This is a genomic window from Streptomyces sp. NBC_00289 (assembly GCF_041435115.1).
Taxonomy (GTDB): Bacteria; Actinomycetota; Actinomycetes; order Streptomycetales; family Streptomycetaceae; genus Streptomyces.
This window is the reverse complement of record NZ_CP108046.1, coordinates 3,967,530-4,024,862: the sequence shown is the minus strand read 5'-3', so window position 1 is coordinate 4,024,862 and position 57,333 is coordinate 3,967,530. Positions and strand designations below refer to the sequence as shown.

Sequence of the window (57,333 nt, the reverse complement as noted above, 5' to 3'; positions counted from 1 at the left end):
GGAGTCGACTGTGAACCGCCGCCCCACCCTCCTCGCAGCGATCACACTGACCGCCGCTGCGGCCTTGACGCTGTCCGCGTGCGGCAGCGACGACAGCCCCAAGGACAAGAAGAACGACAAGATCGCGGGAGCCGACACGGGGAGCGAGACGTCGACGTCCCCGAGCCCGAGCGCGTCGGCCGCCGCGGGGCGTCCGAAGATCGAGCTGCCGTCGGACGTCACGTACAAGTTCGAGTGGGGCAAGACCGGGGACCCCGACAAGGACGCCGTCCTGAACGATGCCGAACAGCGCATCAAGGCCGTGGACATGGCTATTGCCGAGCAGAAACCGCTGCACGCGGCTTACCGCTTCTACTCCGAGGGCACCGCCGCCGCCGGGAGCCAGGCGTACATCCAGGAGTTCGTCGACCACAAGGCGCGCACGACCGGCCTGACCCGCTATTACGACGAGAGTGTGACGGTCAAGGACGACGGCACCGCGGCCCTTGTGTACTGCGAGGATCAGAGCAAAGCATTCAACAAGTTCTTGAAGACCGGCAAGACGGATGTCACACCGGTGACGAAGGACAGCTACGTCATTTACGCAGGCACTCTGCGTAAGAACAAGAACGGCATCTGGGTAACCGAGCGTCTGGACTCGCAGAGGGGAAGCGCAAAGTGCCAGCCTTGATCCGGCGTAACCATCTGGTTCTCGCCTCAGGAATCGCGGCCCTCATCCTGTCCGCGGCTGGCCCCGCGCACGCCGAGAAGGGATTCGGCGGTGGCACGGACGGGCAGACGGAGCAGAACGCGAAAGCCGATGGCGACGGCAACCTCTCCGTGACCGTGGGCGGTGTCGTCTTCGACCGTTCCAAGAACGGCAGTGGCAATTCCACGGGCGCGCTGACGTCGACCACTTCGTGGACTCCGCCGGCTTGCTGGTATGCCCCGAAGTACACCCCCGAGGGGCTGCAGAAGTATCTGGAGCCGATCTGGGAGGCTGGTTCGACGGGTTATCAGTGGGATGCCGAGCAGCGAAAAAAGTACGTCAACAAGGACGAGCCCGAGAAGGACTTCAACAAGGACAAAACCGGCGACGGCTTCTGGTGGGGTTCGTACGTCAACAAGGACTTCCCCCCGGGTTGGGATGCCTGCGACAGGGACTATTTCTGGGTGGACAAGGGTGATCCTCCGCCGGCGGACGTGGAGAACGCCGTCACGCCGGAGGTCCTCGCGGAACTCGCGTACGCCGAGATTCGCGTCCCGAGCACCAAGGTGACGCTGGCGCCCGCGAACACGACCAAGGTGAACCTCCCGACGTGGTCCTGGCTGGACGGCGCGGAGTTCAAGCCGGTCTCCGTCACGGCGTCGGTACCGGAGATCGGTGTCGCGGCGACGGCGACGGCGGAGCCGGTGTCTCTCAGGATCGAGCCGGGCACCGAGGATGCGGTGACGTATCCGGCGTCCGGGGTCTGCCGGATCGACAACGGCCGTATCGGCGAGCCCTACGCCAAGGGCAAGGCCGACCAGACCCCACCCTGTGGAGTGAAATACCTGCGCTCCTCGGGCGAAGGCTCCTTCCCGCTGCGGGCGACGATCACGTGGAAGATCGACTGGACCGGAAGCGGCGGCGCGGGCGGTGACCTCCCCGACGGCTCCTTCGGTGCCACGCAGGACGTCGTCGTACAGGAGATCCAGGCCGTCAACCACTGACTGACTGAGTGACTGACCGATCGTCGAGCTCTGCGGTCAGGTGCCCGCTCCCGAGGATGGGGGCGGGCACCGTCGTGACAGGCGGTCGATCTGGCCCCGTGCGTCCCTGGGTTGACGCGGATCACGCTGGTGTCCTTCTGTGTCACTGGATAGCGTTGGTTCGCTCAAGTGAAGCCTCGCGACCGGGAGTCGACAGTGAACCGCCGCCCCACCCTTCTTGCAGCGATCGCGCTGACCGCCACTGCGGCTTTGTCGCTGTCCGCGTGCGGCAGCGACGACAGTCCCAAGGACAAGAAGAACGACAAGATCGCGGGAGCCGACAGGGGGAGCGAGACGTCGACGTCCCCGAGCCCGAGCGCGTCGGCCGCCGCGGGGCGCCCGAAGATCACCTTCCCGTCCGACGCCAAAAACGTCTTCGAATACGAGAAGACAGGTGACGCGGCGAAGGACGCGGCTCTCGCGGACAGCACGCTGAGTGTGAACTCCGTGGACGAGGTGATCCTGAAGGGAAGCACCGACACCAAGGCGCTTGGGTTCTACAACACGGGCAAGGCCTTGGAATCGTCGATCTCGTACGCCCAGCGGTACATCGACGGCGGTGACACGTGGGCGGGGTGACCCGGTACTTCGACTACAAGATCACCCTCTCCGGAGACAGCAAGGCCTACGTCACCTACTGCTCCGACGAGAGCAAGTCCTACATCAAGAACAGGAAGACCAAAAAGGTCGATAAGTCTCCCGTGACTTCGAAGGCCTATGTGCTGTACCACACGAGCCTTACCAAGGGTGCCGAGAGAGCCTGGCAGACCACCGACATCGTTTCAAACAGGGGTGACAAGGCGTGCCAGCCGTAAGGAAGTCGGCGAGAGCCATAACGGTTCTGAGCCTCGTCTGTCTCCACCTTCGCTTCCCAAGCCGACACCGCCGGCTTGTTCGTATGCTCCGAAGTACACCCCCGAGGGGCTGCAGAATTATCTGGAGCCGATCTGGGAAGCCGGCGCCCGTTGGCTGACGTCGAGATCGCCGTCACACCGGAGGTCCTCGCCGAACTCGCGTACGCCGAGATCCGCGTCCCGAGCACCAAGGTGACGGCGGAGCCGGTGTCGTCAGGATCGAGCCGGGCACCGAGGATGCGGTGACGTATCCGGCGTCCGGGGCGTGCCGGATCGACAACGGCCTTATCGGCGAGTCCTACGCCAAGGGCAAGGCCGACCAGACCCCACCCTGTGGAGTGAAATACCTGCGCTCCTCGGGTGACGGCTCGTACTCGCTACGGGCGACGATCACGTGGAAGATCGACTGGACCACCCGCTCCCGAGGATGGGGCGGGCACTGTCGCGACAGGCGGTCGATGTGGTCCCGTCCGTCCCTGGGTTGACGCGGATCACGCTGGTGTCCTTCTGTGTCGCTGGATAGCGTTCGTTCGCTCAAGTGAAGCCTCGCGACCGGGAGTCGACAGTGAACCGCCGCCCCACCTTTCTCGCAGCGATCGCGCTGACCGCCGCTGCGGCTTTGTCGCTGTCCGCGTGCGGCAGCGACGACAGCCCCAAGGACAAGAAGAACGACAAGATCGCGGGAGCCGACAGGGGGAGCGAGACGTCGACGTCCCCGAGCCCGAGCGCGTCGGCCGCCGCGGGGCGCCCGAAGATCGAGATGCCATCGGATCTGTCCTACACCTTCGACTGGCCGAAGTCGGATGACGAGGACAAGGACGCGGTTCTGGGCGACAGCGAGCAGTCCATCAAGGCCGTGGATCTGGCAATCGTGAAGCAGAACGCTCTCGACAAGGCGTACCTCAACTACTACGAGGGCGAAGGCGCCGCCGGTACGCAGAAGTTCATTCAGAATTACGTGGACCACAAGGCGGCTGTCACGGGTGCCTACCGTTTCTACGACCCCGAAGTAGCCGTTAACAAGGGCGGCACGGCGTCCCTCAGCTATTGCGAGGACCAGGGTAAGGCATATGTGAAGGACCTCAAGACCGGCAAGGTCAAGAAAACTGAGGTCAATGCCGACAGTTATGTTCTCTACCACACGTCGCTGAGGAAGAGCGACGGCGGTGTCTGGGTGATTCGGGAAATCATCTCTGAGATTGGAAGCGCAAAATGCCGGCCCTGACGGGTGCGCTCATGACGGTGCCTGTCACGATAGCCGCCAGTGTCTGTCTGTCACTTCTGACGCTCCCTGGCACGGCACATGCCAACGACCCGATGGGAAGGGCCAGTCGCGGCTTGTCGGTATGCCCCGAAGTACACCCCGAGGGGCTGCAGAAGTATCTGGAGCCGATCTGGGAGGCCGGCTCGACGGGCTATCAGTGGGATACCGAGCAGCGGAAGAAGTACGTCAACAAGGACTTCCCCCCGGGTTGGGATGCCTGCGACAAGGACTACGTCTGGGTGGACTGGGGTGACCCCCTGCTGGCGGACGTGGAGAACGCCGTCACACCGGAGGTCCTCGCGGAACTCGCGTACGCCGAGATCCGCGTCCCGAGCACCAAGGTGACGGCGGAGCCGGTGTCGTCAGGATCGAGCCGGGCACCGAGGATGCGGTGACGTATCCGGCGTCCGGGGCGTGCCGGATCGACAACGGCCTTATCGGCGAGTCCTACGCCAAGGGCAAGGCCGACCAGACCCCACCCTGTGGAGTGAAATACCTGCGCTCCTCGGGCGATGGCTCCTTCCCGCTACGGGCCACGGTCACCTGGAAGATTCACTGGGCCGGTACAGGCGGCGCGGGCGGTGACCTCCCCGACGGCTCCTTCGGTGCCACGCAGGACGTCGTCGTACAGGAGATCCAGGCCGTCAATCGTTGAGCCGTGCCGACGGCGCCCGCACCCAGGATGACGGGGCAGACGCCGTCGCGGCAGCAAAGGTGGAACGGATAGAGTCTTCTACTCGTGCCCAGGGGCAGGGTGAGAGGGGACTGTACGTGGCGGATCGACTGGCCGTCGACGGTGATGAGCTCAAGCACTTCATGAAGTTGCTGAACAAGTCGAGCGAATCCCTGAAGGGGCTGCGCAAGGCGCTGGCCGACGCGACCGTCACCGGGCTCGGCACCGATGATCTGGACGCCGCGTGCGAGGACTTCCAGGAGGACTGGAAGTACGGGACCGAGCAGATCGGCGAAGAGACCGAGGCACTCGCCGACATCATCGGGACGAGCAAGGACAGCTACGACGAGGTGGACAAGGCGCTGGAGGAAGCGCTGAAGAAGGCCAGGGGAGGCAAAGGCGGTGGAGAGAAATGACTGTCACTCCAGGCCTTGAGTCCTCCCCCGCCGCTGATTCCGCGGCATGCCGGAACGGCGCCCCTCCGCAGGGCCCGAAATCCTCCCCATCCATCCCGAACCACGCTTACCCGCATCTTGGCTTCAACCCAACGCCCGGCAGCACCACCACGGTTCGCGACCTGCAGAAGAAGCTTGCGAACTGCGCCAAGACGATGGAAGAGGCTCACGACCTCGTCACCAAGCTACTGAACGGCAGCTACTGGAAGGGTGATGCGGCTGTTGCCTTCCGCGAACAGTTGGACGGTGGCCCGCTGCCCCTGAACCTGAAGAACGGTGCCCACTCAATCCGCAAGGCGGCCAGGCAACTCGACCGCTGGGAAGGGGAACTCGACGACTTTCAGCGGCGTGCCAAGAAGCTCGAAGGTGACGCCAAAGACGCGCGGGCCGTGCTGGACACGGCCAAGGGCCGCGCTGGCAAGGCGGAGAACGATGCCGACCTGGACAAGAAGGGCGCCCGTCGCGACGACGCTCAGAAGGCGTTGACCCACGCGAACAAGGCCGTGGAGGAAGCCCAGGCCGAACTCGACAAGATTGTCGGCAAGGCCAAGACCCTTGCCCAGGAGCACGAGGAGAAGGCGCGTTACCGGGCGGGCAAGATCCGCACCGCGACCAAGAAGCTGACCCCGCACGAGCCGGGGATGTGGGACACGTTCACGGACTGGCTCGGTGACAACCTCCCGGACATCCTCAGCGCGTGCGCGGCCGTCCTCGGGGTTATCGCGCTGCTGGGTCTCACGGCGATCGCGCCTTGGATGCTGTTCCTGGCGGCAGGACTGTTGAGTGGCGCCGCCTTCGGCCTGCGCGTCACTGATCCCGAGGTCAGGGCCTCCCTGAAGGACGGTTTTACAAAGGGCGAGTTGGACCTTGACTTCTGGAGCAACTCGCTCGGAGTCGCGGGGGACTTTCTGGGAATGCTGCCGGGGTTGGGTGTCGTGCTCAAGGGCGGCTACCTCGGGTTTCGTGCGGCTGGAGAATCCGGCCAGATGCTGTCGCTCGTGGGAGAGGCCGACGAGGTGTTGACGCTCGGACAGAGGATCGCCAGGGCGGGGACCAACGTTGGAACCTCGATCAAGTCCATGGGTACCTCGATCAAGACCGAGGCGTCGGCAGCCGGAGGCGCGGCAAGTCTTCTGGCCCACCCCAGGGTGTTCGGCGGACGACTGGCGCCGATCGTGGAGAAGATCGACAAGCCTGCGACACTCTTGGGAGCTGGTACCGCTGTCTACGGTGTCGCCAGCAGCGTTGTGGACAGTCTGGACAGCGATGGGGCGACGGTAGCCAGCAGCATTCTCGACGGACCCAGAACCTTGGGCGTCGACCTTCCGGCGACGGTGGGCGCCATCCACTTCCTTCTGCGCGGGGCGGGTGAAGCGTCTTGAGCAGTGCCCCTTACGTGATCGACGAATCCGCCCGGAGCCAGGACGCCGACATCTGGTTCGCACTGCCTCCCGGGTTCCTCCCGCTCCCGCTGCGGGAGTTGATCGAGGCCGGGAACAGCCAGGCGGAGGCAGCTCACCCAGGAGACACACTGAGGCCGCTGCTGGAGGCGCTTCCCGATGTCGAAACACGGCAGCGTCTGCTGGCCGATCTCGGTCCGGTCCTCCGGACGGCCCAGCTACTCGTGGAAGTCGGCACCATCCACTGCTCGCTCGGACTGCACACCGACGACGAGGGAGACCGCGGCCTGCTGCTGTCCATGTTCACACTGACCTGGCGAGCGACCGGCTGGGCCCCTCGCGGCATCCTCGCGGCGCGCGCCGCTGCGAACGCAGAAGGCGCCGAGCACATCGAGGTCCTCGATCTGGCCTGCGGTCCGGCGTCGCTCGTGCAGACGCGCCTGACCGGGCCGCCGGAGGCAGGGTTCGCCGCTCAGCGCCAACTCCTCCAGGTCACCGCCTATGTTCCGTGCCCCGACGGCCAACGGGTCGCCATACTGACGCTGGCCACGACAGCGGTCGAACACGCGGGGCACTACCGAGCCCTGCTCGGGGACATCGCCGGTTCGGTCAGCTTCGACAACCCGCTTTCGGCCGTATCCAGTGACGTACCTGATGAGGACTGACATGCCCACCACGCACCAACCCACGGCCTGGGAAGATCCGGCGACCCGCCGCGCCTGGACAAAGCTGTTCGTCTGCGCGGCCCTGGGTCAGGTCTTCTGGCCGGTGGCATGGGTGGGCCTGCTTGCGTGGTACGTGATCATTTCCGCCACATGGACGTTGTGGCTCTTCTTCGTTCCGATGGCCTACACGTTTTATCGGACGTTTCTCCAGTGGGCGTACTGGAGGGGTGCATTCCGGTCGCGGCGCCTCCTGCAAGAATATCCCTGGCAGGTGTACGAGGCTCCGGAAAGCGGCATCGGTAATATCCCGGGCGTTCGTAACGGTTATGCCTGGCTGCGATTTCCCCATCCGGAAGTGCCGGATCAGCAGGTGACGATGGTGATGCATTCTCACGTGCGATCCGTCTGGTGGGGAGGACGTCTCGGGAAGCGCGCGAAAACCGAACGCAAGGCACAGGTCCGGGAGATCTGGTTCGCCGGCGATCCCCGTTTCGCCGCGGTGATCGCTGTCCGGGGCCCGCGCCACCTCTACGTGATCTCCCAGCGTCCTCCGGACGACAACGGAGACGTTACCGTCGACGCACAAGGCGCTGCACCGCACGCCCTCGAACGCGCCCGCCGCGCAGGTATGCGCGTTCCTGATCCGCATGTGACGACCCCGAGTATCCAGGAGAGCGGCCCGGGCATCGTCGGCGCCGAGAAGTGTGCGGATACCGCGGACGAGAATCGGTGATGGCGTTGCAGGAATCCGCGGACGGAAAGGTCGGAACGGAGCCGATTCATCAGCCTGATCCGGATGGCGGCTGACGAGGTCGAAGGCGCCGTCCGCGAAGGGCTTCACGCCGGGTAAGAAGACCGCGCAAGGTAGCGCCGTTCGCTGATTTCTGCCCTTGCGCGCTGGTGAGCCATCAGCCCCCACATCGACGCGCAAAGCTTCACTGCGCGGAGGAGGACCGTCAGGGGCAACATCGTTGAGTCGCGTACCTGTTGTCCAACCGCGGACCGGCGGGTAGGAAGGCCCCATGACTGGACTAGGTGCCGTGTTCCGCCCCCAGCTTCCCCCCGAGCGCCTGCGTGACGTCGTTCGGGTCGCTGATGAGAGTGGGCTCGAGGAGCTGTGGCTCTGGGAGGACTGTTTTCGGGAGGGTGGGATTTCCACCGCGGCGGCCGCGCTCGCGTGGAGTGAGCGGGTGCGGGTCGGGGTCGGGTTGTTGCCTGTGCCGTTGCGGAACGTCGCCATCACCGCCATGGAGGCGGCTGCGCTGCACCGGATGTTTCCCGGTCGTGCCGTGCTCGGTGTCGGGCACGGGGTGCAGGACTGGATGGGGCAGGTGGGGGCGCGGGTCGAGTCGCCGCTGACCCTGCTGCGGGAGCATCTCGACGCGTTGCGCGCCCTGTTGCGTGGAGAGCGCGTCACCACCGACGGGCGGTACGTGAAGCTGGACGACGTCGCCCTCGACTGGCCGCCCGAGGGCCCCGTCGAGGTGCTGGCCGGTGCCACCGGGCCGCGCTCGCTGCGGCTCTCCGGCGAGGCTGCCGACGGGACGGTGCTGACCGCCTCCACCTCGCTCGACGGCCTGCGTGAGGCGCGCCGGCTCATCGACGAGGGGCGTGCCGCGGCCGGCCGGAGCGGCGAGCCGCACCAGGTGGTCGTCTATCTCCTCGCCGCCACCGGACCCGACGCCGCCGCCCGGCTGCGCGCCGAACTGGTGGCCGAGGGTGACGGCGCGGTCCCCGACCTCGGCGTCGCCGGGGACGCGGGTGCCGTGGCGAAGGCGGTCCAGCGGCTGGCGGAGGCGGGTGCCGACACCGTGATCCTCCAGCCGACCGGCGACGAACCGGATCCGGAGGGCTTCGTGCGCTTCGCCGCCCAGGAAGTCCGGCGGCTGGTGCCGTGACATGACCGACCAGGCAGCGCGTGTACGGCTGCGGCGCGTGACCGACGCCGACCTCGAGACCTTCCTCGACTTCGAGCACGACGACGAAGCCGTCCGGCGTTCCCGGTTCGCCGCCCGGCCGCGTGACGTCTTCCTGGCCCACTGGAGGTCGTCGATCCTCGGGGACGAGACCTGTCTCGTGCGGACGGTCACCGTGGACGGTGAACCGGCCGGGCATGTCGTCGCCTGGTGGGAGAAAGGACAGCGGAACGGGCCGGAGGGCGACCGGCGCTTCCTCGGGTACTGGCTCGGGCGCCCCTACTGGGGGCGCGGTATCGGCCCCGAAGCCGTGGCCCTGTTCCTGCGTGAGGAGGGCAACCGGCCCCTGTACGCCGACCCCTTCGCCGGCAACACCGCCTCCGTGCGCCTTCTGGAGAAGCTCGGCTTCCAGCGCGTGGGCACCGTGCGCCACGGCGAGGACGAGCACGTGTTGCTGGCCCTGCCGGCACAGGCCGTATGACAGGCCTACCCGACCGATGCGAGGCGTCTGACCAGGCCCTCGGGTCGCCGCACGCCCGGAAAATGGAGAGCGTCCACTGACGGCACCTGGGACGATCACCGGCATGGCATGCGAACGAACCGTCGACCAGGCACCCCGCGGTTTCGGCGATCTCGTCGCCGAGGGCGTCTCCGTGCCGACCGAGGGGTGGGACTTCTCCTGGTTCGAGGGGCGGGCCACCGAGGCGCGGCCCTCCTGGGGCTACGCGACGTCGACGGCCGAACGGCTGGCCGGCGCCGACGCCGTGCTCGACATCCAGACCGGGGGAGGGGAGGTCCTGGACTTCGCCCTCGGCAGAGCCTCGCGGACACCCGCGCTCACCGTCGCCACCGAGGGCTGGCCGCCCAACGTCGCCAAGGCCACCGCCCTGCTCCGCCCGCGCGGGGTGGCCGTCGTGGCGTCGCCCGAAGACGCCGGACTTCCCTTCGCGGACGGCGCCTTCGACCTCGTCGTCAGCCGGCATCCCGTGCGCCCCCACTGGCGGGAGATCGTCCGGGTGCTCCGGCCCGGCGGCACGTACTTCGCCCAGCACGTGGGCCCCGCCAGCGCCTTCGAGCTCGTCGAGTGCTTCCTCGGACCCCAGCCGGACCAACAGCGCAGCACCCGCCATCCCGACCGCGAGCGGGCGGAGGCGGAGGCCGCCGGCCTGGAGATCGTCGACCTGCGTGCCGAACGGCTCCGCATGGAGTTCCACGACATCGCGGCCGTCGTGCACTTCCTGCGCAAGGTGATCTGGATGGTCCCCGACTTCACCGTCGAGGCGTACGAGGCCCAACTCCGGTCGCTGCACGAGCGGATCGAGTCGCGGGGCGCCTTCGTCGCGTACAGCACCCGGCACCTCTTCGAGGCCCGTAGGCCGGGCAACGCCGGATGACGGGGTGAACCCGGGCCGGCCGGGCCCGCGGGGGACGCCTCGTGTTCTTCTCCTCCGTATCGCACGTGGAGCAAATACGGCAATTGGGTTGCGAGTGGGCAAAAGCCTTCCGTTCTTCGCGTCGCATCCCCCGAAAAGGCACAGGGTTTCCGCATCGTTACCCCGAATGGTCGCGTCGGCCGCGACCTTTCACGTAAGTTCAGACCAAGGTAATTCGCGTCAGCAAAGCTGCGCGGGCGGCACCGCGCAGTGGAGGGGGCTGCGCGGAGCCGCGCCCCACCTCCGGGTTCGTCGAGCGTCAAGCGGGCGTTCACGTCCGGGTTCACCCGGGGGAGGGAAGCGGGGAGTGGTTCGCCGAGCAGGGGTAAGGGGTGTCAAACCCTCCGGTTCCGTAACCATTCCGCTCGGTTCGCCTGGGATTCCGTTGTGAATCAGTCGCAGGTCGCCTGAATCAAGGTCCGGCCTGACCACCTGCGCGTCGCCGTCCGATTGCGGAGAGTAGTTGTGGCACGCCGATGCACGCAGCATCACTTACAAAGGGTTATGGTGGAAACCCCCCCTCGGGCCGGTCCGTCTCCCCCCCACGGACCGGCCCGTTTTTTTGTGCCCGGACGCCTCCAGCACCCCATGCTCTGCGTCTCGCACCACCACCCACGCCGCCTCCCACGCCGCCAACTCCCCGCCACCCGCGCGGCCGCTCCCCCCTCCCCGCGCCCGCGCCCCGGGCACCCCTCACCTCCCCGAATCCGGCGCACAGGCCCCGCGGGGGTAGGCTTCGCCCCCGGGGAATGCCATACGGAGCCCCCGGACCGCCATACGGACAGGGATCGCCCTCGGCCGCGCCAGAGCCGGTCGAAGCCGCGCCTGTCCGATCCGTACGGAGGGGCTGACAATCACGTGAACCTGCGCGACAAGCTGCGCGGCCTGCTGGTCAGGCTGTACGCACGCCGGGTGGAAGGCCACCTGGACCACGCTCAGGTGCCCAAGCACATCGGCGTCATCATGGACGGCAACCGGCGCTGGGCGAAGGCCGCGGGTTCCACCACGGTCCACGGTCACCGTGCGGGCGCCGAGAAGATCGAGGAGTTCCTCGGCTGGTGCTCCGAGACGGACGTCGAGGTCGTCACCCTCTGGCTGCTGTCGACGGACAACTTCGACCGGCCCCAGGAGGAACTCGGTCCGCTGCTCGGCATCATCGAGGACGTCGTCCGGACCCTCGCGGCCGACGGCCGCTGGCGGGTGCACCACGTCGGCACGCCCGATCTGCTGCCCTCCCCGATGCAGACCGCGCTGAAGGAGGCCGAGGAGTCCACGGCGCACATCGGCGGAATACTGGTGAACGTCGCCATCGGCTACGGCGGTCGCCAGGAGATCGCCGACGCGGTGCGGTCGATGATTCTCGACGCCGCCGACAAGGGCGGGTCGATGGAGGACCTCGCCGAGTCCGTCACCGTCGACGCGATCAGCCGTCACCTCTACACGGGTGCCCAGCCCGACCCCGACCTCGTGATCCGTACCAGCGGTGAGCAGCGGCTGTCCGGATTCATGCTGTGGCAGACGGCCCACGCGGAGTACTACTTCTGTGAGGTCTTCTGGCCGGCCTTCCGCAAGGTCGACTTCCTGCGCGCCCTGCGCGACTACGCGGCCCGCCACCGGCGCTACGGCGGCTGACGTACAAATTCCCTCGAAGGGGGCAACGTTTGCCCCGCTCGGGACGGAAGTAACAAGGAGTTCACCGGAGCGCCGTCATATGCCCTGGCATGGCGGCGCATGTTCGAGGGCATAAGCCAAGCAGGTCGATGCCCGAACCACGGGTGTCGGATCTCAGCGGACGGCACGGGGCCGTCCGCCCGGGAGGCCCTTTGCACCAGCTCTGCCGTGCGGTCACAGCACGGAAGAAGCAGTGGAGGGCCGGTCCCCGGCCCGCGCATCGCGGCCGACGACCGGTCCAGCTCCACTCCGTCGCTCCCCGACCTCATCCGAGGGGGTACGTCCTTCCGTGGTGACCAGCACAAAGCGCCGTATGCCAGACCGGCGCACCTATGTTCTCGACACCAGCGTTCTGCTGGCCGACCCGAACGCCCTGAACCGCTTCGACGAGCACGAAGTCGTGCTCCCCATCGTCGTGGTCACGGAGCTGGAGGCCAAGCGGCACCATCCCGAGCTCGGCTACTTCGCCCGGCAGGCCCTGCGCCTGCTCGACGAGTTCCGGGTCCGGCACGGTCGCCTCGACGCCCCCATCCCGATCGGGGAACTCGGCGGGACCGTCCGTGTCGAGCTCAACCACTCGGACCCCAGCGTGCTGCCCAGCGGCTACCGCCTGGGGGACAACGACTCCCGCATCCTCGCGGTCGCCCGCAACCTGCAGGCCGAGGGGTACGACGTCACGGTCGTGTCGAAGGACCTCCCGCTCAGGATCAAGGCGTCCTCGGTCGGTCTCCTCGCCGAGGAGTACCGCGCGGAGCTCGCCATCACGGGCTCGTCCGGCTGGACCGGAATGTCCGAACTGACCCTGGCCGGGGAGCAGGTGGACAGCCTCTTCGAGGAGGGGCACGCCTATGTGCCCGAAGCCTCCGAACTCCCCGTGCACACCGGCCTGACGATCCAGTCGGAGCGGGGCAAGGCGCTGGGGCGGGTCACGGCCGAGGGCAACGTCCGTCTGGTGCGCGGCGATCGCGAGGCGTTCGGCATCAAGGGCCGCAGCGCCGAGCAGCGCATCGCGCTGGACATCCTGCTCGATCCGGACATCGGCATCGTGTCGATGGGCGGCCGGGCCGGCACCGGCAAGTCGGCGCTCGCGCTGTGCGCCGGTCTGGAGGCGGTCCTGGAGCGCCGACAGCACCAGAAGGTGATGGTCTTCCGGCCGCTGTACGCGGTGGGCGGGCAGGAGCTGGGCTATCTGCCGGGCTCCGAGTCCGAGAAGATGAGCCCCTGGGCGCAGGCGGTCTTCGACACGCTGTCCGCGGTCACCAGCCGCGAGGTCATCGAAGAGGTCACCGCGCGGGGGATGCTGGAAGTGCTCCCGCTCACCCACATCCGGGGGCGGTCGCTGCACGACGCCTTCGTGATCGTGGACGAGGCCCAGTCCCTCGAGCGGAATGTGCTTCTCACCGTTCTGTCCCGGATCGGCGCGAATTCGCGGGTCGTTCTGACCCACGATGTGGCGCAAAGGGACAATCTGCGGGTCGGGCGATACGACGGTGTCGTTGCCGTCGTGGAGAAACTGAAGGGGCATCCGCTCTTCGCCCACGTCACGCTGACACGGTCCGAGAGGTCCCAGATCGCGGCACTTGTGACCGAAATGCTGGAGGACGGCCACATCTGATCCGCAAGCTCAACTCGGTGTAGCAGCCCGTTTGTTGGCGCCGCCCGGCGAAAAGGCCAAGAGCCTAGCCGGGCGGCGTCGGCGTGTGCGGGCCTTTCGTGAAATCCCCTGGGGCAAACGGGATGTGAGCTTTCACACGCAACTCAGAATTGCCTTGCGGCGTCGGGTTACGGCAGAGTCTCACTCCTGTCAGGCCCCGCATACGACACACCTGTACCCCCAGCGGTACGGCACCACAGAAACACCACGGCCAACTCCATAGCGTCGTCGTATGCCGCCCGTGCACCACGCGGTGCTCCCCCAGGGGGAGTTGCCCACCGGGCCCGTGCCTCCCGTGACCCTTAGGTGGGAGGCCAGCGTCAGGGGGCACGATTGCGTCCGCCAGGGTCACCGAAGCGGACGATGCTGGAAGGAAACCGTGTGAGCCGGATTTCGGTCCGGGGATTCGCAGTGGCCTCGGCCACCGCGGTCACCGCTGTCGGTAGCGTCGTCGGAGTTGCCTCGGGCAGCACCGCTCAGCCCAACGACGCCGAGGCGACGGCAACCGACCTGACGCTCCTCGCGGACATGCCCGCGGGTCAGCAGGCCCAGGTGCAGACCGCGTCCCTGACGCAGCAGGCCAACGTCCAGGCCATCGCCGCAGACGCCAGCGCCAAGAAGGACGCCGAAGAGGCGGCCCGAAAGGCAGCCGCGCAGACTGCGATCGACAAGAAGGACGCTGCCGAGAAGGCTGCCAAGGCCGCCGCCCAGGCCGCCAAGGAGCGTGCCGAGACGAAGGCCGCGGCCAGCCGCAGCTCCGCCAGCTTCCCGGTCCAGAGCTCCTACACGGTCGCCCAGGTCCAGGCCATGGCGCGGCAGATCGTGGGAAGCGGCCAGTTCCAGTGCTTCAGCAACATCGTGGACCACGAGTCCACCTGGAACTACAAGGCCGTCAACGCCTCCTCCGGTGCCTACGGTCTCGTCCAGGCGCTGCCGGGTTCCAAGATGTCGTCCGTCGGCGCGGACTGGCAGACCAACCCGGCCACCCAGATCAAGTGGGGCCTGAACTACATGAACGAGCGGTACGGCAGCCCCTGTGACGCCTGGTCGTTCTGGCAGGCCAACAACTTCTACTAGGCCTCCCGGACCCCGGTCCCCGCTCAACCTCGCGAAGCCCCTCCCCGTCCTAGGGGGAGGGGCTTTGGCCATGTACGGTCGACGCGACGACTCCAGGGGGAGTGGTGGGGAGAGACGGGGGAAGAGGACGGATCATGTCGCGAGTGCCAGGGTGGCTCGGCCGGATCGGCGCCGGACTGACCGAGATGGGTGAGAGGTTGGACGAGCGTCGCGCCGAGGCGGAGCGGGACGACGTCGAGGACAAGGCGCCCCCACCCACCGAGGAGGCGGCCCTTCCCGACCATGTGACCGTGGTCGAGGCCCGGCCTGACCCCGCCCAGGCGGTGCCGTGGGGCATGCGCGTCGCGGCCGAGGCCGGCTGGCGGCTGCTGGTGCTGGCGGGCACGCTCTGGGTGCTGATGCGGGTCATCAGCGCCGTGCAACTGGTGGTCTTCGCCTTCGTGGCCGCGCTGCTGATCACGGCGTTGCTGCAGCCGACGGTGGCGCGGCTGCGGCGGCTCGGCTTCCCGCGCAGCCTGGCCACGGTGCTGACCGCGATTCTCGGTTTCGTCGTCATGGGGCTGATCGGCTGGTTCGTGACCTGGCAGGTCGCGGAGAACATCGACAACCTCTCGGACCAGGTCCAGGACGGCATCGACGAACTGCGCAAGTGGCTGCTGAACAGCCCCTTCCACGTCACGGACAAGCAGATCAACGAGATCGCCAAGAACCTGCGCGAGGCGATCGGTTCGAACACGGACGCCATCACGTCGGTGGGCCTGGAAGGCGTGACGGTCGTGGTGGAGGCCCTCACGGGCATCCTCCTGACGATCTTCTCGACCCTCTTCCTGCTCTACGACGGCCGGCGTATCTGGGAGTGGACGCTGAAGCTGGTGCCCGCGGCGGCCCGGCCGGGTGTCGCGGGGGCGGGTCCGCGGGCCTGGCGCACGCTGACGGCGTACGTCCGCGGCACGGTGGTGGTGGCGCTGATCGACGCGATCTTCATCGGTCTGGGCATCTACTTCCTGGACGTCCCGATGGCCGTCCCGCTGGCCGTGTTCATCTTCCTGTTCGCGTTCATCCCGCTGGTCGGCGCGGTGGTCTCGGGTGCGCTGGCGGTGGTGGTGGCCCTGGTCACCCAGGGTGTGTTCACCGCGGTCATGACCCTGGTGGTCGTGCTGGCCGTGCAGCAGATCGAGGGCCACATCCTCCAGCCGTTCATCCTCGGCCGGGCCGTACGGGTGCACCCGCTGGCGGTGGTCCTGTCGGTGGCGGCGGGCGGCATGGTCGCCGGCATCGGCGGCGCGGTGGTGGCGGTGCCCCTGGTCGCCGTGACCAACACGGTGGTGGGCTATCTGCGGACGTACTCGCGGGAGTCGGCGCTCAGGTACTCACCGAAGCCGCACGGCGCCACGGCGGTGGACTCGGCGCCCGCGCAGACGGCCGCCGCCCCGCCACCTGACCCGCAGCCGGCGAAGTCGGCGCAGCTGACGAAGCCGACGGCGCCCGCGCGGCCGCCCGAGCCGTCGTAGACCGTCGCGGTCCGAACCGAACGCAGGGGAGCGGTCCGAAGCGAACGCAGGGGAGCGGTCCGAAGCGAACGCAGGGGAGCGGTCCGAAGCGAACGCAGGGGAGCGGTCCGAAGCGAACGCAGGAGAGCGGGCCGAAGCGGACGCGGGAAGAACAACGGGGTCCCGTCCACCCGCAGGTGGACGGGACCCCTCGGTACGACCCGGGTCACTCCCCCAGAACCGCTTCCGCCTCCAGCGTCGTGCCGACCGCCTGGATCACCGAGGCGATCTTGAAGGCCTCCTGGATCACCTCCCGGCCGATGCCCGCCCTGCGGAGCACGCGCTCGTGGGAGTCGAGGCACAGGCCGCAGCCGTTGACGGCGGACACGGCGAACGACCACAGCTCGAAGTCGACCCTGTCGACGCCGGGGTTGTTGAGGACGTTCATCCGCAGACCGGCCCGCAGCGTGCCGTACTCGGGGTCCGACAGGAGGTGGCGGGTGCGGTGGAAGACGTTGGTCATCGCCATCATGGCGGCCGCGGTCTTGGCGGCCGTGAAGGCCTCCGGCGACAGGTTCGCCCTCGCCTCCGGCGCCAGCTCGCGCAGCGTGATCGGCGAGCGCGCGGCGATCGCGGTCGCCAGCACCGTGCCCCACAGCCGTTGCGCGGGCAGTTCGGAGTCGTCGACGACCGAGGTCAGGTTGCGCCTCAGATCCTTGGCGTAGTCCGGTAGGGCGGACTTCAGGGCATCCAGCGACATCTCGGGTCACGGCCTCCTTCGCGTCACGGTCCTCGCCCTCGGTGCCCAGATCCTGGCACAGCAACCGTGGGCCGCGCTGTGCGAGGCCCCGCGCACGCGGGCCGTACGGGTGCTCGAGAAGGCCGACGAAAAGCTTCCCCGATCGTTCAAATGAGCGCCGAACAAAGCTCTTCGGGTGACCCTGGATTTCAACTTCCGTCAGCCTGCGCCAGGTAACGAGACTTCGCTCGGAATATGCGCGGGGGCTGATACACATTCCCTCCTCAGCGTTACGCGTCAGGCGTATGTGCGATGGGCCAAGGGGAGTGATGTCGGGCATTCGCGATCCCCTCGACCGGATCGGCCAGGACTTGCTGGCGCCGACCCTGATCGCCTGCGGGCGTGAGGGGTTCACCGGGGAACTGCGGGTCTCGGGGGAGCCCGGCGGCACCTTCCATCTGCGCGGTGGTCTCGTGGTCGCGGTCGAGAGTCCCGGCGCGCCGGGGCCCGAGGCGCTGCTGCTGCGCTCCGGCCGGGTCAGCGGCGAGCAGTGGGCCGGTCTGGTCCGGGAGTCCGGCGGCTTGCGCTGGCCCGCGGCCGGGCTGATCACCCACGGGTACGCGGGGGCCGCTCAGCTCAGGGTGGTCTGCGCGATGGCGCTGCACGACGCGGCCTTCGCGATCGTCGCGGGCCGGGTGCGGGACTGCGAACGGCTGCCCGGCGACGAGCCGTTCACGCAGCTCGCCGTGGGTGAACCGGCCGCCCGGGTGCTTCAGGACGCGGCCCGCAAACTGTCCGCCATCCTCGCCCTGCCCCAGCCCGTACGACCGGACCGTGAACGGCCCCTCCCCGCCCCGGCGCCCGTCGGCACGCTCACCGGACTCCGGCAGGAACTGCTCGCCCACGCCGACGGCCGCCGTACCGCCCGAGATCTCGCCTTCCGTACCGGGCGCGGGGTCTACACGGTCACCGTCGAGGTCGCCCGGATGCTCGGCGAGGGACTCCTGGTGTGCGCCCTGGCGCCCCCGCCGATCCCGGTCCGGGCCATTCCCGAGGGCCAGGGCGTGCACCACCGGAAGCCGGAACTCCCGGAGCCGCGTCCGTCCCCGCAGCCCCCGACGACCCCCGCACCGTTGCCCCGCCGGAAACCCGGCGGATTCTTCCGCCTTCGGAACGGAGCTCCGAAATAACCATGCCGATCGGAAACGAACAGGAACAGGGAAGTTGACTGTATGGACCACAAAGCCCTGGCGCGGGAAATGCGCGGTCTGCGGGAGCAGGTCACCGGAATCACCGACACGGCCGTCGCGGCCGCCGACGGACTGCTCATCGCCGCCGACACCGCCGACTCGATCGACCCGGAGGGCCTCGCCGCCCTCGCCGCGGCCGGGCTCGGCCTCGCCCGCCGTACCTCCGAGGCGACCTCGCGCGGTGCCCTGCGCCGGACCGTGGCGTACGGCAGCCACGGGTGCGCCGCCTTCTACGCGGTCGGCGACACCGCGCTGATGGTGGTGCTGGGGGACGAGGGGATGGACGTGGAGCGCCTGCATACGGCGAGTCAGCCGGCCTTGGACCGCATCGACGCGATCCTCACCGAGAAGGCCACGGAAGGAGTGTGAAGGGATGGCGACGAAGCGAATGTCCCCCGGTTTCTCAGATCAGGTGATGGGCCTGGTCAAAGCCCTGCGAGCCGATGCCCCCGACTGCGTGGCCTCGGGCGCGGTCGACATGTCCACCGGCATGCTGCTGTCGTACGAGACCGTCGACAACCATCCGCCGGAGGTCCTGGACCTGTTGGCGGGCGCGACCCTCGACCTGTTCCAGGGCCGTACGGTCGTGATGATCGAGGACGTCTTCAAGGAGCGCCGCGGGGTTGCCAGCGACAACCACTTCTTCCAGGAGATCCTCGTCAACAGCGAGAACCTGACGCATCTGTTCGTGCGGATGAACGACCAGCAGGACGTCGTGGCCGTCGTCGTCTGCCGCAAGTCGGTGAACGTGGGCATGCTCTTCGCCCAGGTGCGGCGCGTGGTCCGGGAGTACAGCCTCTGAGCACGCCGAGGCCCCTCCCTTCCCCGGCGGGGGGAGGGGAGGGGCCGACGGCTCACTCGGTGCGCAGCCCGTCCGGCCGCATCAGCCGCAGCAGCGGCGGCAGGCTGAGCAGCGTCACCAGCAGGACGACGGCGGCGCCGAAGCCGGCCATCGCCAGCACGCTGGCCCAGTCCACGCTCACCGTGGTGGCCGTCATCTTCAGCAGCACCGCCCCCAGCGTCAGCCCGACCGCCCCCGCGAGCAGCAGGCCCAGCGCGACCGGGATCGCCGTCTGCCACAGCACCGAGAGGCTCAGCGTCCGGCGCCGGGTGCCGAAGGCGACCAGCGCCGACAGCAGCTTCTTGCGGTCCCGCAACTGCTCCAGCTGGGAGACCAGCAGGCTCGCGCCGATCAGCGCCAGCACACAGGCGGCGCCGACGAACAGGCCGGTGCGGATGGAGGTGAACCGCTGGGACCGCTCGGTGGCCGACCACGTCGTCGGATCGATCAGCGGGTCGATGCGGGCCGCCGTGTTGCGCACGTACTCGTTGGCGTGCGGGACGACCGGGTCGAGGGAGAGGTAGACCTCCCCGCGCATCGTCGCCATGGCCTTCGCGGACAGGACCCCCGAGGTGATCAGGAGGCCGCCGCGCTCGTTCCCGGTCGGGTCCTCGCGGGGCCGCACCCGCTTCAGGTCCTTCGGCAGCGGCCAGGCGATCTCCGCGTTCCGCTCGGCGTCGCCGGTGTAGGACGGGTCGAAGTACGGCGTCCGGCCGGTCTTCAGCAGCTTCGAGGTGTCCGTGTCGTCCGGGGCGCCCTCGACGACGAAGGCGTCACCCTCGTGGCACGTCGGCAGCGTCGCCACCTCACGCAGGGCCGCGCAGTCGCCCACGGTGACCGAGGCGGACAGTTCGGGGTCCTTGCGCCGGTCGCCCAGGGAGCCCTCGGACAGCGCCACCACCCGTCGAACGCCCTTGGTCTCGCCCATGTCCCCGGCCACCTTCGCCATGGACACCCCGCTGGGCACCGACACCTGCATCTGTGCCCGGGTCAGGTTGTTCGAGCTCGCCTTCGTGTAGTCCGACTCCACTCCGGCGAACAGCATCTGCAGCGCGATCGCGCCGGCCACCGCCACGGCGATGCCGTTGACCATGCGGGCCGCCGTGCCGCTGCTCAACTGGAGCCTGCGGACGGCCAGTTGCCAGGCCAGGCCGCCCGCGCCCAGCCGGGCGACCACCGCCTCGACGGCCCAGGGCAGCAGCGCGGTGACGCCGACCAGCAGGAGCAGGACGCCGCCGGTCACCAGGTACTCGTTGAACGCCCCGTCGTCGCGGCCCTGCCCGAACATCGGGTAGAGCATCGCGAGCCCGGCCACCGGCAGCAGCAGCCGCCACCACAGCCGGCGCCGCGCCGGCCTCGCCGTACGCACCACGCCGAGCGGTTCGATGACCACACCGCGCAGCGCGAACAGGGTGACCAGCACCGCCGCTGCGGGGACGGTGACCGCGACCAGCGCGGCCAGGGCGGGCGAGGGGTTGAGGTAGCTCGGGAACACGCTGACCCCGAACGCCTGGAGGGAGCCCGCGATCTCACGGCCGATCAGGAAGAACACCGTGCCGAAGAGCAGGCCGAGCGCCGCGCCCGCGGCCGCCTCGCCGGCCGCGATCCGCCGGACCATCCGGCTGTCGGAGCCGACCAGCCGCAGCGCCGCCAGCCGCCGGTCGCGCCGCTCGCCGCCGAAACGCACGGCCGCGGCGATGAACACGCCGACCGGCATCAGCAGCACCACGAACACCACCAGGATGAGCAGGACCAGTACCGGGTCGGTGCTCTGCGGGCTGGGGTTCGGGTTGCCGAACTCGCTGATGCGGGCCACGTTGGGCGGGTCGATCCGGCTCGCGAGGTCTGCGGCGCCCGCGTAGTAGGCGAGCTCCTGCGAGCCGATCAGGCCGCGCTCCCCGATGGTCCCGGTGATCCGGTACGGCAGTCGCTGCCGCAGCAGTTCGCCGGCGTCGGAGGCGAGCAGCTCCTTCAGCGCCGGGGAGACGACCATGTCGCCCGGCGCGGGGAACGTGCCGAGCCCGGGCGGCAGCGGTGCCCGCGACCCCTCGGGTTGGAGCAGCCGGCCGCGGACGTCCTCCTCCCCGTACGTCGTGTCCACGTCGGAGACGACGAGGGTGTTGTCGGCCGCGGGTCTCGGGGTGAAGTCCCACGTGTAGTCCAGCCGCGCCTCCTCCCGCTGGGCGCGCACGTCCAGCGCGCTGGGGAGCGCGGTGGTGAGCAGCAGCAGCGCCACCCCCAGGCCCACCCCGACGGCGGTGAGCAGCGCCCTGACCCAACCCTCGCGTCCGCCGCTGAAGGCGAACCGGACCCCCATGGCCAGATCCCTGGACCACTGCCCTGTCGTCATACGACGCGCTCCATGTCCCGGGACTTCCCGTCCCGTACGACGATCTCGCGGTCGGAGTAGGCGGCCACCCGGGCCTCGTGCGTGACGAGCACGACGGCCGCGTTGGCCGAGCGGGCGGCCTCGGTGAGCAGCTCCATCACCCGCTCGCCGTTGAGGGAGTCGAGGGCGCCGGTGGGCTCGTCGGCGAAGACCACACGCGGGTCGGTGACCAGCGCCCGCGCCACGGCGACCCGCTGCCCCTGGCCGCCGGACACCTCGCCGGGCCGCTTGACCCGCAGGTCGTCGACCTCGAGCCGCTCCATCCAGGTGAGGGCGGCGCGCTCGGCCTCCTTCCGGGAGGTCCCGTTGAGCCGCAGCGGCAGCGCCACGTTCTCCACGCAGGTGAGTTCGGGCACGAGCTGGCCGAACTGGAAGACGAACCCGAACTCCGAGCGCCTGAGCGCGCTGCGCTGGGTGTCGCTCATCGTCGCCATCTCGCGGCCGTCGTAGTTGATCGAGCCGGAGTCGGGCGGCACGATGCCGGCGAGACAGTGCAGCAGCGTCGACTTGCCGGACCCGGAGGGGCCCATCACGGCGACGACCTCGCCGGGGTGGATGGAGAACTCGGCGCCGTCGAGGGCGACGGTGGGGCCGTAGGCCTTGCGCAGGCCGTCGGCCGCGAGCAGGGAACCAGCCGGATGTGTCATGGGGCCACCGCCTCGGCGAGCTTGTCGAGACGGGCCGCGGTGAGCTCCAGCCAGCGCAGGTCGGCCTCGAGATGGAACAGGGCATGGTCGCAGATCAGCTGGTCCGCCAGATCGCCCTTGCGTTTGCGGTCGGTGAGGATCCGCATCATCCGCAGGTGCTCGGCGCGCTGGGTGTCGAGGATGTCGGCCGCGTCACGCCGGGTGAGCAGGGCGAGGACGACCTTGGTGTAGAGCGTGGACTGGAGGTACGGCTCGGGCTTCTCCGGCGTCGCGAGCCACCGCTGTACGTCGGTGATCCCGGCCTCGGTGATCGCGTACCGCTTCCGCTCCGGGCCGCCGCCGGCCTCGATGCCGTCGACTTCGACGAGCCCGTGCTTCAGCAGCCGGGACATCGTCGAGTAGACCTGGCCGTAGTGCAGCGGCCGGTCGTGACCGAACGTCTCGTCGAAGGCCCGCTTCAGGTCGTAACCGTGGCGGGGCCCGGACTCCAGGAGTCCCAGGAGGGTGTGACCGATGGACATGCGAGCACTGTACACAGCGTGTATACGCGGCATGTATACGTGGAGTGCGCGGATCATGGCGGGGTGTACGGGCGCGCAGGTGAGGCGCCATTGTCACGGTTCTGCTACACGCCGGCTGTCCGGCGACCGGCCCGGCCTGTCCAGCGGCCCCAGCTGTCCGACGACCGGTCGGCGACCGGCCTCAGCTGTTCGGCGGTCGCCCGCGGCGGGGCTGCGGGCCGGCCTCGCCGGGCAGCCGGCCCGCCTCCTTCAGCGCCCGGCGCAACAGGAACTCGATCTGCGCGTTCGCCGACCGCAGCTCGTCCCCGGCCCAGCGCGCGAGCGCCTCGTGCACCAGCGGGTCCAGCCGCAGCAGCACCTGCTTGCGCTGCTGCGGCCGACGCTGCGGGGCTTCGCCCTCGGGGGTGTCCGTCACTGGTAGAGGGTCCCGGTGTTGAGGACCGGCTGCGGTGCCCGGTCGCCGCACAGCACCACCATCAGGTTCGACACCATCGCCGCCTTGCGTTCGCTGTCCAGCTCCACGATGCCCCGCTCGGCGATCCGGGCGAGCGCCGCCTCGACCATCCCCACCGCTCCGTCCACGATCTCCCGCCGGGCCGCCACGACCGCTCCGGCCTGCTGTCGCTGGAGCATCGCCGAGGCGATCTCGGGAGCGTACGCGAGATGCGTGAACCGCGACTCGATGATCTGCACGCCGGCCGCCTCCACGCGCGCGTGCAGTTCGACGGCGAGCTTCTCGGTGATCTCCTCGGCGTTGCCGCGCAGCGAGAGTCCGTTCTCGTCGTGCGCGTCGTAGGGGTACTCGATCGCGATGTGCCGTACGGCCGCCTCGGTCTGGGTGGCGACGAACTCCAGGAAGTCGTCCACCTCGAAGGTGGCCTGGGCGGTGTCCTCGACCCTCCACACCACGACCGCGGCGAGCTCGATCGGGTTGCCGTAGGCGTCGTTGACCTTGAGGACGGCGGTCTCGTGGTTGCGGACGCGGGTCGAGACCTTCGTCCGCGAGGTGAAGGGGTTCACCCAGCGCAGGCCGTCCTCGCGGATCGTCCCCCGGTACCGGCCGAAGAGCTGGACGACCCGTGCCTCGCCCGGCGCCACCGTGTTCAGTCCGCACATCGCGAGGAACGCGGCGATGCCGATCAGGACGCCGACGACGATCAGCGCGGCCTTGGCGCCCGAGCCGGTCACGGCCGTCGCGGCGACGATCATCCCGGCGCCGAGCAGCAGTCCGACCAGCCCGAGCAGCAGCGCGAGCCCGCCGCCGATGCTGTGCGCGGTGAACTCCCGCACGCGGGGCGCGGGCATCTCGGGTACGTCCGCGGTGGTCTGGGAAGCGTGTGTGGACATGGAGGTCCCCCCGTTTCGTCGGTGCGGAGCCGCTGCCGTCGAGGCATAGCTCCGGTCTAGCTAAGTGATATCACTTTAACGTGATACCGCCCCTTCCGGGCAACCCTCGGCCGCTGTCGTTCGTCGGTTCCGTTGACATGGGTGCTGATTCTCACCCCCGCGAAAGACCGGATCTCGGGCCCTTTGTCATAGACAGCGGTGTTAGCTTTCTGAGCTGACCTGGGCCACGAACGTGCGTGACTGCCGAGTAGGAAGCGGAGCGAAGCGACTCATGGGGCGAGCGGAAGAGAGACGAGCGCGGCAGCGCGGTGGTCGCCGCGCGGCGCCGAGGAGCCGCTCGTCGCAGGCGGTCATGGAAGCCGAGCCGACCGTCGTCGGCCAGGGCCGGGCGGCGGCCAGGAAGAGCGCCAAGGCGGGGCGGGGCGGTAAGACGGGCAAAGGCGACAAGAGCCTGATACGCAGGATGTTCACCTGGAAGAAGATCCTGGGGACCTTCTTCGGCCTGTGCCTGCTCGGCATCGGCGCCTTCGTCGTGCTGTACATGATGATCGGCATCCCCGCCGGAAACGCCGACGCCAAGCTCCAGAGCAACGTCTACAAGTACAGCGACGGCACGACCCTGACCCGGGACGGCGACGTCAACCGCGAGGTCGTGGCCCTCTCGCAGATCCCCAAGGGTGTCCAGCGGACCTTCGTCGCCGCCGAGAACAAGACCTTCTACAACGACGCCGGCATCGACCTCAAGGGCACCGCGCGCGGCATGCTCAACACGCTGTCCGGCAAGGGCGCGCAGGGCGGCTCGACGATCACCCAGCAGTACGTCAAGAACTACTACCTGACCCAGGACCAGACCGTCACGCGCAAGCTGAAGGAAATGGTCATCTCGCTCAAGCTGGACCGCGAGAAGTCCAAGGACTACATCCTCGCCGGCTACATCAACACCAGCTACTACGGCCGCGGTTGCTACGGCATCCAGGCCGCCGCCCAGTGCTACTACCGGCGCGACGCCGGCAAGCTCACCGTGGCGCAGGGCGCCTACCTCGCCGCGCTGCTCCAGGCGCCGAGCCAGTACGACTGGGCCGTCGCCACCGACACCGGCAAGAAGCTGGTCAAGGCGCGCTGGAACTACGTCCTCGACAACATGGTCGGGCAGGGCTGGCTGGACAAGTCCGAGCGGGACGGCTTGAAGTTCCCGGTGCCCAAGGGCCCCAAGCCCTCGGCCGGCAAGAAGGGCCAGATCGGCTACCTGGTGGACGCGGCGAACAACTCGCTGGAGAAGCAGCTCATCGCCCAGGGCAGCGCCGAGGACGCCAAGCAGGCCGAGGCGATGGTCGAGGCCGGCGGCTGGACCATCACGCTCAACATCGACAAGGAGAAGCAGGCGGCGCTGGAGAGGTCGGTCAAGGACCAGCTGACCAGCAAGCTGGACAAGAAGAAGCGCAAGGTCGACGGGGACGTGCAGCCCGGGGCCGTCTCGGTCGACCCGAAGACGGGCGCGGTCGTCGCGATGTACGGCGGCGTGGACTACCTGAAGCACTTCACGAACAACGCCACCCGCCGCGACTACCAGCCGGCCTCCACCTTCAAGCCGGTCATCCTCGCCGCCGCCCTCGACGAGGGCGCCGAGACGCAGGACGGCAAGGAGATCACGGCCAACACGATCTACGACGGCACGAGCAAGCGCCCCGTCAAGGGCAGCGACATCGCCTTCGCCCCGGAGAACGAGGACGACCAGAACTACGGGGACGTCACCGTCCAGACGGCCATGAACAAGTCCATCAACTCCGTCTTCGCGCAACTGGGCGTCGACGTCGGCATGGACAACGTGCTCAAGGTCGCGGGCGACCTGGGCATGGACACCTCCGGGTTGAAGGCGGTGCCCGCGCAGACCCTGGGCACCATGGGCGCGAGCCCCCTGGAGATGGCAGGCGTCTACGCGACCCTCGACAACCACGGCAAGAAGGTCACGCCGACGATCATCAAGTCGGTGCAGAACAGCAGCCGCAAGGTCCAGCTCCCGAATCCCATCGGGGAGCAGGTCGTCAGCCGCGAGGCCGCCGACTCGGTGACCTCGGTGCTCACCGGCGTGGTCGACGACGGTACGGCCAGGACCTCCGTCCGGGACAACCCCAAGCGCGACGGGCAGAAGGTCGCGGGCAAGACGGGTACGTCCGACAACAACAAGTCGGCCTGGTTCACCGGCTTCACGCCGAGCCTGGTCACCTCGGTCGGCCTGTTCGGCGAGAGCAACAAGTCCCACGCCCAGGTGCCCCTGACCGGCGCGACCGGCCTCATCCCGAGCCCCGGCCGCATCAACGGCGGCGGCTACCCGGCGCAGATCTGGGCGACGTACACCTTCGGGGTGCAGACCAAGGTCACCAAGTTCGACCTGAAGACCGACCAGGGCGCGGCGGTGCAGCCGACCCCGACGGCGACGCCCTCGCAGTCGCCGACCTCGTCGCCGTCGCAGAGCCCGCCCTCGAAGTCGCCGACGTCCGAACCCTCGCCCTCGGACACGCCCACCAGCGAGCCGCCGACGTCATCGACGCCGACCGCTCCGGAGACGAGCGAGGAGCCGACGGATCCGGAGACCTCGCCGACGGACGGCGAATCCGAGGATCCACTCGATCCGGACCTCGGACAGTGAGCGCATGAGAAAGGGCGCCCGGCACACGCCGGGCGCCCTTTCTCGTCGCGAGGATTCGCTACGTGCGGTTCACCTCGAACCAGACCACCTTGCCCGTGCTCAACCGGGTCGCGCCCCACCGCCTGGCCAGCTTGTTCACCAGATACAGGCCGCGTCCGCCCTCGTCGGTGGCACGCGCCTGCCGCAGCCGGGGCAGCTGCGGCACGTCGTCGCCGACCTCGCACCGCAGGACGTCGGTGCGCAGCAGCCGCAGCGTGACCGGCCGGGACGCATAGCGCACGGCGTTCGTCACGACCTCGCTGACCAGCAGCTCGACCGAGTCGCTCAGCTCCTCCAGACCCCAGCGGGACAGCGCCCGCCGCACCAGTCGCCGGGCCTGGCCGGGGGCCGCGTCCTCCGGCTCCAGGAACCAGTACGCCACGTCGCTCGGCGCGATCCCGTCGAATCGGGCCGCGAGCAGCGCGATGTCGTCGTCCCGGTCACCCGGACCGAGCATGTCGAGCACCTCGTCGCACAGGGCCTCGAGCGGCGGCGGATGGTCGGGACCGGTCAGCTGCGCGGTCGCGGCCAGCTTCTCCCGCAGCTGCTCTATGCCGGTCCACACATCCCGCAGACGCGATTCGACGAGCCCGTCGGTGTACAGCAGCAACGTCGCCCCGGCGGGCGCGTCCAGCTCCACGGCCTCGAAGTCGACGCCGCCCACACCGATCGGCGCGCCCGGCGGCACCCGCAGCACCTCGGCCCGGCCGCCCAGGTGCAGCAGCACCGGCGGGGGATGGCCGGCGTTGGCGATGGTGATGCGGTGCGACACCGGGTCGTAGACGGCGTAGAGGCAGGTCGCCATGCGGTCGGTGCCCAGCCGCTGCGCCTGCTCGTCGAGGTGGTGCAGGACCTCCTGCGGAGGCAGGTCGAGACCGGCCAGGGTCTGCGCGGTGGTGCGCAGCTGACCCATGATCGCGGCGGAGGTCATGGAGTGCCCCATGACGTCGCCGACCACCAGGGCCACCCGACTGCCGGGCAGCGGGATGGCGTCGTACCAGTCACCGCCGACCCGCGCGGTCTCCGCGGCGGGCAGATAGCGGGACGCCAGCCGTACGCCGGTCGGCCGGGGCAGCGTCTCGGGCAGCATGGTCCGCTGGAGCTCGTCGGCGATGTACGCCTCCCGCCCGTACAGCACGGCCTTGTCGATGCCGAGCGCGCTGTGCGTGGCGAGCTGGGCCGCCACCAGCAGGTCGTCGGCCTCGAAGGGGATGCGCTCCGGACGGCGCAGGAAGAGCGCGGCGCCGATCACCCGGCGCCGGCCGCGCAGCGGGGCGAGGATGGCCCGCTGGCCGCCGGGTACGACGAACTCGTGTCCCTCGCCGAGCAGTTCGGGCAGGGCGGCGCGGGCGGCGGGCGTGTCCGTGAAGACCGGCCGCACACCGCGCAGCACCTCGGCCAGGGCGCTGCCGGTGCGCACCTCGCACAGTTCGGTGCCGATCGAGTCGAGCCCCGAGGCCTCCGGCGGCTCCAGCTGGAGGGCGGTGAACCCGCCGTCGGTGTCCCGCTCCTCCGGGATGCGGTCCGTGCGGCGCAGCCGCAGCACGAGGGGTCCTACCGGCCGCTCGTCGCCGACCGGAAGCGGGTCGCGCAGATAGACCAGGATCGCGTCGGAGAAGGTCGGCACGGTGGCCCGGCACAGCCCCATCACGATCTCGTCGAGGTCGATGCCCCGGGCGATCCGCCGGGTCGCGGCGCCCACGAAGCGCAGCCGGTCCCCGTCCCGCCGCATCGGGGTGGGCTGCCCGGGCGACAGGCCCTGTCCGGTACGGCGCTCCTGGCCGGACCGGTCCACCGGGACGCGGTGCTGCTCGGTGCCAGGCTGGGCGGGGATGCTCTCGGGCGCGGGCCGCGGACGGTGGGTGTCGGGCTCGGCGACGACGGGCTGGGAGTGCTCGGGACCCTCGCCACCGTCCTCGACACCCTTCACGCCGTTGCCCGGCGAAGCGGGGGTGCCGCCCGGCCCGCTGGGCGTGGCGGTGCCGGACGCGGTCGTGCCGGGCCCTGAAGGCGTCTCTCCGGTCCGTGCCTGTGCGGGTAAGGCGTTCGCCCCGGGGCGCGGCGGGGGAGGCGGTGAGGCGGGTGTCGGGGAGTGCGTCGAGGAACGCAGGAGCGCCCCGCGGGGGTCCGCGGGGTCGGCGCCGGCCTGGGGGCGCTCGAAGGAGATGGGATGCTCCGTCACGCGTGTCGAATCCGTCCGTCCGGGGCTGCACGCCGCGCGTGCAGTTCGTCCCGCAGGAATGCCGATACCCGGAATACAAGTCCCCGGAACGGAATTCCCGCGTGGTCAGGGGCTGTTCCTGTGTCACCGGCGGGCTGTTCGCCGCTCGTACCGGCGTTGTCCTCGTACCCCTCGCTCACGTCCTGCCGCCCCTCGGTGACGATCGGTCAAGCCCAACGCATGCGAGGGCAGTTGTCGCAGTGCCTTGCGGAGGACGATCCTACGTTTGTTGCCCGGGGGCGCAGCAAGGGTCTCACGTGGACATGTGCGCGGGCGTGCGGTCCCAGTCCTCCGGCAGGGCCGGAACCGTCCAGGCCGGATCCGGGCGCCAGTGCTGCCAGCCGTCCGAGAACGGCGGGCCCCAGGCGCGGATCACCTCCACCGCGGACCGCCCCGCCTCCCGGACCTGCGCGGCGAGCCGGGCGTCCATCAGACCGTCCCGCTGGGCCTGCGCGAACTCGTCCTCGTCGCGCCAGTGCCAACTGCGGTCCGGGTGAACGGAGATGTCCAGAAAGTGATCCTCGGAGTCCACGCCGCCGTCCCAGCGGGTCAGCGGCTCCTCCAGGTTCACGTACCAGTTCTTGAACTGCCAGCCCGGATCCCAGAACAGCCACACCGACCACGGCTGACCGGGCCGCGCCAGCTTCAGCACCCCCGTGCCGAACCACCGGTCGCGCTGCACCGTCCGAGGCTTGGTGTAGCGCGACTCCAGCGGCTCCAGGTGCACGGGTGTGCCGTCGGCGAGAACCGGGCGGACGCACTCGGTGCCGGCCGCCATCCAGACGGCGAGCACCTCCGCGTCGTCCCGTACGACGGTCACGGGGCGTGCGATGTGGAAGCGCTCGCCGGCGTTCTCCCGGTACCGCCACAGGATCTGACTCCCGGGCTCCCAGTGCGCCGTAGAATCGCCCGCTTCCGCTCGTCTCACCGCTCCACCGTCTGCCATGCAGAGATATTAGGTGCCATGGCCATACGACGCTGCGGCGCGCGTCACGGTTCGCGCCGGGGCGCGAATTGGTTACGGGCGCGTCATCCGCAGGACATCGAGCGCCTCGTCCAGTTGCTCGACGGTCAGGTCCCCGCGCTCCACGTACCCGCTCTCCAGCACGACCTGGCGGATGGTCCGCCGCTCGGCCAGCGCCTTCTTGGCGACCTTCGCGGCCTCCTCGTACCCGATGTACTTGTTGAGCGGAGTGACCACCGAGGGGGAGGACTCGGCGTACTCGCGGGCCCGCTCCCGGTCGGCGACGATGCCGTCGACGGTCCGGTCGGCCAGCAGCCGCGCGACGTTGGCGAGCAGCCGGACGGACTCCAGGACGTTCTTGGCGATGACCGGAAGCATGACGTTGAGCTCGAAGTTGCCGGCCGCCCCCGCCGTGGCGACGGTCGCGTCGTTGCCGATGACCTGCGCGGCGACCATGAGAACGGCCTCGGGGATCACCGGGTTGACCTTGCCCGGCATGATCGACGACCCGGGCTGCAGGTCCGGCAGGCTGATCTCGGCGAGCCCGGTCCGCGGCCCGGAGGCCATCCACCGCAGGTCGTTGGAGATCTTCGTCAGCGAGACGGCGATGGTCCGCAGCTGCCCGCTGGTCTCCACGATGCCGTCCCGCGCGCCCTGGGCCTCGAAGTGGTCGCGGGCCTCGGTCAGGGGCAGCCCGGTGACGCGGGCGACCTCCTCGATGACGGCGGCGGAGAACCCGGGAGGCGTGTTGATGCCCGTCCCGACGGCGGTGCCGCCGAGCGGCAGTTCGGCGAGCCGGGGCAGCGAGGCGTTCAGCCGTTCGACGCCGTACCGGACCTGGGCCGCGTACCCCCCGAACTCCTGGCCCAGGGTGACGGGCGTGGCGTCCATGAGGTGGGTCCGGCCCGACTTGACGACGTCGGCGAACTCCTCGGACTTGCGTTCCAGCGAGGCCGCCAGGTGCTCCAGGGCGGGGACCAGGTCACGGGTGACGGCGGCGGTGGCCGCGATGTGGATCGAGGACGGGAAGACGTCGTTGGACGACTGGGAGGCGTTGACGTGGTCGTTGGGGTGCACGTCCCGGCCCAGCCGCTCGGTGGCGAGGGTGGCGAGCACTTCGTTGGTGTTCATGTTGGACGAGGTGCCGGAGCCGGTCTGGAACACGTCGACCGGGAACTGCTCGTCCCACCGCCCCTCCGCGACCTCGGCGGCCGCCTCCTGGATCGCCTCGGCGATGTCCTTGTCGAGGACCCCGAGTCGCGCGTTCACCCTCGCGGCGGCCCCCTTGATCCGGGCCAGCGCCTCGATGTGCGCCCGCTCGATCCGCTGGCCCGAGATGGGGAAGTTCTCGACCGCGCGCTGGGTCTGGGCCCGCCACTTGGCGTCGGCGGGGACGCGCACCTCACCCATGGAGTCGTGCTCGATCCGGTATTCGCTCATGTCCTGTACAGCGGTCGGGAGGGCCGGCTTGTTCCGGGGCTGGGCCGTCCGGACGCCACCGGACGGCACCGACACCTGTGACCCAGGTCTCAGCGCGGCCGTGCAGCAGACGCGGCGGCGTTCACGTCGAGGAGGGGTGACAGGAAGGGAGGAGCGTGTGGAGACGGACTTTCAGGCGTCAAGGGCTGCAAGCCGAACTCGGTGCTCGGCGTCTCCCCGCACGCCCCGGCGATCGTCCACAAGGGCGACACGGTCAACTTCACCGTCTGCGCCGGCTGACCAGGCCCTGAGCTGATACGACGTCCGCCCCTGCGTCAATCAGGGGCGGGCGCCCGTCACAGCATCACACCAGACCCGGCCCCCGCACCGGAATCGACGTGAACGTCGGCGCGGGCGCCGGGTCCTGGAAGAAGTCGTTGCCCTTGTCGTCGACGACGACGAACGCCGGGAAGTCCTCGACCTCGATCTTCCAGACGGCCTCCATGCCGAGTTCCTCGTACTCGACGACCTCGACCTTCTTGATGCAGTCCTGGGCGAGCCGGGCGGCCGGGCCGCCGATGGAGCCGAGGTAGAAACCACCGTGGGCGTCGCAGGCGGCGGTGACCTGCTTGCTGCGGTTGCCCTTGGCCAGCATCACCTTGGAGCCGCCGGCGGCCTGGAACTGCTCGACGTAGCTGTCCATACGGCCGGCCGTCGTCGGGCCGAAGGAACCGGACGCGTAGCCCTCGGGCGTCTTCGCCGGGCCCGCGTAGTACACCGGGTGGTCCTTCAGGTACTGCGGCATCTCCTCGCCCGCGTCCAGGCGTTCCTTGATCTTGGCGTGCGCGATGTCACGGGCCACCACCAGCGGGCCGGTCAGCGACAGCCGGGTCTTGACCGGGTACTTCGTCAGCTCGGCGAGGATGTCGTCCATCGGCTGGTTCAGGTCGATCCGGACGACGTCGCCGTCCTGCTCCAGGTGCTCGTCCGTGGTCTCCGGCAGGAAGCGCGCGGGGTCCGTCTCCAGCTGCTCCAGGAAGACGCCCTCGGCGGTGATCTTCGCGAGCGCCTGGCGGTCCGCGGAACAGGACACGGCGATGGCGACCGGGCAGGACGCCCCGTGCCGGGGGAGCCGGACGACCCGGACGTCGTGGCAGAAGTACTTGCCGCCGAACTGCGCCCCGATCCCGATCCTCTGCGTCAGCTCGAAGACCTTCTCCTCCAGCTCCTTGTCCCGGAAGCCGTGGCCGAGTTCGGAGCCCTCGGCCGGGATCTCGTCCAGGTAGTGCGCGGAGGCGTACTTCGCGGTCTTCAGCGCGTACTCGGCGGACGTACCGCCGACCACGATCGCCAGGTGGTACGGCGGGCAGGCGGCCGTGCCCAGCGAACGGATCTTCTCCTCCAGGAACTTCATCATGGAGGCCTCGTTCAGGACGGCCTTCGTCTCCTGGTAGAGGAACGACTTGTTGGCCGAGCCGCCGCCCTTGGCCATGAACAGGAACTTGTAGGCGCCGCCGTCCGTGGCGTACAGCTCGATCTGCGCCGGCAGGTTCGAGCCGGTGTTCTTCTCGTCCCACATGGTGAGCGGGGCCATCTGCGAGTAGCGCAGGTTGAGGTTGAGGTACGCGTCGTAGACGCCGCGGCTCAGGGCCGCCTCGTCGCCGCCCTCGGTGAGTACGTGCTGCCCGCGCTTGCCCATGACGATGGCGGTGCCGGTGTCCTGGCACATGGGCAGCACGCCGGCGGCCGCGATGTTCGCGTTCTTCAGCAGGTCGAGGGCCACGAACTTGTCGTTGCCCGACGCCTCGGGGTCGTCGATGATGCGGCGCAGCTGGGCCAGGTGGGCCGGGCGCAGGTAGTGCTGGATGTCGTGGACGGCCTCTTCGGCCAGCTTGCGCAGGGCCTCCGGCTCCACCTTGAGGAACGTCCGCCCGTCGGCCTCGAAGGTGGAGACACCCTCGGCGGTCACCAGCCGGTAGGGGGTGGTGTCCTCTCCCATGGGAAGCAGATCGGTGTACGCGAACTCAGGCATCGGTGCCCATTCCTCACTCGACGGGTGCTACGGCCGGCCCGGCGTGGGCAGCGCCCACCAGCGTAGAACCTGCCGCCGACAGGGAGCCTGTGAGGTAAGGCTCAGTTCGCGTGCTCCGCGTTGTCCACACCGGTCGTCCACACCCCCTAGTCGCGATCTATCGCGTTTGGGTACGCTGCTGTCGTGGACCTTCAGAAGCAGCCCGCGCCCGCCGTCTCCGACCTCCGCGCCTCGGACGCCGACCGCGACCGCATCGCGGACATCCTCCGCGAGGCCCTCGCCGAGGGCCGCCTCGACGCCGAGGAGCACGCCGAGCGCGTGGAGGGGGTGCTGAACGCGAAGACGGTGGGTGAACTCGACGTCTTCATACGGGACTTGCCGGCCGCCCACCAGCACCGGACCACGCCCACCTACACCGGGGCCCCCAACCGCCCGGTCACCGACTCCCTGCCCCGCGACCCCGACGACAACGTGGTGGCCGTCTTCAGCACCGCCGTCCGCAAGGGCCGCTGGCGTGCCGGCCGCCGCATCCACGCGTACTCGGTCTTCGGCAGCATCGAGATCGACCTCAGCGAGGCGCTCTTCGAGTACCAGCAGGTCGTGATCAAGGCGATCTCGGTCTTCGGCAACATCGAGATCCGCGTCCCGGAGAACGTGTCGCTGCGCGGCACGGGCGGCGGTGTCCTCGGCAACTTCGAGGTCGACACGCTGGACGCGGACGACCCCGCGGCCCCTGTCGTCTACGTGGACGGCTGGGCGGTGCTGGGCAACATCGAGGGCAGGCCCAAGCGCGGCAAGCTCGTGGGGGACATCCTCGACCGGGTGCAGCGCAAGGTCGACAGGGGTTTGCGCAAGCACCTGGATCATTGACGGTTGTGAACACGGCGTCCCCGCACGGCGATTGGTCCACCGGCGGACGCGGCTCACGGCTGCCCGGCGGTCCGGTCGCGGCATCCCGGGGTGCCCTGGCGGCGGCGGTTGGGAACTCAGTGCATAGGCACGCGCACAGCGGGTAGGCCTTGCTGCATCGTCGCTCGCTCGCGAAGCCGTCGTCAGGAGTAGACCGTGCTGCAACCGCCGCATTCGTCCGTGCAGGTAGCTGCCGTTCCGGCCCAGCGGGTGCCAGTGCGTGACAGGGACCAAGACGCACCGTGGCACACCGAGGCGGTGTGCCGCCGCGACGAGGCCGGCCTGTTCTTCGCACCCTCCAAGGAACCCACCGCCGCCCGGCTCTCCCGGGAAGAGGCGGCCAAGCGCGTCTGTGCGCGCTGCCCGGTCATGGTCGAGTGCCGCGAGCACGCGCTCCTGCAACCGGAGCCGTACGGCGTGTGGGGCGGTCTGACCGCCGCCGAGCGCCGCGTGGTGCTGGCCCGGCGCCGTCGCCGGGACCTCGAACTGAAGAAATCGGCCCACGGGACGGACCGCATAGCGGCGGTGGGCTGAGCGGGCCCGGGACGGACGAGAAGGAAAAGGGCGCTCCCTCCGCACAGGGAACGCCCCTCCTTCGCGAACGCCGAGCGGCACTGCCGCCGTGCGGCTACTTGGCCCGGTCGAAGTCGATCGCGCTGTAGGCACGCAGCTTGCTGAGCCGGTGTTCGGAGTCGATCCGCCGCACGGTGCCGGACTTCGACCGCATCACGATCGAGTCGGTCGTCGCGGTCTCGGACCGGTACCGCACGCCCCGCAGCAGCTCGCCGTCCGTGATGCCGGTGGCGACGAAGAAGACGTTCTCCCCGGAGACCAGGTCGTCCGTGGTCAGCACCCGGTCGAGGTCGTGCCCGGCGGCGATGGCGCGCTGCCGCTCCTCGTCGTCCTTGGGCCAGAGCTTGCCCTGGATGGTGCCGCCCAGGCACTTCACGGCGCAGGCCGAGATGATGCCCTCGGGCGTGCCGCCGATGCCGAGCAGCAGGTCGATGCCGGTGCCCTCGCGCAGCGCCAGGATCGAGCCCGCCACGTCGCCGTCGGAGATCAGCTTGATGCGGGCGCCGGTCTCCCGGATCTCCTTGATGATGCCCTCGTGCCGCGGCCGGTCCAGGACGACGACGGTGACGTCCTCGGGCGTGACCCGCTTGGCCTTGGCGACTCTGCGGATGTTCACGGCCACGGGCGCGTTGATGTCGACGAAGTCGGCAGCCTCCGGCCCGGTGACCAGCTTGTCCATGTAGAACACGGCGGACGGGTCGAACATCGACCCGCGGTCGGCGGCGGCCAGCACCGCGATCGCGTTGGTCATGCCCTTGGCGGTCAGCGTGGTGCCGTCGATCGGGTCGACGGCGATGTCGCACTCGGGCCCGGTCCCGTCGCCGACGCGCTCCCCGTTGAAGAGCATCGGGGCCTCGTCCTTCTCGCCCTCCCCGATGACGACGACGCCGTTCATCGAGACGGTGGAGACGAGGGTCCGCATGGCGCGCACCGCGGCGCCGTCGGCGCCGTTCTTGTCGCCGCGCCCGACCCAGCGGCCCGCGGCCATCGCCGCGGCTTCGGTCACCCGGACGAGCTCCAGGGCGAGGTTTCGGTCAGGGGCCTCGGAGGGAACTTCGAGTTCGGACGGCAGATGATGATGCTCGGTCATCGGAGCGCACCTTTCTGATACGACGACGGCCGGATGAGGGTGTGCCCCGACTCTATCGTCAGGTAGACAAAATGAGCAGGGGGCCCCACGGATGAGCGGACCGGGGCACCTGCGACGATAGGGACGTGGCAGGTTCGAACGGCAAGCAGAAGACGGTCCGGGACATGATCCTCTCCCTGGCCCTGATCGGGATCGCGGCAGCGGTCATCTACGTCTTCATCCCGCATGACGACTCCGCTCCCGACCTCAAGCGGGTCGACTACCGCGTCGAACTGCTGACGGCGCGCCGGGCCGCGTCCTACCCGGTGGCCGCGCCGGAGGGCCTGTCCCAGAGCTGGAAGGCGACCTCGGTCCGCTTTCGGGGCGACGACTCCGACGCATGGCATCTGGGCTTCGACGCCCCCGGTGGTGAGTACGTGCAGATCGAGCAGTCGACTCAGAAGCCGGCGGCCTTCATCGACGAGGCCAGCCAGGGCTCGACGGCCACCGAAACCACCCAGCGGATCGACGGCCGTACGTGGACGCGCTACTCCGGCGGCCGCTACGACGCCCTCGTGCTCTCCGACAAGAGCGCCACGACGGTCGTGGCCGGCACCGGATCGTTCGCCCAGCTGACCGAGATGGCCCAGGCACTGAAGACGACCTGATCCCCAGGACACGAAGAAGCCCCCGGCCAGGAGCCGGGGGCTTCTTTCGTCGATCGCCCGGACGGGGGTCGCTCGGACGCCGATCGCTCAGACGGTGGTGACGACCTGGTCGAAGTCCAGGCGCGGGGAGCGCGGGTACCAGGCGTCCGGGCCCGGACGGCCGATGTTGACCACCATCAGCGGGGTGTGGTCGTCGTCGAGGAACTCCTTGCGGACGCCCTCGAAGTCGACACCGGTCATCGGGCCGGCGGCCAGGCCGGCGGCGCGGACGCCGATGATGAAGTACGCGGCCTGGAGGGCGGCGTTCAGCGTGGCGGCACTCTCACGGACCGGGCGCTCGGTGAAGAAGGCGTCCTTGGCCTGCGGGAAGGCCGGGAACAGGTGCGGCAGTTCCTCGTGGAACTCGTTGTCCGCGGAGAGGATCGCGACCAGCGGGGCGGTGGCGGTCTTGGGCCGGTTGCCCTCGGCCATGTGCTGGACCAGGCGCTCGCGGGCCTCGGCGGAGCGGACCAGGGTGATGCGCAGCGGGCTCTGGTTGAAGGCGGTCGGGCCGAACTTGACCAGGTCGTAGATCGCCTGCACCTGCTCCTCGGTCACCGGCTCGTCGGTGAACGTGTTCGCGGTGCGGGCCTCGCGGAACAGCAGGTCCTGGGCGGCGGGGTCAAGAGCGAGAGACATCGTGAACCTTTTCGGGGGGTGTGTCGGATCCGTACGGACCGGTTGACGGCTCCGACAGTACGTCAATGAAGTTCAACGTTCAACAAAAACGGGAGGGTGGTGATCCGCTTCACAACGCCGTCCGCCACACGGGCCTCTCGCCGGGGAAGCCTTCCCTTCGCCGACCGCGGAGCCGCGGCCGCGCGGCCCCGGCCGGCCGCCCCCTACTCGGAGTCCCCGGCCCCCGCCGCTTCCTCCTCCTCGGCCAGCGCCGCGTCCAGCCGCGCTCGCGCCCCGTCCAGCCACCGCCGGCACACCTTCGCCAGCTCCTCGCCCCGCTCCCAGAGCGCCAGCGACTCCTCCAGCGTCGTACCGCCGGCCTCCAGCCGCCGTACGACCTCGATCAGCTCGTCCCGCGCCTGCTCGTACCCGAGGGCCTCGCTCACCGCGGTCCCGTCCACCTTGCTGGTCATACGCCCACCCTATGCATCGACTCGTACGGAGAACTCGCCCTCGGCGACCCGCGCGCGCAGCGTCTCGTCCGCCGTGACCTCGCCGGGGTCACGGACCGCGTGGCCGTCGGCCCGCTGGAGCACCGCGTAGCCCCGCTTCAGGGTCGCCGCGGGGGAAAGGGCCACCACGCGAGCCCGGGTGTGCGCCAGCTCCGAGTCGGCGCGGTCCAGCAGATGACCGAGGGTGCGACGGCCGCGGTCGAGGAGGGACACCACATGGTCGGCCCGCTCGTCGATCATCCGGTGCGGATCCTGCATCGCCGGCCGGCCCAGCGCATGGGCGAGGCCCCGCTCCTCCCGCTCGACGAGCGCCTCAGCGCAGCGCCGCGCACGGTTTCGCAGCAGCCGGACACGCTCGTACTCCTCGCCGACATCCGGTACGACCTTCTTCGCGGCGTCCGTGGGCGTCGAGGCCCGCAGGTCGGCCACGTGGTCGAGCAGCGGGTTGTCCGGCTCGTGCCCGATCGCGGAGACCACGGGCGTACGGCAGGCCGCGACCGCCCGGACCAGCTGCTCGTCGGAGAACGGCAGCAGGTCCTCCACGCTTCCGCCCCCGCGCGCGACGATGATCACGTCCACCTCGTCGAGCGCGTCGAGTTCCTTGACGGCCTGGACGACCTGCGGCACCGCGTGCACGCCCTGCACGGGAACGTTGCGCACCTCGAAGCGGACGGCGGGCCAGCGGTGGCGGGCGTTCTCCAGCACGTCACGCTCCGCGGCGGAGGCCCGGCCGCAGACCAGCCCGACGAGCTGGGGCAAAAACGGCAGGGCCTTCTTCCGCTCGGGCGAGAACAGCCCCTCCGCGGCGAGCGACTTCTTCAACTGCTCCAGCCGCGCGAGCAGTTCCCCCACCCCGACCGGCTTTATCTCCGTGGCCCGCAGGGACAGCTGCCCGCGCGGGGCATACCACTCGGGCTTCGCCAGTACGACGACCCGCGCACCCTCGCTGACCACGTCGGCGACCGCGTCGAAGACCTGCCGATAGCAGGTCACGCTCACCGAGATGTCGTACGACGGGTCGCGCAGCGTCAGGAACACCACGCCCGCGCCCGGCCGCCGCGACAACTGGGTGATCTGCCCCTCGACCCACACCGCGCCGAGCCGGTCGATCCACCCTCCGATGAGCCGCGACACCTCACCGACGGGCAGGGCGGATTCGGGGGACGTGTTGACAGCCATGCGCCCGAGCGTAGTGGCAGGGTGTGACATCCCCGAGGCACCGACCGACGGGACGGGGCGGAGGGGGCGGCGGAGGCGAGACCCGCACCCCGCTCCCCGGTGTGATCTTCGGTCCCCCGGACGCGGCCTTACGATGGTTGCCATGACTGCTTCGCCTGGCCGCCGTGTCCTGCTCGCCGCCCCCCGGGGCTACTGCGCGGGCGTGGACCGCGCCGTGATCGCCGTCGAGAAAGCCCTGGAGCAGTACGGGGCTCCCGTCTACGTCCGGCACGAGATCGTCCACAACAAGTACGTCGTGCAGACCCTGGAGAAGAAGGGCGCCGTCTTCGTCGAACGGACCGAGGAGGTCCCGCCGGGGAACATCGTCATGTTCTCCGCGCACGGCGTCGCCCCCGTCGTGCACGAAGAGGCCGAGCGGGGCCGGCTCGCCACCATCGACGCGACCTGCCCGCTGGTCACCAAGGTCCACAAGGAAGCCGTCCGCTTCGCCGGCGAGGACTACGACATCCTCCTGATCGGACACGAGGGCCACGAGGAGGTCATCGGCACCTCCGGCGAGGCCCCGGACCACATCACGCTGGTCGACGGCCCCGAGGACGTGGCGAAGGTCGAGGTCCGCGACCCGTCCCGGGTCGTCTGGCTCTCGCAGACCACCCTCTCGGTCGACGAGACCATGGAGACGGTCGACGCCCTCAAGGAGAAGTTCCCACAGCTGATCTCGCCGCCCAGCGACGACATCTGCTACGCCACCCAGAACCGCCAGCTGGCGGTGAAGCAGATGGGTGCCGAGGCCGAGCTGGTGATCGTGGTCGGCTCCCGCAACTCCTCCAACTCCAAGCGGCTCGTCGAGGTCGCCAAGCTCGCCGGCTCGCGCGAGGCGTACCTCGTGGACTTCGCCGACGAGATCGAGGAGGCCTGGCTGGAGGGCGTGTCCACGGTGGGCGTGACCTCGGGCGCCTCGGTCCCCGAACTCCTCGTCGAGCAGGTCCTGGAGTGGCTGTCGCAGCGCGGGTTCGAGGACGTGGAGATCGTCAAGGCGGCCGAGGAGTCGATCACCTTCTCGCTGCCCAAGGAACTGCGGCGGGACCTGCGCGAGGAGGCGGCGGCCCTGGTCGCGGAGCGTGGCGGATCCGGCACCGCGCGGGACGTAGGGGACCTCCCCGGATGACTGTCCGTCGTCCGTCGTAACGTAGAGCCATGCAGATCTTCGGCGTGGACATCGGTGGATCCGGGATCAAGGGCGCCCCGGTGGACCTGGACAGGGGCGATCTCGCGGAGGAGCGCTGCAAAGTGCTCACTCCGCACCCGGCCACACCCGACGGCGTGGCCGACGGCGTGCGGCAGGTCGTCGAGCACTTCGGCTGGACCGGGCCGGTCGGGCTCACGTTCCCGGGCGTGGTCACCGGCGGAGCCACGATCCGTACGGCGGCCAATGTCGACAAGAGCTGGATCGACACCGACGCGGGCGCGTTGTTCCGCGACCGCCTGGGCGGCCTCCCGGTGACGGTCGTCAACGACGCGGACGCGGCCGGTGTCGCCGAGATGAACTTCGGCGCGGGCCGGGGCCGCCGCGGCACGGTGATCCTGCTCACCTTCGGCACCGGCATCGGCAGCGCCCTGTTCATCGACGGCACGCTCGTCCCCAACACCGAGCTGGGCCACCTCGAACTGCACGGCCACGACGCGGAGAAGCGCGCCTCCAGCAAGGCCAAGGACGACGCCGAACTGACGTGGGAGCACTGGGCCCACCGCGTCCAGAAGTACCTCGCCCATGTGGAGATGCTGTTCTCGCCCGAGCTGTTCATCATCGGCGGCGGCGTCAGCCGTAAGTCCGAGAAGTTCCTGCACTTCATCGAGGGCATCAAGGCGGAGATCGTCCCGGCGCAGCTGCAGAACAACGCCGGGATCGTCGGAGCGGCCATGCACGCGGCGCACGAGCACTAGTGCCGCAACAGGCAACGTTCGCCCCGTCGCGCGAACGTTGCCTGCCGCGGCACTGGTGCCGCGTCAACCAGGGTTCGCCCCGTCGCGGGCGAACCCTGGCCGACGGCACCAGGGCCTTCGGGCCGGGTGACCGGGAGGAGGCGCGGGGGTCACGCGGGCGGACGGCCGCGTGGGGAGCGGCGGTTCGCGAGCTGCGCCCTGCGCACCACCGCGACGACCCCGGCGACGAGCGTCCCGCCGTACAGCCATCCGGCCTGGGTGGCGAGCGCCGTGAAGAGCCCCACCAGCCGTCCCGTGAGCCCCCCGGCGCTGTCGGCCACGGGAAGCAGCCCCAGCGCGAAGGCGAGCGGCACGACGACCGGTGCCGTCAGCAGATCACCCTTGCGCAGCCACAGGGCGGTCACCGCGCACACCGGCAGGAACAGCACCCCGTACACGGTCGGCGACGCCCCGAACAGTGCCGCGTCGAGGCAGCCGATCACGAACATCAGCGCCCCGCAGAAGAGACCACCGCCCAGCCCGGTCAGCCGGGGGTTCGGCAGCCGCCGTACCGTCCCGGCCGGTGCGGGAGAGGGCCGTCGGGCGGCCGCCGGGCGGCGCTGCGCCTGCGGGGGCAGCGGCGGGGTGCCGCGCGGCGGCCGGTCCTGCGGGGGTCGCGTCCTGTGTTGCTCCACTGGTCCAACCTAGGTCGGTTTATGTGCGGAATCGCTCTCCGGACACGCCGTGCGACGGAGCTTGGCCATGCGTTCGACGGGTCGCCCGGGCGGGGCCGGGCACGCCGTAGACTGGTGGATCGCCCCTGGCGCCCAGTTCGCCCACGCCAGCCCTCTCACTCCGGGAAGTCGTAACGTGTCGCTCACGATCGGAATCGTCGGTCTGCCGAATGTCGGCAAGTCGACCCTGTTCAACGCCCTGACCAAGAACGACGTGCTGGCGGCCAACTACCCGTTCGCCACGATCGAGCCGAACGTCGGCGTCGTGGGCGTCCCGGACGAGCGCCTCACCAAGTTGGCCGAGATCTTCGGTTCCCAGCGGATCCTCCCCGCCACCGTCGACTTCGTCGACATCGCGGGCATCGTGCGCGGCGCCAGCGAGGGTGAGGGCCTCGGCAACAAGTTCCTCGCCAACATCCGCGAGTCCGACGCGATCTGCCAGGTCATCCGCGCCTTCAAGGACGAGAACGTCGTCCACGTCGACGGCAAGGTCTCGCCCAAGGACGACATCGAGACGATCAACACCGAGCTGATCCTCGCCGACCTCCAGACCATCGAGAAGGTCCTCCCGCGCCTCCAGAAGGAGTCCCGGATCAAGAAGGACATCGGGCCGAAGGTGAAGGCCGTCGAGGAGGCCAAGGAGATCCTGGAGAAGGGCGACACGCTCTACACGCACGGCATCCTCCAGGGCAGCGAGCGCGCCGAGCTCCTCCACGATCTGCACCTGCTGACCACGAAGCCCTTCCTGTACGTCTTCAACGTCGACGAGGACGAGCTGACCGACGACACCTTCAAGGACGAGCAGCGCGCCCTGGTCGCCCCCGCCGAGGCGATCTTCCTGAACGCCAAGCTGGAGTCGGAGCTCGTCGAACTCGACGAGGAGGACGCGATGGAACTCCTCCAGTCGGTCGGCGTCGAGGAGCCGGGCCTGGCCACCCTCGCCCACGTCGGCTTCGACACCCTCGGCCTGCAGACCTACCTGACGGCCGGCCCCAAGGAGTCCCGCGCCTGGACCATCAGGAAGGGCGCCACCGCCCCCGAGGCCGCCGGTGTCATCCACACCGACTTCCAGAAGGGCTTCATCAAGGCCGAGGTCATCTCCTTCGCCGACCTGGTCGAGACGGGCTCGGTCGCCGAGGCCCGCGCCAAGGGCAAGGCCCGCATGGAGGGCAAGGACTACGTGATGCAGGACGGCGACGTCGTGGAGTTCAGGTTCAACGTCTAGCGGGTGACGTATCACCACTTCGTCGATCTGGCAAACATGCAGGTCAGAGAGGGTCCGACTCTTCGGGGTCGGGCCCTCAGTTTTTCCCGTGCTGGGATGGTGCTGGGATAGCTGACCCCTCGTCATCTGTCGTCACCCCTGCTCATCCCTTCCGTGCTGGGATCGTGCTGGGAGGGGATGAGAACGCCCGTGCTGGGGTTCGGGCAGCGATCTCCCGATGCGACAGGCGGGCGGGTGGGGCTCCATTCCACGACTTCTTCACGACTCCGGGGCCCGTCCAGATTCGATCCGTGGCGCTTTTCCTACTCGTTTGACACACTCGACGTATGGGTGAGACGACGTACAGCATCGGGGAAGGCCCGGCGACGCGGGTGAGCCTGTCGCTGCCGGAGGGGACCGCGGAGGCAATCCGGGCGCGGGTGGGCAAGCGGGAGTTCTCCGCGTTCATCGCTGAGGCGGTCGAGCGTGAGCTGCGTGGGCAGGTCCTGGACGAGTACTTGGCGGACTACGAGAGCCGCAAGGGGCCGGTTTCCGAGCCGGCTCGCCAGCGGGCGCGGCAGGTCTTCGACGAGGTGTTCGCCGAGGAGGCAGAGTGGCCCGCCGCAGGTTGAGTCACGAGGGGACGCTGGTCCTCGACAGCGAGGGACTCTCGAAACTGCTCGCCGACGACGAGCAGGTGGTGGCTTTGATCGCTGAGGCGCGCTCGCGCGGCATGGAGGTCGTGATCAGTGCGCTCGCCATCATCGAAGCCGTCCACGCTCGTACGAACAAGTCCCGCCTGAACTGGGTGCTTTCCGGGCTGCGGGTCGTCCCAGTCGGCGACGAGGAGGCGAGGGCGGCCTCGAAGTTGCTGATGAATGCCGGGTTGCACGGACACAAGTACGCGATCGATGCGGCCTTCGCCGAGGCCGCGCTGCGACAGCACCGCCCCGTGGTCATACTGACGTCCGATATTGACGACATGGCCAAGCTGTGCGGCGAGAGGGTCCGGCTCGTGGCGGTGTGATTTCTCCTGGTCCCCTTTCTGCCTTTCGACGGTTGGTCAGTGAGTGGCGGTGGAGGTACCGGAATTTGGCGGATGACCGGTTTCGGTAACCGGCGATCCGCCGAGAGTGGTGGTCGACCGGCCCCACCGCTGCGTGGAGCGCACCCGCGTGGACGAGCGCGCCCCGTATGTGTGTCAGGCGATTCCCTGGGGTGTCTCGGCCGGTGCCGTGGCCGACGACCGCGCCTGGTGCGGGAACGGGGGAGGCGTCCGCGGCGGTGTCGGGCTCGGATACGGCGGTGTGCCCATGAAGGTGAAGAGGGCGGCCGCGGCCGTGCGGTGGGTGGCGGCCTCGGCCGGGTCGCCCAGGGCTTCGGCGGCCGCGGCCATGCCGGTGAGGGCGCGGGCCTGTTCGGCGCGGTAGCAGATCGCCGAGGCCAGTTTGTCGGCATGGGTGTGCAGGGCGAGGGCCTGGTCGTACTCGCCGCGGCGCAGGTGGAGCCGGCCGACGAGGTTCTCGACCTTGGCCTGGCGGGTGGGGCTGTCGCTCGCGTCGGCCAGGCGGAGGGCGAGTTCGGCCCTGGCCTCGACCTCGGCGCACCGGCCGAGGCACTGGTCGACGTCGGCGGAGAGCGCGAGGACCAGGGCGAAGTCGCCGGGCGGGCTGAAGTCGTCGCAGCGGTCGCGAGCGCGTTCCAGGCAGTCGTGGGCGTCCTCGAACTCGCCGAGGCCGACGTGGGCGAAGGCCAGGTCGGTGAGGGCCATGACTTCGTTGTCGCGGTCGTCGACGGTGTGGTGGATCGCCAGGGCCTGGCGGGCGGCCTCGGCGGCCTCCTCGTATCTGCCCTGCTGTTCGTGCAGGGTGCTGAGGTTGGTGAGGGTCTGGGCCTCGGCCTGGGGGATGCCCAGTTCGCGTTCCAGCGCGATGGCGCGTTCCAGGTGGGACACGGCCTCGGCGTGCTGGCCGAGCACGGTCAGGAGCAGACCGATGGTGGACTCGCTGTGGGCCTCGGTCTGCTTGTCGCCCAGACGCCGGGCGATGTCGCGGCCCTCGCCGACGACCTCGATGCCCTCGTCGAAGTGACCGAGTTTCCAGCAGGCGACGCCGAGGTTGGAGAGGCTGACGCCGAGCAGGGCGAGGTCCTCGATGCGGCGGGCGGCGGCGACCGCGATCTGGCTGAGATCCCGGAAGTCCTCGAACCGTCCACGCGCGTTGAGCTGGAAGACGATGTTCCGGGTGAGCGCGACGGTGTGGCGGTCGAGGCCGTGGCGGTCGGCCAGGGTGACGGCGAAGAGCAGGCTGCTGTGCTCGCGGTCGAACCACTGGGCGGCGCGTTCCGGGTCCGGGAGGGGAGGCAGGGCGCGGAGTAAAGGGGGGATGCCGGTGGCGCTGCGTTTGCGGCCGGGGAAGAGGAGTTGGCAGGCCTCCTCGGAGGCGGCCAGGTAGTAGTCGAGGAGGCGTTCGACGGCCTCGGAGTCGTCGAGTTCGGTGGCCGGTCCGCGCTGGCTCTGGGCGAAGTTCCGTACCAGGTCGTGGAATCGGTAGAGACCCATGTCCGGCTGCTGGAGGAGATGGACGTCCAGGAGGCGCTCGAGTATGGCCTCGGAGCCGTGCGGGTCCCGGCCGAGGAGGGCGGCCGTGGAATGGGCGTCGAAGTCGGAGCCGGGGTGCAGGCTCAGCATCCGGAAGGCGGCGCGGTGTTCCTCGTCCATCGCCTGGTACGACAGGCGCAGGGTGGCGGCGACGCTGCGTTCGCCGACGCTGAGTTCCTCCAGCCGGCGGGTCTCGTCGTTCAGGCGGTCGGCGAGGTACCGGACGGTCCACCGGGGCCGGTTGCGCAGACGCGCGGCGACGATGCGCAGGGCGAGGGGGAGCCGGCCGCAGAGTTCGACCAGTTCGGCCGTCGCCTCCGGTTCCGCGGCGACGCGGGCGGTGCCGAGCATTTCGGTGAGGAGCTGTTCGCCGTCCTCATGGGGCATGGGGCCGATGGAGATCCATTCGGCGCCGTCGAGGTCGAACAGGCGGGACCGGCTCGTGACCATGACCAGGCACCCGTCGGCGGGCGGGAGGAGGGGGATGATCTGGGCGGCGTCGTGCGCGTTGTCGAGGAGGAGCAGTACGCGGCGGTCGGCGAGGGTGGACCGCCAGAGCGCGGCGCGGCCCTCGGCGTCGTCGGGTATGCGATCGGCGGGTGTGCCGACCGCGCGCAGCAGGCTGTCGAGAGCGGATGCCGGGGTGACGGAGCGCTCGCCGGGGGTGAATCCGTGCAGGTCTATGTGGAGTTGGCCGTCGGGGAACAGGTGGGCGACCTGCCGGGCGGCGCGCACGGCGAGAGAGGTCTTGCCGCTGCCGCCCATGCCGTCGATGGCGACCATCGTGGTGCGTTGCGGGTGCGTGTCCGCCGCGTGGGGACGCGCCGCGCCCGCCGCATGTCCCGATACGACAGCAGAATCGTTCTTGCGGTGGATGCAGGCAAGCAGGGCGGCGAGGTCCTCGCGGCGGCCCGTGAAGTCGGACAGATCGTAGGGGAGGGTGCAGGGAGCGGGCGGCGCGGTGGCGGCCGAGGCGGCGGGCGGTGAGGCCGGCGAGGGCGAGCCGGCACCGGGGGGCGGATCCGGCGCGAACGCGGGTGCCGGTGCGGGCTCGGGGAGTCGGGCGGGCTCGGGCCGCGGGGCCGGGGCCACCGGGGGCACGGGCCGCTCGGGGGCCGCGAGTTCGGGAGCCTCGCGCAGGATGCCCTCGTAGAGGCGGGTCAGTGTGCGGCCCGGGTCTATGCCGAGTTCCTCGGCGAGGAGTTCGCGGACCTTGCCGTACTCCTCCAGCGCCTCGGCCTGGCGGCCGCTGCGGTACAGGGCGAGCATCAGATGGCCGCGCAGGGTCTCGCGCAGCGGGTGCTGCGAGATCAGGTGGCGGAGGTCCGCGATGAGGTCGGCGGCCTCCCCGAGGCCCAGGCGGAGTTCCAGGAGCTGCTCGGCGGCGGCGAGGTGCCGCTCGCTGAGCGCGGTCGCGGCGGCCTCGATCACCGGGCCGTCCATGCCGGACAGCACGGTGTCGCGCCAGAGGGCGAGGGCGTGGCGCAGCGCGGCGACGGCGTCGGCGGCGCGCCCCTCGGCGACGGCACGGCTCGCGGTGGCGGTGTGTCCGGTGAACTCGAGGAGGTCGAGCCCGGTGGCGTCGACCGAAACGCGGTATCCGGGGCCCTCGGTGAGGATCAGCCCGTGCCCGCCGGGAACGCGCCGGCGCAGGTGGGCGACGGCCTTGCGGACCTGGTGCGCGGCGGTCGGCGGGGACGCGTCGCTCCAGACGGCCTGAACAAGGCGGCTGACCGGTACAAGTCTGTTCGGTTCCAGCAACAGCGTGGCCAGCACGCGTTCCTGCACCGCACCGCCGAGATGAAGCCTGGCGGACCCGGACCAACCCTCCAGTGGGCCAAGGACGTTGAAGCGTATCGCCTGCGGCCGCTTGCCTTCCTCGTTCTCCACATGCCCCCCTTGCCGGTCTCTGCGGTCGTCGGACCGCGTCACCGGCTCATGCCGGACCCCTGTCGGCAGCTGAACACCCTTGCGAGATCATAGGCGGTCGTCCGTGGGCTGGCACCCTCAGTTCCCGGGCAGGGACAGAGAGTTTCGGGCATGTCGGAACGGGGGCCAGGCGGGCCTGAGGAGTCTGGAAAGCCGGGAACCGCTTCCCGGAGTCGGGGGCGTGGCGACGCCGAGCCCCCGGAATACCTCGTTCCCGTGCCGGCGGGAACGGCGGTAACGGGGGCGGTATCGAGAGGGGACCGGTTCGGGAAGGGGCGACTCGAGTATCGGTGCAGCCGAGCGAGAACCTCACCGACTCAAGGGGGAGCACAGAATGCGGAGCAAGCCGAGCGGGTTCAAGGAAATCACCGGGTTCATCGCCGCCGCGGCCCTGACCCTGGGGCTGGGTCTGGGACTGGCGGCGGAGACGTCGGTGACCGCTGACGGGAGCACCCCCCACACCGTGACCGTCGCGGACAACCAGGGACCGACCGTGGTCACACCGTGAAGCCGCGGCCGGGCCGTACGTGGGTGAGTCGCCTTCGCCGGTCATCCTCCACCGAACCAGCCTTGGAGTCACCTTGGACATCCGTCAGCTGACGACCTTCCACAAGGTCGCCACACTCCTCAGCTTCACTCGTGCCGCCACCGAGCTCAAGTACGCGCAGTCCAGCGTGACAGCGCAGATCAAGGGGCTGGAGGCATCGCTCGGGGTCGAGCTCTTCGAGCGGCTCACGGGTAAGATCCAGCTCACCCCGGCCGGCCAGCGACTGCTGCCCTACGCCGAGCAGATGATGTCACTCGCCGGCGAGGCCCGCGGTGTCGCGCTCGGCGAGGGAGACCCCTCGGGCGTCCTCACCATCGGCACCATGGAGAGCGTCACCTCCTACCGGATGCCGCCGGTGCTGGAGCTCTTCCTCCACCGCTACCCGCTGGTGCACCTGGTGCTGCGGCCCAGTCTCTGCGCCGAGACCCTGCACTCGCTGCGCCAGGGCACCTTCGACATGGGCTTCCTCATGGAGGCCGAGACCCGGCACTCGGGTGTGGAGAGCGAGGTGCTGGGGCGGGAGCCGCTGGTCCTGGTGGCCTCGCCCGGTCATCCGCTGGCCGGCGAGGAGAAGGTCACCCTGGAGCAGCTGCGCGAGGTGCAGGTACTGGCCCCGGAGGCCGGCTGCGCCTACCGGGAGCTGTTCGAGGCCGAGCTGAACGACGGGACGGGCGAGCCGGTGCCGTTCCTGGAGTTCGGCAACATCGAGTCCATCAAGCGGGGCCTCACGGTCGGGCTGGGCGTGAGCCTGCTGCCCACCATGACCGTGGCCGACGACATCGCCGCGGGTTCGCTCAGCGAGCTGGCCTGGGACCCGCCGTTCGAGGTGTTCACCCAGCTCGCCTGGCGGCGCGGTCGGCGCCTCAGTCGTGAGATGCGGCTGTTCATCGACCGGACGGTGGAGTGCATGGCCGGGGAGTACGCCACGACGGCCGACAGCTGACCGGACGCGGTGCCGCCGACGGGACGCGGTACCGCCCGCCGGCCGCTTCGAGCCGGACCTCGACCGAGCCCGGTGCGAACCGCCCGCGCTCCGCCCGTGCCGGACGCGACCGAACCCGGGGACGACCGATCCCGGCCCGGCGCGGAACCGTTGATCGGACCCGGTGATTCCCGGCATCGCGTATTCCGGGGGATCTTCTCTGGACGTCCTTGCACACACCCGGACATGATTTTCGCAGTCCGCTGGTCATGCTACGGAGGGGAAATACGTGTCGAGCAACACTGTGCGTAGGGGCCGGAAGTTCGTTGTGTCGAGTGTCTCCTCCGATGCGCATATGTGGAACCTGGTGTTTCTTCAGCTATTACTCGAGGAACACGGCGGAGAAGTGCGCAATCTGGGCGCCTGCGTGCCCGACGAGCTCATCATCGAGGAGTGCCGTGCCGAGCGCCCCGACGTCCTGGTCATCAGTACGGTCAACGGACACGGGCACCTCGACGGCCTTCGGCTGATCCGGAAGATCCGTCAGGAACCCGACCTCGAGGGAATACGCGTCGTCATCGGCGGGAAGCTCGGTGTCCGCGGCGCGGAGAACATCGCCTTCGTCCGGGAACTCGTCGAGGGCGGATTCGACGCGGTATTCGAGTCCGAAGGCGGACTCCAGGATTTCCAGGAATTCCTTGCCGGACTTCAGCCGGCCGCCCGGCCCGCGCTGTCCGGCGTCGGCGGGCACACCGGCGTGGCCGCGGCAGCCGGGGCCTCCGGCATCGCCGAACTCTCCTCGATGGGCGCGGCCGCGTGAACGCCGTCACCGCGCCCGGACGGCATGTCGGCACCGGCCCGGTGTCGGCGGGGGAGCGAACGGCCGTGCCGGGTCAGATCGTCGCTCCCGGCCCGAGCCGCAGCCGTTTCTCCGCGTTCGTGCGGAAGTCCGCCGACGCCGGCCGGCTCGTCGTGCAGCCGCGCATGGGGTTCGCCGAACTCCCCGTCATGCGTGAGGGGTTGCGCGGTGTCCGGGCAGCCCGGGCCACCGCCGTCGGCACCATCACCCTGGACAGCTACACCCGGGTCAACGACCACGACTCCGCACGTGACGCGCTGCGTACCGGCGCCGAACTCAACGGCTTCCCGCTGGTCGCCCACGGCCCGCAGGCCACCCGCACGATGCTGGGAGGGCTGGCCGGAGCGGACTTCCCGGTCCAGGTCAGACACGGGTCCGCGCTTCCGTACCCGCTGTTCCGGGCGATGGTGGAGGCGGGGATCGACGCCACCGAGGGAGGCCCCGTCTCGTACTGCCTCCCCTACAGCAGGGTGCCGCTCGCCGAGGCCACCGACGCCTGGTCGCGCTGCTGCGACCTGCTCGCCGCGCAGGACGAGCAGATGCATCTGGAGAGCTTCGGCGGCTGCATGCTCGGCCAGTTGTGCCCGCCGAGCCTGCTGGTGGCCCTCAGCGTGCTGGAGGCGCTGTTCTTCCGGGAGCACGGCCTCACCAGCATCTCCCTGAGCTATGCCCAGCAGACCAACCAGGCGCAGGACCTGGAGGCGCTGGCCGCGATGCGCCGGCTGGCGGGCGAGCGCCTGGGGGCCAGCGACTGGCACGTCGTCCTCTACACCTACATGGGTGTCTATCCGCGCACCCCGATGGGCTCCTTCCGGATCCTGGAGGACAGCGCACGTCTCGCGGTGCGGAGCGGGAGCGAGCGGCTCATCGTGAAGACCCCGGCCGAGGCGTTCCGGATCCCGACCGTCGCCGAGAACGTCGACGCCCTGGAGTTCGCCGCGGCCATCGCCGACGACACCGCCGAGCACCCGGAGCGGGTGGAGGCCACCTCGACAGGTCTGTACGAGGAGGCCCGGATGCTGGTGGACAGCACCCTGGAGCTCGCCCCGACGGTGGGCGCCGCGCTGGTGCGGGCCTTCGCCCGCGGACACCTCGACGTGCCGTTCTGCCTGCACCAGGACAACGCCAACGTCTCCCGCGCGTACGTCGACCCGCACGGTCTGCTGCGGTGGGCGCGGCCCGGCGCGATGCCCCTGCAACCGGACGGCGCCGAGTCCGCCCGGCCGCTCTCCGCACAGGGCCTGATCAACATGCTCGCCTACAACGAACGGCGCTTCGACCGCGAACAACTCGTCCGAGTCCGTCAGTGGAGCCTGTCATGAGTACCGCGACCGAGGTCAATTCCGTTGCCCCCAGGGCTGTTTCGGCTCCGTCCACGGCCCCGACCCTCGCCGGGGTCCGTGCCCGCGGCGCGCTGCGGGCCGCCGTCAGCCGGGGCATCGTCGGACTGTCGCAGTGCGGCGAGGGCGGGCGCTGGTCGGGTCTCGACACCGATGTGGCGCGGGCCGTGGCGGCCGCGGTGCTCGGGGATCCGGAGGCGGTCGAGTGGCTGCCGTCCGACCCGGCGGAGCGACTGGACCGGCTGGTGGCCCGCGAGGCCGAACTGACGGTCTGCAACCTGACCTGGACACTGGGCCGCGAGGCGGGCTGGCCGGTGCTGTTCGCCGGGGTGACCTGCTACGACGGCGAGGGCTTCATGGTCCGCGCGGACAGCGGGATCGAGGATCCGGCGCAGCTCGCCGGGGCCCGGCTGGCCGTGCAGGCCGGCACCACCAGCGCCGCCAACCTGGCCGCCTGGTACGGGAAGAGGGGCCTGGCGCCGGTCGAGCCGGTGACCTTCGCGACGCCGGCCGAGACGCTGGCCGCGTACGCGAGCGACGCCTGCGTGGCGTACGTACTGGACCGGACGGCGCTGGCGGGCGAGCGGGCCGCGCTGCCGGACCCGTGGAACCACCGGGTGCTGGACGCGTCGATCTCCCGCGAACCGATGGGCGCCGCCGTCCGGGACGACGACGCGCACTGGTACCGGCTGTGCCGCTGGGTGCTGCAACTGCTGACCGCCGCCGAGCACCACGTCGACGAGGCGGGTCCCGGCCGCCGGGCCGAGGCACTCGACGAGGCCGCCCGGCTCGCCGGACCGCACGGTCCCGCGGTGGGCCTGGACGAGGAGTGGGCGGCGCGCGCTCTGGACGCCGTCGGCACCTACGCCGACATCTACGAACGAAACCTGGGTGGCACCTCCGGACTGGGCGTGCCGCGCGGACTCAACGAGCTGTGGACCCGGGGCGGCCTGCACTACGCCGTCCCCCTGCACTGACCGGCGGTCCGGCTCCCCGCCGACCCGTCCCGCGCCCACCCCGCGCGTCACCGTACGCACCGCCGAGGCCGCGCGCGCCACCCGGCGCGTCGCCACGTCTCCGTGAAGTCTCCGAGGAGGGACTGTCCATGAGTACAGAAACACGTTCGGCCAGCACCGAGCTGAAAGGAACAGTGGAACTGACGATCGCCATGGTGCTCTCGGGCACCCTCGGCGTGTTCGTCATCGAGTCCGGGGCCTCCCCGTTCAACGTCGTCTTCTTCCGCTGCGTCTTCGGGGCGATCGGGCTGGGCCTGTACTGCCTGGTGCGCGGCTTCTTCACCGAGCACAACTTCACCCCGAAGAAGCTGGGCCTGGCCGCGCTGGGCGGCGTGTTCATCGTCTTCAACTGGGTGCTCCTCTTCGAGTCGTACGAGTCGACCTCGATCTCCGTGGCGACCGTCGTCTACCACACGCAGCCGTTCTACGTGGTGCTGCTCGGGGTGCTGCTGTTCCGGGACAAGCTGACCACCGCCAAGTTCGGCTGGCTGGTCGTCGCCTTCGCCGGACTGATCCTGACCGCCGGGGTCTCGCTCTCCGACTTCCGCGACGGCGGCCACTCGGCGTATCTGATCGGGCTCGGCCAGGCCCTGCTCGCGGCCGTCTTCTACGCCCTGGCCACCGTCATCACCAAGCGGGTCACCGGGGTCAGGCCGCACCTGGTCGCGCTGGTGCAGGTGGTGCTGGGCATTCCGCTGCTGCTGCCCTTCGCCTCCTTCGGCGACATGAACGGCCTGGGCGCGGACTGGGGCTGGCTGGTCGGCCTCGGCCTGATCCACACCTGCCTGATGTACGTCCTGATGTACTCCTCGTACCAGAAGCTGCCCACCCCGAAGATCGCCGTCCTCGCCTTCATCTACCCGGCGGTCGCGATGCTCTGCGACTGGGCCGTGTACGGGCACAGGTTCAGCCTGCTCCAGGCGCTCGGCATCCCGCTGATCGTCGCCGCCAGCCTCGGCGTCAACCTCGGCTGGCGCCTGGGACCGCGCCGCTCCTCGGCGACCGAGCCCCCCGCGGCTGCCGCCGGTGCGAAGCGCGAGGCGACGCCCCCCGCCGCGCCGGCCGACCTCGCGCAGGCAGACGTTCCCGAGCCCGCCCCGGCCGCCGCCGCACACGGCGCGAAGCTCACGATCGGAGAGTCCCGATGACCACCGCAACGGCCGCCGCCGAGTCCGCCCGCTCCGCCGAGGACGGCCCGTCCACCGCGCCCCGGGTGGCGATCGTCGGCGCGACCGGCGCCGTCGGCACCACCCTGATCGAGCTGATCGAGGAGCGCGGGCTGCGCTACCGCGAGCTGCACCTGATCGCCTCCGACCGCTCCGCGGGCCGCGTGCTCACCGTGGGCGGGAAGGAGTACGAGGTCCGGGCGATCCAGGACTTCGACTTCTCCCAGGCCGACGTGGCCTTCTTCTCCGCCGGTACGTCGGTGAGCGAGAAGTGGGTCCCGGTCGCCACCGCGGCCGGCACCCTGGTGATCGACAACACCATCGCCTTCCGGATGGACCCGGACTCCCCGCTGGTCGTGCCGCAGGTCAACGCGCACGAACTCGACCGGGCCCCGAAGAGCGGCGTGATCGCCAACCCCAACTGCTCCACCATCCCGCTCGTCCGGCTGCTGGGCGGCGTCGAGGACCGCTGGGGCATCCGGCACGTGGTGGTCAGCACCTACCAGGCCGCCTCGGGACTCGGCTACTCCGGCATGGACGAGCTGTACGAGTCCAGCAGGGCGGCCCTGGACGGCGCGGGCGCCGAGTTCGAGTCACGGAACTTCCATCCGTCGCTCGCCTTCAACGTCGTCCCGAAGATCGACCGCTTCCTGGACTCCGGTTTCACCCTGGAGGAGCAGAAGATGCTCCTGGAGTCCCGGAAGATACTCGACCTGCCGCACCTGGACGTCACCACGACCTGTGTACGGGTCCCGGTCGCCAACTGCCACTCCGAGGCCGTCTACATCGAGTGCCACGAGCCGGTCGACCACGCCGAGCTGATCGAGGTCCTCGCCGGTCTCCCCGAGGTCGTCGTCCACGACCGGGAGGACCCGAAGGAGTTCCCGACGCCGGCCACCGTGGGCAGCTCGGACCTCGTCCACGTCGGGCGGGTCCGGATCACGCAGAGCAACCCCCGCGCGTTCTGGCTGTGGCTGGTCGCCGACAACCTCCGCATCGGTGCCGCCCTCAACGCCGTGCAGATCGCCGAGGAACTGGTCGAACGGGGCACTCTGTGAGTACCCCTGCCGTACTGAAGTTCGGCGGCTCCAGCTTCCGCTCGCTCTCGTCGTACGGCTCGCTGGCCGAGGCGCTCGGCCGCCGGGTCGACGAGGACGGCACCAAGCTGGTGGTGGTGGTCAGCGGGCAGCCGGGCGAGACCGAGCAGTTCCGGGACCGGCTCAGCCGGGTCAATCCGCATCCGGAGGACGAGACGGTGGCCGGCCTGCTGACCCTGGCGGACACCGTCGGCGCACAGCTCCTGGCCACCGCCCTGCACCGGGCGGGCCGTACGGCCGCCGTGCTCGCCGGACACCAGCTCGGCCTGGTGACCGACTCGGCGTTCATGTGGGCGCGTCTCGAACACTCCGACCCGGAGCCGATCCGGGCCGCGCTGCGGGACAACGACGTGGTGGTGGTGCCCGGCGGCCAGGCGGCGGACTCCCAGGGGCGGCCGACCTGGCTGGGGAAGAACAGCTCGGACCTCTCGGCGGTGGCCCTGGCCGCCGCGCTCGGCGCCCCGCGCTGCGAGATCCACTCCGACGTGGACGGCATCTACAGCACCGACCCGCATCTGGTCAGCGGCACCCGGCTGCTGAAGGAGGTGTCGTACGACATCGCCGCGATGATGTCGCTCTATGGGGCGAAGGTGCTGCACCGGCGGTCCGTGCGGCTCGCGCAGAAGCACCGGGTGGAGATCGCCTGCCGGCTCAACAGGGCCCCGTTCCGTACGGGTTCGGTGATCGGCAAGCGCGGCGCCTCGGCCGCCGCGGTGGTGCTCAACCAGCGGTCCACGGCCCTGCGCTACGCCTCGGAACAGGACGCGGACCGTGCCTTCGCCGCCTTCCACGGCGCCAACATCGACACCGTCCGGCTCACCAGCGGGCCGCTCGTCGCGGTGATCGGCGGCTTCGTCGACCTGGAGGAGTTCCAGCGCCGGAAGGGCCTGACTCCCGGTGTCGTGGCGGGAGTTCCGGTCACGGCGCTGCGCGGCAGCAAGGCGGCCACCCATGTCGCCGCGGACGAGGACGACGCGTTGCTGCTGGCGCAACGGCTGCACGACACACTGCAGGACCCCGACGCCCGGTTCCCCGAATCGGAATCCCAACTGCTAGGAGTGTGACGAAAGATGAGCATCCTCGCTGACCGCCTTCCTCGCGTCGCCGACGCCGGCGACGACCCCCGCACGCGGGGCGAGGACCCGGCAGCCACCACCGGGGGGACGCCGGACTCCGTGCCGCAGACCTTCACCCGGATCGGGCTGTCCGACCAGGCCCGTGACGAACTGGGCGCCAAACTGGCCGAGCTGGGGGAACCCGGCGTCGACATCGACCGGTCGATGACCCGCTACCTGCAGATCTTCGCGGGACTCCCGGCCGAGACCCTGCAGCAGATCCTCGACTTCGGCCGGCACGTGGACACGGCGGGCGTCGCGCTGGTCGACAACCTGCCGGTGGACGAGCGACTGCCCGACACCCCCTCGGACGGCGGCCCGTGCCGGAACAAGCCGTCCTTCGTCGCCGAGGGGGTACTGCTCGGCCTGAGCGGGCTGATCGGCGAGCCGATGGGCGTGCTCACCGAGAAGGACGGACACCTCGTCCACGACGTGATCCCCGTCCACGGCGGAGCCAGGACCCAGACCAACGAGGGGTCCGAGGTCTTCCTCAACTTCCACAGCGACATCATGTACGACGCGATCGGCCGCTACGACATCGCCAACCCCGACTTCCTGGTCCTGAGTTGCCTGCGCGCGGACCACGAGGGCGCCGCCGCCACGCACTACGCCGACGCCCGGGACATCTCGGCGGCACTCGCCCCCGAGACCCTGGAGACGCTGCGCTCCCCGCTGTTCCGGCTCAACGCGCCCGGCAGCTACACCCGCCGGGTGGCGGGCGGCGCGGAGGTGCTCTCGGAGCCGGTGCCGTTGATCAGCGGCAGCGACGAGTACCCGGAGATCGCCATCTCCGCCAACGGCGTGCGACCGCTGACCAGCGGTGCGCGGGCCGCCCTCGACCGGCTCCAGGAGGTCTGCGGAGCGGTGGCGCACGGGGTCCGGCTTCGCCCGGGCCAGGCGTTGCTCATCAACAACCGCAAGGGAGTGCACGCCCGCACCACCTTCACCGCCCGCTACGACGGGCAGGACCGGTGGCTGCAGCGCACCTACGTCCGGCGCAGCCTGTGGAGCGTCCGCTACCGCGTGACGTCGGAGAACCGCCGCGTCCACTACTGACCGGGCGGCCGGCCGGTACCGATCCTTCCGCGCGAACTGGAGTGATGTGTCGTGTCATGCGGGGAGTCGCGAGAGGCACGAGAGTACGGGACGTGCCAGGGGAAACCCGGCGGCGCGGACAGCGCGCCACACAGCGGGCGCGGGGAGGGGCCGGACCCCGGCCTTTCCCCCCTGGCGGCCCTGATCGGCCAGGACGAGACCTGTGTGGACGTGTACCGGCTGGTGATCGCCGAACCGGGCTGGGGAGCGACCGAGATCGCCCAGAAGCTGGGCCTCACGGAGCCGGAGACGCGGTCCGCGCTCGACCGGCTGGCCCGGCTCTCCATGCTGTACTGCGCGGGCGGCGCCGCCGATGTCGCCGCCATCAGCCCCGAGGTGGGCCTCGCCGCCCACATCCGGCGGCGCGAGGCGGAGATCCTGGGCCAGCAACGCGAGCTGGCCGCGATCGAGGCGTACACCGCCGAACTCACCGCGGTCTACGGGGCCCAGCGGGCCCGCCACGGCAACCAGGGCATGGAACTCCTGGAAGGGGTCAACGAGGTCCGGGCGTACCTGTCCGAGGTGGTCCGCAACGCCCGCGGCGAACTCCGGGCGTTCCTGCCCGGCGGCGCGCAGAGCCCCGAGGCACTGGAGGCGAGCCGCCCGCTGGACGAGTGGACTCTGCTCGCCGGGGTGCGGCTGCGAACCGTCTACCTGGACAGCGTCCGCAACGACCGGGCGACCACCGAGTACGCGCACTGGCTCGCCGAACTCGGCGGCGAGATACGCACGGTCCCCTCGCTGCCGCTGCGCATGCTGATCGCCGACCGGTCGACCGCGTTGCTGCCGCTCGACCCGGAGGACAGCCGGGCGGGCGCGGTGGTGCTGCGCGCTCCGGGGGTGATCGACGCCCTGCTCGCGCTGTTCGACCTGGTCTGGGA

52 protein-coding genes and 3 pseudogenes (1 of these 55 cut by a window edge) are annotated in these 57,333 nt (G+C 69.9%); 39 read left to right on the top strand and 16 right to left on the bottom strand.

All coding sequences use genetic code 11. From position 1 onward, the window contains the following. Positions 1-10: 10 nt before the first annotated feature. The 17 genes and pseudogenes from OG985_RS18190 (at position 11) to OG985_RS18110 (ending at position 16,304) form a co-directional block, all read left to right on the top strand. On the top strand, positions 11-670 hold the full coding sequence (locus OG985_RS18190; protein WP_371674410.1) for a hypothetical protein: 660 nt from the start codon (positions 11-13) through the stop codon (positions 668-670). After that, the gene (locus OG985_RS18185) at positions 658-1,692 is read left to right on the top strand and encodes a hypothetical protein (protein WP_371669400.1); all 1,035 of its coding nucleotides are present in this window, start codon (positions 658-660) and stop codon (positions 1,690-1,692) included. The genes OG985_RS18190 and OG985_RS18185 overlap by 13 nt, the downstream gene beginning before the upstream one ends. A 195-nt stretch (positions 1,693-1,887) precedes the next feature. Beyond that, positions 1,888-2,546 (top strand): annotated as a pseudogene (locus OG985_RS18180) (hypothetical protein). Positions 2,547-2,610: 64 nt separating this feature from the next. Continuing rightward, positions 2,611-3,070, top strand: a pseudogene (locus OG985_RS18175) (hypothetical protein); the annotation flags it as partial. An 80-nt stretch (positions 3,071-3,150) separates the two neighbouring features. Next, a complete protein-coding gene (locus OG985_RS18170; protein ID WP_371669399.1) occupies positions 3,151-3,810 on the top strand; it encodes a hypothetical protein in 660 nt (219 codons plus the stop codon). An 84-nt stretch (positions 3,811-3,894) separates the two neighbouring features. Then, positions 3,895-4,504, top strand: a pseudogene (locus OG985_RS18165) (hypothetical protein); the annotation flags it as partial. Continuing rightward, positions 4,501-4,938 carry a hypothetical protein gene (locus OG985_RS18160; protein WP_371669398.1) on the top strand — a complete coding sequence of 146 codons (438 nt, stop codon included), beginning with the start codon at positions 4,501-4,503 and terminating at the stop codon, positions 4,936-4,938. The pseudogene OG985_RS18165 and the gene OG985_RS18160, both read left to right, overlap by 4 nt. Next, the gene (locus OG985_RS18155) at positions 4,935-6,359 is read left to right on the top strand and encodes a hypothetical protein (RefSeq protein ID WP_371669397.1); all 1,425 of its coding nucleotides are present in this window, start codon (positions 4,935-4,937) and stop codon (positions 6,357-6,359) included. Before OG985_RS18160 ends, OG985_RS18155 begins: the two co-directional genes overlap by 4 nt. Continuing rightward, a complete protein-coding gene (locus tag OG985_RS18150; RefSeq protein ID WP_371669396.1) occupies positions 6,356-7,042 on the top strand; it encodes a hypothetical protein in 687 nt (228 codons plus the stop codon). Before OG985_RS18155 ends, OG985_RS18150 begins: the two co-directional genes overlap by 4 nt. 1 nt (position 7,043) lies before the next feature. Continuing rightward, the gene (locus OG985_RS18145; protein ID WP_371669395.1) at positions 7,044-7,775 is read left to right on the top strand and encodes a hypothetical protein; all 732 of its coding nucleotides are present in this window, start codon (positions 7,044-7,046) and stop codon (positions 7,773-7,775) included. 289 nt (positions 7,776-8,064) lie between these two features. Then, positions 8,065-8,940 (top strand): LLM class flavin-dependent oxidoreductase, encoded by an 876-nt coding sequence (locus OG985_RS18140; RefSeq protein WP_371669394.1) that lies wholly within the window; start codon positions 8,065-8,067, stop codon positions 8,938-8,940. 1 nt (position 8,941) lies between these two features. After that, a complete protein-coding gene (locus OG985_RS18135; RefSeq protein WP_371669393.1) occupies positions 8,942-9,439 on the top strand; it encodes a GNAT family N-acetyltransferase in 498 nt (165 codons plus the stop codon). Positions 9,440-9,542: 103 nt separating this feature from the next. Continuing rightward, on the top strand, positions 9,543-10,352 hold the full coding sequence (locus OG985_RS18130) for a class I SAM-dependent methyltransferase (protein WP_371669392.1): 810 nt from the start codon (positions 9,543-9,545) through the stop codon (positions 10,350-10,352). Positions 10,353-11,249: 897 nt separating this feature from the next. Continuing rightward, positions 11,250-12,023, top strand: coding sequence for an isoprenyl transferase (locus OG985_RS18125; protein WP_371669391.1), 774 nt, complete (start codon positions 11,250-11,252; stop codon positions 12,021-12,023). 328 nt (positions 12,024-12,351) lie between these two features. Next, complete coding sequence (locus OG985_RS18120; RefSeq protein WP_371669390.1) at positions 12,352-13,677, top strand: PhoH family protein; 1,326 nt, start codon at positions 12,352-12,354, stop codon at positions 13,675-13,677. A gap of 402 nt (positions 13,678-14,079) precedes the next feature. Then, positions 14,080-14,793 (top strand): transglycosylase SLT domain-containing protein, encoded by a 714-nt coding sequence (locus OG985_RS18115; protein ID WP_371669389.1) that lies wholly within the window; start codon positions 14,080-14,082, stop codon positions 14,791-14,793. A 134-nt stretch (positions 14,794-14,927) separates the two neighbouring features. Further along, complete coding sequence (locus OG985_RS18110) at positions 14,928-16,304, top strand: AI-2E family transporter (RefSeq protein ID WP_371669388.1); 1,377 nt, start codon at positions 14,928-14,930, stop codon at positions 16,302-16,304. Positions 16,305-16,509: 205 nt separating this feature from the next. On the opposite strand, the gene OG985_RS18105 is transcribed toward OG985_RS18110, so the two are convergent. Beyond that, positions 16,510-17,043, bottom strand: a complete 534-nt coding sequence (locus tag OG985_RS18105; RefSeq protein ID WP_371669387.1) for an alkyl hydroperoxide reductase — start codon at positions 17,041-17,043, stop codon at positions 16,510-16,512. Positions 17,044-17,351: 308 nt separating this feature from the next. On the opposite strand from OG985_RS18105, the gene OG985_RS18100 reads away from it, so the two are divergent. The 3 genes from OG985_RS18100 to OG985_RS18090 are packed head-to-tail and all read left to right on the top strand — an operon-like array spanning position 17,352 to position 19,074. Continuing rightward, positions 17,352-18,212, top strand: a complete 861-nt coding sequence (locus OG985_RS18100; RefSeq protein WP_371669386.1) for a MarR family transcriptional regulator — start codon at positions 17,352-17,354, stop codon at positions 18,210-18,212. Between the two features lie 42 nt (positions 18,213-18,254). Then, positions 18,255-18,641, top strand: coding sequence for a roadblock/LC7 domain-containing protein (locus OG985_RS18095; RefSeq protein WP_371669385.1), 387 nt, complete (start codon positions 18,255-18,257; stop codon positions 18,639-18,641). Between the two features lie 4 nt (positions 18,642-18,645). Then, positions 18,646-19,074: a hypothetical protein gene (locus tag OG985_RS18090; RefSeq protein ID WP_371669384.1), complete on the top strand. Its 429-nt coding sequence runs from the start codon at positions 18,646-18,648 to the stop codon at positions 19,072-19,074. 52 nt (positions 19,075-19,126) lie between these two features. Here the strand turns inward: OG985_RS18090 and OG985_RS18085 are convergent, their stop codons facing one another. From OG985_RS18085 to OG985_RS18065, 5 genes are all read right to left on the bottom strand, one after another. Continuing rightward, on the bottom strand, positions 19,127-21,463 hold the full coding sequence (locus OG985_RS18085) for an ABC transporter permease (RefSeq protein WP_371669383.1): 2,337 nt from the start codon (positions 21,461-21,463) through the stop codon (positions 19,127-19,129). Beyond that, positions 21,460-22,149 carry an ABC transporter ATP-binding protein gene (locus OG985_RS18080; RefSeq protein ID WP_371669382.1) on the bottom strand — a complete coding sequence of 230 codons (690 nt, stop codon included), beginning with the start codon at positions 22,147-22,149 and terminating at the stop codon, positions 21,460-21,462. Before OG985_RS18080 ends, OG985_RS18085 begins: the two co-directional genes overlap by 4 nt. Next, a complete protein-coding gene (locus OG985_RS18075) occupies positions 22,146-22,670 on the bottom strand; it encodes a PadR family transcriptional regulator (RefSeq protein ID WP_371669381.1) in 525 nt (174 codons plus the stop codon). Before OG985_RS18075 ends, OG985_RS18080 begins: the two co-directional genes overlap by 4 nt. A 181-nt stretch (positions 22,671-22,851) precedes the next feature. Next, a complete protein-coding gene (locus OG985_RS18070; RefSeq protein WP_371669380.1) occupies positions 22,852-23,085 on the bottom strand; it encodes a hypothetical protein in 234 nt (77 codons plus the stop codon). After that, on the bottom strand, positions 23,082-24,017 hold the full coding sequence (locus OG985_RS18065) for an SPFH domain-containing protein (RefSeq protein ID WP_371669379.1): 936 nt from the start codon (positions 24,015-24,017) through the stop codon (positions 23,082-23,084). Before OG985_RS18065 ends, OG985_RS18070 begins: the two co-directional genes overlap by 4 nt. Positions 24,018-24,288: 271 nt before the next feature. Between OG985_RS18065 and OG985_RS18060 the strand changes: the two genes are divergently transcribed. Then, positions 24,289-26,664, top strand: a complete 2,376-nt coding sequence (locus OG985_RS18060; protein ID WP_371669378.1) for a transglycosylase domain-containing protein — start codon at positions 24,289-24,291, stop codon at positions 26,662-26,664. A 58-nt stretch (positions 26,665-26,722) separates the two neighbouring features. Here OG985_RS18060 and OG985_RS18055 read toward each other — a convergent pair whose 3' ends face one another. The 4 genes from OG985_RS18055 to OG985_RS18040 form a co-directional block, all read right to left on the bottom strand. After that, on the bottom strand, positions 26,723-28,885 hold the full coding sequence (locus OG985_RS18055) for a SpoIIE family protein phosphatase (RefSeq protein WP_371669377.1): 2,163 nt from the start codon (positions 28,883-28,885) through the stop codon (positions 26,723-26,725). 292 nt (positions 28,886-29,177) lie between these two features. Continuing rightward, positions 29,178-29,870 (bottom strand): DUF402 domain-containing protein, encoded by a 693-nt coding sequence (locus OG985_RS18050; protein ID WP_371669376.1) that lies wholly within the window; start codon positions 29,868-29,870, stop codon positions 29,178-29,180. A gap of 72 nt (positions 29,871-29,942) precedes the next feature. Further along, a complete protein-coding gene (locus OG985_RS18045) occupies positions 29,943-31,328 on the bottom strand; it encodes a class II fumarate hydratase (RefSeq protein WP_371669375.1) in 1,386 nt (461 codons plus the stop codon). A 343-nt stretch (positions 31,329-31,671) separates the two neighbouring features. Next, positions 31,672-33,339 (bottom strand): fumarate hydratase, encoded by a 1,668-nt coding sequence (locus OG985_RS18040; RefSeq protein WP_371669374.1) that lies wholly within the window; start codon positions 33,337-33,339, stop codon positions 31,672-31,674. A 183-nt stretch (positions 33,340-33,522) separates the two neighbouring features. Between OG985_RS18040 and OG985_RS18035 the strand changes: the two genes are divergently transcribed. Together OG985_RS18035 and OG985_RS18030 are read left to right on the top strand one after the other, a co-directional pair. Next, entirely contained in the window at positions 33,523-34,209 is a 687-nt protein-coding gene (locus tag OG985_RS18035) for a DUF1707 domain-containing protein (RefSeq protein ID WP_371669373.1), read from the top strand. A gap of 195 nt (positions 34,210-34,404) precedes the next feature. Beyond that, a complete protein-coding gene (locus tag OG985_RS18030) occupies positions 34,405-34,782 on the top strand; it encodes a WhiB family transcriptional regulator (protein WP_371669372.1) in 378 nt (125 codons plus the stop codon). A 94-nt stretch (positions 34,783-34,876) separates the two neighbouring features. Here the strand turns inward: OG985_RS18030 and glpX are convergent, their stop codons facing one another. Beyond that, entirely contained in the window at positions 34,877-35,911 is a 1,035-nt protein-coding gene (gene glpX / locus OG985_RS18025) for a class II fructose-bisphosphatase (protein WP_371669371.1), read from the bottom strand. A gap of 125 nt (positions 35,912-36,036) precedes the next feature. Here glpX and OG985_RS18020 point away from each other — a divergent pair, with 125 nt between their 5' ends. Beyond that, positions 36,037-36,558 carry a DUF4245 domain-containing protein gene (locus tag OG985_RS18020; RefSeq protein WP_371669370.1) on the top strand — a complete coding sequence of 174 codons (522 nt, stop codon included), beginning with the start codon at positions 36,037-36,039 and terminating at the stop codon, positions 36,556-36,558. A gap of 87 nt (positions 36,559-36,645) precedes the next feature. Here the strand turns inward: OG985_RS18020 and OG985_RS18015 are convergent, their stop codons facing one another. The 3 genes from OG985_RS18015 to xseA all read right to left on the bottom strand — a co-directional run bounded on the left by OG985_RS18015 (position 36,646) and on the right by xseA (position 38,906). After that, positions 36,646-37,236: a malonic semialdehyde reductase gene (locus OG985_RS18015; RefSeq protein WP_371669369.1), complete on the bottom strand. Its 591-nt coding sequence runs from the start codon at positions 37,234-37,236 to the stop codon at positions 36,646-36,648. 203 nt (positions 37,237-37,439) lie between these two features. Next, positions 37,440-37,688: an exodeoxyribonuclease VII small subunit gene (locus OG985_RS18010; protein WP_371669368.1), complete on the bottom strand. Its 249-nt coding sequence runs from the start codon at positions 37,686-37,688 to the stop codon at positions 37,440-37,442. A gap of 9 nt (positions 37,689-37,697) precedes the next feature. Next, positions 37,698-38,906, bottom strand: a complete 1,209-nt coding sequence (gene xseA / locus OG985_RS18005) for an exodeoxyribonuclease VII large subunit (protein WP_371669367.1) — start codon at positions 38,904-38,906, stop codon at positions 37,698-37,700. 133 nt (positions 38,907-39,039) lie between these two features. Between xseA and OG985_RS18000 the strand changes: the two genes are divergently transcribed. Together OG985_RS18000 and ppgK are read left to right on the top strand one after the other, a co-directional pair. Further along, entirely contained in the window at positions 39,040-40,074 is a 1,035-nt protein-coding gene (locus tag OG985_RS18000) for a 4-hydroxy-3-methylbut-2-enyl diphosphate reductase (RefSeq protein WP_371669366.1), read from the top strand. 29 nt (positions 40,075-40,103) lie between these two features. Beyond that, positions 40,104-40,850 carry a polyphosphate--glucose phosphotransferase gene (gene ppgK, locus OG985_RS17995; RefSeq protein ID WP_371669365.1) on the top strand — a complete coding sequence of 249 codons (747 nt, stop codon included), beginning with the start codon at positions 40,104-40,106 and terminating at the stop codon, positions 40,848-40,850. Positions 40,851-40,999: 149 nt separating this feature from the next. Here ppgK and OG985_RS17990 read toward each other — a convergent pair whose 3' ends face one another. Next, positions 41,000-41,524, bottom strand: coding sequence for a DUF6542 domain-containing protein (locus OG985_RS17990; RefSeq protein WP_371669364.1), 525 nt, complete (start codon positions 41,522-41,524; stop codon positions 41,000-41,002). Between the two features lie 175 nt (positions 41,525-41,699). Between OG985_RS17990 and ychF the strand changes: the two genes are divergently transcribed. The 3 genes from ychF (at position 41,700) to OG985_RS17975 (ending at position 43,794) form a co-directional block, all read left to right on the top strand. Further along, the gene (ychF, locus tag OG985_RS17985) at positions 41,700-42,788 is read left to right on the top strand and encodes a redox-regulated ATPase YchF (protein WP_371669363.1); all 1,089 of its coding nucleotides are present in this window, start codon (positions 41,700-41,702) and stop codon (positions 42,786-42,788) included. Between the two features lie 326 nt (positions 42,789-43,114). Further along, a complete protein-coding gene (locus OG985_RS17980) occupies positions 43,115-43,399 on the top strand; it encodes a hypothetical protein (RefSeq protein ID WP_093721254.1) in 285 nt (94 codons plus the stop codon). Beyond that, positions 43,381-43,794 carry a DNA-binding protein gene (locus OG985_RS17975; RefSeq protein WP_371669362.1) on the top strand — a complete coding sequence of 138 codons (414 nt, stop codon included), beginning with the start codon at positions 43,381-43,383 and terminating at the stop codon, positions 43,792-43,794. Before OG985_RS17980 ends, OG985_RS17975 begins: the two co-directional genes overlap by 19 nt. 174 nt (positions 43,795-43,968) lie before the next feature. Here OG985_RS17975 and OG985_RS17970 read toward each other — a convergent pair whose 3' ends face one another. Then, positions 43,969-47,256, bottom strand: a complete 3,288-nt coding sequence (locus OG985_RS17970) for a BTAD domain-containing putative transcriptional regulator (RefSeq protein ID WP_371669361.1) — start codon at positions 47,254-47,256, stop codon at positions 43,969-43,971. A gap of 373 nt (positions 47,257-47,629) precedes the next feature. On the opposite strand from OG985_RS17970, the gene OG985_RS17965 reads away from it, so the two are divergent. The 10 genes from OG985_RS17965 to OG985_RS17920 form a co-directional block, all read left to right on the top strand. Beyond that, positions 47,630-47,803, top strand: a complete 174-nt coding sequence (locus tag OG985_RS17965) for a hypothetical protein (protein ID WP_371669360.1) — start codon at positions 47,630-47,632, stop codon at positions 47,801-47,803. 73 nt (positions 47,804-47,876) lie between these two features. Then, positions 47,877-48,785: a LysR family transcriptional regulator gene (locus tag OG985_RS17960; protein WP_371669359.1), complete on the top strand. Its 909-nt coding sequence runs from the start codon at positions 47,877-47,879 to the stop codon at positions 48,783-48,785. A gap of 268 nt (positions 48,786-49,053) precedes the next feature. Then, the gene (locus tag OG985_RS17955) at positions 49,054-49,584 is read left to right on the top strand and encodes a cobalamin B12-binding domain-containing protein (protein WP_371669358.1); all 531 of its coding nucleotides are present in this window, start codon (positions 49,054-49,056) and stop codon (positions 49,582-49,584) included. Further along, positions 49,581-50,945: a methylaspartate mutase gene (locus OG985_RS17950; RefSeq protein ID WP_371669357.1), complete on the top strand. Its 1,365-nt coding sequence runs from the start codon at positions 49,581-49,583 to the stop codon at positions 50,943-50,945. The genes OG985_RS17955 and OG985_RS17950 overlap by 4 nt, the downstream gene beginning before the upstream one ends. Further along, positions 50,942-51,940 (top strand): amino acid ABC transporter substrate-binding protein, encoded by a 999-nt coding sequence (locus tag OG985_RS17945; protein WP_371669356.1) that lies wholly within the window; start codon positions 50,942-50,944, stop codon positions 51,938-51,940. The genes OG985_RS17950 and OG985_RS17945 overlap by 4 nt, the downstream gene beginning before the upstream one ends. A 128-nt stretch (positions 51,941-52,068) precedes the next feature. After that, entirely contained in the window at positions 52,069-53,127 is a 1,059-nt protein-coding gene (locus OG985_RS17940) for a DMT family transporter (RefSeq protein ID WP_371669355.1), read from the top strand. Next, positions 53,124-54,203 (top strand): aspartate-semialdehyde dehydrogenase, encoded by a 1,080-nt coding sequence (locus OG985_RS17935; RefSeq protein WP_371669354.1) that lies wholly within the window; start codon positions 53,124-53,126, stop codon positions 54,201-54,203. Before OG985_RS17940 ends, OG985_RS17935 begins: the two co-directional genes overlap by 4 nt. Beyond that, on the top strand, positions 54,200-55,306 hold the full coding sequence (locus OG985_RS17930) for an aspartate kinase (RefSeq protein ID WP_371669353.1): 1,107 nt from the start codon (positions 54,200-54,202) through the stop codon (positions 55,304-55,306). Before OG985_RS17935 ends, OG985_RS17930 begins: the two co-directional genes overlap by 4 nt. A 6-nt stretch (positions 55,307-55,312) precedes the next feature. After that, a complete protein-coding gene (locus OG985_RS17925) occupies positions 55,313-56,413 on the top strand; it encodes a TauD/TfdA family dioxygenase (protein WP_371669352.1) in 1,101 nt (366 codons plus the stop codon). Positions 56,414-56,617: 204 nt separating this feature from the next. Further along, a protein-coding gene (locus OG985_RS17920; protein WP_371669351.1) for a TrmB family transcriptional regulator crosses the window boundary here: on the top strand, positions 56,618-57,333 show its 5' portion. It continues 232 nt past the right edge of the window; the window shows 716 of its 948 coding nt (coding positions 1-716); the start codon lies at positions 56,618-56,620; its stop codon lies beyond the right edge, outside the window.

What these genes read in the sequence shown, in the direction of transcription:
- OG985_RS18155 (WP_371669397.1), top strand. Translation starts at nt 4,935, where the DNA reads ATGACTGTCACTCCAGGCCTTGAGTCCTCCCCCGCCGCTGATTCCGCG.
- OG985_RS18145 (WP_371669395.1), top strand. Translation starts at nt 7,044, where the DNA reads ATGCCCACCACGCACCAACCCACGGCCTGGGAAGATCCGGCGACCCGC.
- OG985_RS18140 (WP_371669394.1), top strand. Translation starts at nt 8,065, where the DNA reads ATGACTGGACTAGGTGCCGTGTTCCGCCCCCAGCTTCCCCCCGAGCGC.
- OG985_RS18135 (WP_371669393.1), top strand. Translation starts at nt 8,942, where the DNA reads ATGACCGACCAGGCAGCGCGTGTACGGCTGCGGCGCGTGACCGACGCC.
- OG985_RS18130 (WP_371669392.1), top strand. Translation starts at nt 9,543, where the DNA reads ATGGCATGCGAACGAACCGTCGACCAGGCACCCCGCGGTTTCGGCGAT.
- OG985_RS18115 (WP_371669389.1), top strand. Translation starts at nt 14,080, where the DNA reads ATGCTGGAAGGAAACCGTGTGAGCCGGATTTCGGTCCGGGGATTCGCA.
- OG985_RS18110 (WP_371669388.1), top strand. Translation starts at nt 14,928, where the DNA reads ATGTCGCGAGTGCCAGGGTGGCTCGGCCGGATCGGCGCCGGACTGACC.
- OG985_RS18105 (WP_371669387.1), bottom strand. Translation starts at nt 17,043, where the DNA reads ATGTCGCTGGATGCCCTGAAGTCCGCCCTACCGGACTACGCCAAGGAT.
- OG985_RS18100 (WP_371669386.1), top strand. Translation starts at nt 17,352, where the DNA reads ATGTCGGGCATTCGCGATCCCCTCGACCGGATCGGCCAGGACTTGCTG.
- OG985_RS18095 (WP_371669385.1), top strand. Translation starts at nt 18,255, where the DNA reads ATGGACCACAAAGCCCTGGCGCGGGAAATGCGCGGTCTGCGGGAGCAG.
- OG985_RS18090 (WP_371669384.1), top strand. Translation starts at nt 18,646, where the DNA reads ATGGCGACGAAGCGAATGTCCCCCGGTTTCTCAGATCAGGTGATGGGC.
- OG985_RS18085 (WP_371669383.1), bottom strand. Translation starts at nt 21,463, where the DNA reads ATGACGACAGGGCAGTGGTCCAGGGATCTGGCCATGGGGGTCCGGTTC.
- OG985_RS18080 (WP_371669382.1), bottom strand. Translation starts at nt 22,149, where the DNA reads ATGACACATCCGGCTGGTTCCCTGCTCGCGGCCGACGGCCTGCGCAAG.
- OG985_RS18075 (WP_371669381.1), bottom strand. Translation starts at nt 22,670, where the DNA reads ATGTCCATCGGTCACACCCTCCTGGGACTCCTGGAGTCCGGGCCCCGC.
- OG985_RS18065 (WP_371669379.1), bottom strand. Translation starts at nt 24,017, where the DNA reads ATGTCCACACACGCTTCCCAGACCACCGCGGACGTACCCGAGATGCCC.
- OG985_RS18060 (WP_371669378.1), top strand. Translation starts at nt 24,289, where the DNA reads ATGGGGCGAGCGGAAGAGAGACGAGCGCGGCAGCGCGGTGGTCGCCGC.
- OG985_RS18050 (WP_371669376.1), bottom strand. Translation starts at nt 29,870, where the DNA reads ATGGCAGACGGTGGAGCGGTGAGACGAGCGGAAGCGGGCGATTCTACG.
- OG985_RS18045 (WP_371669375.1), bottom strand. Translation starts at nt 31,328, where the DNA reads ATGAGCGAATACCGGATCGAGCACGACTCCATGGGTGAGGTGCGCGTC.
- OG985_RS18040 (WP_371669374.1), bottom strand. Translation starts at nt 33,339, where the DNA reads ATGCCTGAGTTCGCGTACACCGATCTGCTTCCCATGGGAGAGGACACC.
- glpX (WP_371669371.1), bottom strand. Translation starts at nt 35,911, where the DNA reads ATGACCGAGCATCATCATCTGCCGTCCGAACTCGAAGTTCCCTCCGAG.
- OG985_RS18015 (WP_371669369.1), bottom strand. Translation starts at nt 37,236, where the DNA reads ATGTCTCTCGCTCTTGACCCCGCCGCCCAGGACCTGCTGTTCCGCGAG.
- OG985_RS18010 (WP_371669368.1), bottom strand. Translation starts at nt 37,688, where the DNA reads ATGACCAGCAAGGTGGACGGGACCGCGGTGAGCGAGGCCCTCGGGTAC.
- xseA (WP_371669367.1), bottom strand. Translation starts at nt 38,906, where the DNA reads ATGGCTGTCAACACGTCCCCCGAATCCGCCCTGCCCGTCGGTGAGGTG.
- OG985_RS18000 (WP_371669366.1), top strand. Translation starts at nt 39,040, where the DNA reads ATGGTTGCCATGACTGCTTCGCCTGGCCGCCGTGTCCTGCTCGCCGCC.
- ppgK (WP_371669365.1), top strand. Translation starts at nt 40,104, where the DNA reads ATGCAGATCTTCGGCGTGGACATCGGTGGATCCGGGATCAAGGGCGCC.
- OG985_RS17980 (WP_093721254.1), top strand. Translation starts at nt 43,115, where the DNA reads ATGGGTGAGACGACGTACAGCATCGGGGAAGGCCCGGCGACGCGGGTG.
- OG985_RS17965 (WP_371669360.1), top strand. Translation starts at nt 47,630, where the DNA reads ATGCGGAGCAAGCCGAGCGGGTTCAAGGAAATCACCGGGTTCATCGCC.
- OG985_RS17945 (WP_371669356.1), top strand. Translation starts at nt 50,942, where the DNA reads ATGAGTACCGCGACCGAGGTCAATTCCGTTGCCCCCAGGGCTGTTTCG.
- OG985_RS17940 (WP_371669355.1), top strand. Translation starts at nt 52,069, where the DNA reads ATGAGTACAGAAACACGTTCGGCCAGCACCGAGCTGAAAGGAACAGTG.
- OG985_RS17935 (WP_371669354.1), top strand. Translation starts at nt 53,124, where the DNA reads ATGACCACCGCAACGGCCGCCGCCGAGTCCGCCCGCTCCGCCGAGGAC.
- OG985_RS17925 (WP_371669352.1), top strand. Translation starts at nt 55,313, where the DNA reads ATGAGCATCCTCGCTGACCGCCTTCCTCGCGTCGCCGACGCCGGCGAC.